Genomic DNA, 55,750 nt, shown 5'->3' on the forward strand with positions numbered 1-55,750 from the left:
AGCCCGCCAGGCCGTAGACGGTGCCGAGGGCGAAGACGGAGAGGCCCGACCCGGAACGGCGGGCACCTGCGGCTTCCTGGAGCCGGCGCACTCCGAACCCGAGCCCGAGGATCTGGGCCGCTCCCAGCGCGATCACGGTCCAGCCGCCGATGGTGACCAGCAGGTCACGGTGGCCGTAGAAGAGACGGCTGGTGAAGGAGCCCGCGACGCCGAGCGGCACCAGGGTGGTGCACAGGCCGAGATAGAACAGGCCGGTGCGCAGCAGCAGTTTGGCCGGGCTGGTGAAGGAGTAGGCGAAGAAGGCCGGCAGCAGCAACGCGCTGCAGGGGCTGAGCAGGGCCAGCAGGCCGCCGAGGAAGGCGGCCAGCAGGCTCGCGTCTCCGTTCACCGGGTGGCCTGCGCGGCTGCCTCGATGGTCTGCTTGAAAGTGTCGACCGGCTGTGCGCCGAGGACGGGAACGTCGTTGATCAGGAAGGCGGGGGTGCTGGTCACGCCGAGGGAGTAGCCCTCGTTTTGGTCCCGCTGGATCGCCGTTTCCGCCGCGTTGGAGTCCATGTCCGCGCGCCACTTGTCGAGGTCTGTCACCCCGGCGGCCGTGGCCATGGCGGTCAGCTTGTCGGTGGCGAAGGCGCCGGTGTTCTTCTTGTGCTCCGTGCTGTACGCCTGGTCGTGGAACTCCCAGAACTTGCCCTGCCGGCCGGCCGCCCAGGCGGCGCGAGCGGCCTGCTCCGATTCCTCGCCGAAGATCGGGAAGTTGCGCCACTCGATGCGCAGCACTCCCTTCTCCACGTAGGAGCGGATCAGCTCCGGTTCGGTGTCGCGGGCGAACTTCCCGCAGTACGGGCACTGGAAGTCCGAGTACTCGATCATGACGACGGGGGCGTCGGCGTCCCCCACGGCCAGCGGGTCGTCGGTGTCCCGGCGGGCCAGTGCGAGCAAGGCGCTCGTCTGGGCGTCGGGCGTACTGGTGTCGGCGATTGCGGAGTCCTGTGACACGGTGCCGGACGGTCCGTCGTCGAGGGCGAGAGCGAGGACCGCCGTGACAACGGCGGCCAGCCCGGTTGCGGCGGCGGCGAGTGTGCGGTTGCGTCGGCGGACGCGGACTGCGGCGGGGGAGGAAGAGGACGGCATGGAGGAACTACCTCGTGCTCGGTGTGCGAGTGGCGGACAGCGGTCGGCGCACGGCGCTGAGGCCGTGTGCCGGGCAGTGACCGGATCACGGCCGGTCGGCGCGCGGCGCGTGGTAACGCGCGGGCGTCCGGCCTAGATCCGCATCCGGTCGGGTACGGTCCGCACCGCCGGCGGGGAAAGACCCGATATCACCACGTCTCGGCACACCTCGGCCGAGACCGTGTCAAGCCTGGTGGCAGCCACGTCGACCGTGCGGGCCACCGGCTCCGCCGTCTCCAGGAGGCGTACGTCCGGCTGAGTGAGGAGCACTTTCCTGCACGGAGCCGGAGCACCGGGTGTATCGCACCGGGAGGAGCCCGGTCGCACCGCTTCGGCGGCCTCGTCCGATCCCTGGACGGTTGTCTCCGTCCGGGCGGTCACGGTCACAGAGCTCGACACCCCGGCACCGGCGTCCAGCGCGTGTGTCCCGCATGCCCACGCACTCAGCACGACGAGCAGTGACAGCAGGACCAGGAGACAGCACCGCGCCCTCGTGGGCCTCGTCACTGCGGTCACCGGACCGGACCGGGGGAGAACTGACATCACTTCACATCACGTCATGCCCGGTCGGAGCCGGGCGCCTCGCACCGCGCATGTCACGCGTAGGGGTGCAGGCACAAGTAGCCGTCGATACGGCGCACATGGTCGGAGTCGGGGTCGGTGGGCAGGGCGTGTCCGAGGTGCTCAGCGCGGACCTCGCCGATCCACTGGTCGTGCTGGTACTCGTGGTTGATCAGCGTGGTCAGCAGGTGGGACGCGACGATGGTCATCTGAGTGGGGGTGCCGACCTTCCCGGCCGCGATGTCGCCGATGCGGGCGTGCACCCGCTCGGCGACGGTCTCCCGGAAGGCCGTGAGCCGCTCCACCGTCGGGAGGGCACCGCGGAACTTCTCCGGGTTGGCCGAGTCCATGAGTCCGTCCAGTTCCGAGTCCGGGCTGGGCTCGGCGGCGGTGAGGTTGCGGATCATGAAGTGGGCTACGTGGGCCTGGTGTCCGAGGTGCCAGCCGATGGCGCTGAAGTCCTCTCTCGGGCGCCAGACCACCTCGTCCGCCGTGAGGTCCCGCCACAGTTCGTCGGTGTACCCGCGGGCACGGTCGTACTCGCGCAACAGCGCCTGCAGTTCGTACACGGGCTCTCCTACAGATGTCCGGTGTCGGTGGAGGTCACGAGAGCGGGAACGAGGCCGCCGTGCTGAACGCTGCCGGCAGGCGGCTCCGCACGCCTCGGACGGCGCGGCTGGTGGCGGCGCACCGCCGCCACTGTAGAGAGCCGCAGCACGGGCCGGTAGGAGACGAAGCCGAATACCCTCATCACTGCTCTGTATGACCCACACCGGGCACGGCACGGTGGAGCGGCTCCGACAGCCCCGGCGGGCTCGGTTCCAGAACCGGTTGATCACCGGCTGACTGCCGTGTCTGGTTCCTGGTGTAGAAGGCGTAAGCCGCGAGCACCACCAGGACCCAGCCGCCGGAGACGAGCAGCGACACACGGGTGTCCGGGAGAATCGCGATGCAGACGAGGACGGCCGCGATGAATACTAGGGCGAGGTAGTTGCTGTACGGGTGCAGCGGCATCTTGTACCGGATGCCGTCCGCCTGACCGTTCAGAAGCTTGATCCTGCGGAACCTGAGATGGCTGACCACGATCGACCCCCACGCGCAGATCAAGCCGAAGACGGTGACGGACGAGAAGACCGTGAAGACCTGACCGGGCATCAGCAGGTTGAGCAGCACCCCGGCGGCCATCGTCACGAACACCGCCGTGACCGCCTTCGACGGAACATTCCGGTCGTTGACGGTGCCGAGGAACTTCGGCGCGTTGCCCTGGAGCGAGAGGTTGTAGAAGGTGCGGCTGTTGGTGAAGACGGCCGAGTTCACGGCGGAGAGGACGGCGGTGATGACGACGACGTTCATGACCGTCGCCGCGGCCGGCACGCCGATCTTGGTGAAGACGGTGACGAAGGGGCTGCCCGATCCGGTCAGCGAGGTCCAGGGGAAGACGGTGACCAGGACGGTGATGGCACCGACGTAGAAGATCATGAGTCGCCAGAAGGTCGCGTTGACGGCCTTCGGCATGGTCGTGGCGACGTCCTTCGTCTCGCCCGCCGCGATGCCCAGGTTCTCCACGCCGCCGAAGGAGAAGGCGACCATGACGATGGCGAGGAACGCGCCACTGACACCGTTGGGGAAGAAGCCGCCGTGGTCGTGGAGATGACCGAGGCCGATGGCGTGCCCTCCGTTGCCGACACCGAAGACGACCATGGCGAAGCCGAAGAGGATCAGCGCGATGATCGCCACCACTTTGATGATCGCGAACCAGAACTCCGCCTCACCGTAGAACTTCACCCCGACGACGTTGACGGCGAACAGCACGGTGACCGTCACCGCCGCCGTCGCCCAGATCGGCACCGCGGGGAACCAGTACTGGACGTAGCGTCCGAGGGCGTTGAGTTCGGCCGCGGTGGTGGCGAGAAGGAAGATGAACGCGTTCCACCCGTTGAGGAAGCCGGCGAACCGGTGGATGTAGCGGTTGGCGTAGGAGATGTAGGCGCCGGAGACCGGTTCGGCCACCGACATCTCACCCAGGGCCCGCATCACGAAGTAGATCGCCACGGAAGCGACGGCATAGGTGGCGACGATGGCGGGACCGGCGGTGGCGACCGCCGATCCGGAACCGTAGAACAGGCCGGTCCCGATGGCACCGCCGATGGCGATCATCTGGATGTGCCGGCTCTTGAGGTCCCGTTTGAGGTCTTCTTTTTCGTAGTCCTTCGCGGCTCTTGCGGTCATGTCACTGCTCCCTGGACGAAGAGGGGGTGGTGCTCTGACGAAGGGACGAGCAGGTACGCGAAAGCCGCAGCGAGGGCGCTGCGGCGCGCGCCCGTGGCCGGCCACGGGCGCGTGAAGGATGTTCCGGTGCGGAGGGGCTGTGTCAGACGGTGGCGATGACCGCTTCGATCTCGACCGGGGCCCGCATCGGCAGGGCGGCGACGCCGACGGCGGAGCGGGCATGCTTGCCCGCCTCACCCAGCGCCTCGACGAACAGGTCGGAGGCCCCGTTGGCGACCAGGTGGTGGTCGGCGAACTCGGGGACGCCGGCGACGAACACGGTGATCTTCAGCAACTGGCGGATCTGGTCAAGGTCGCCCAGGGCGGCTTTGGCCTGGGCCAGGACGTTGGCCGCGCACCAGCGGGCGGCGAGCTGTCCGGTGGCGACGTCCAGGTTCTGTCCGAGCAGCCCGGTGGCGACCAGGGCACAGTCCCGCAGCGGGAGCTGCCCGGAGATGCGCAGCAAGTTGCCCGACCGGGTCCAGGGCAGGTAGTTGGCCACCGACCGGGCCGGCTCCGGCAGTGGCACGCCGAGTTCGGTAAGGCGGGTTTCGACGGCGGATGTCATGGGTGTCCTCCGGTAGGTGCTGTGCTTGCCGAACGTGCGCTGTTCACAGGTTCTCGACGGCCGTGAGCAGCCGGTCGACGGCCTCGTCGACCGTGGAGCGGGGACAGCCCAGGTTCACCCGCATGTAGCCGTGGCCCTCGATGCCGAACTTCTGGCCCTTGTCCAGCCACAGCCGCGCCTTGGTGAGCATGAACTTGTCCAGCGACTCGGCGTCCATCCCCAGGCCCCGGCAGTCCATCCACGCCAGGTACAGGGAGTCGGCCGGCAGGACCCGCACCCTGGAGGTGGCGGAGTTGACCGACTGCGCGAAGTGGGCGTGGTTGCCGCGCAGGTAGGCGAGCATCTCCTCCAGCCAGGGCTCACCGTGCGCGTAGGCGGCCTCGGCGGCGACCATCCCGAGCACGTTGACCAGCGGGAACATGTTGCGGTCGTACTGGCGGGCCAGCTCCGCCCGCAGCCGCGGGTCGGGAACGAAGACGTTGGCGCTCTGCAGCCCGGGCAGGTTGAACGTCTTGCTGGGGGCGGTGCAGGTGATGCTGTTGCGCGCGAACTCCTCGCCGAGCGAGGCGAACGGGATGTGCTTGCGGTCCGGGGTGATGACGAGGTCCTGATGGATCTCGTCGGAGACGACCAGGACGCCGTGGCGGTCACAGATCTCACCCATGGTCCGCAGCTCGTCCTCGCTCCACACGTTCCCGGTGGGGTTGTGGGGGTGGCTGAGGATGAACAGCTTGGTGTCGGGCCGGATGGCGGCCTCAAAGGTCCGGGCGTCGAACCGGTAGCCGTCGTCGGTCCGCACGAGCGGCGCGAGGGCCAGGTGGCGGCCGTTGAGCAGGACGTCGTCGTGGAAGTGGGCGTAGACCGGCGGCTGGATCAGGACCGAGTCGCCCGGTGCGGAGAACGCCTGAACGGCCGTCTTGAGTGTGGTGATGATGCCGGCGGTCTGCATCACCCACTCCCGGGGCACCTCCCAGCCGAACCGCCTGGCCTGCCAGCCGGTCACGGCGTCGACGTAACTTTCCGTCGCGCCGCCGGGGTACCCGAAGACACCGTGCTCCACGGCCTGGTGGAGGGCGTCGATGACAACCTGGGGGGCCTTGAAGTCGGTGTCGGCGACCCACATCGGCAGGGGGTCGGCCGCGATCTCGTCGGCGGTCAGGAACTGATGGGCAGAGGCCCATTTCATCGAGTTGCTGTTCTTGCGGTCGATGACGGTGTCGAAAGCCGAGCCGGTGGTTCCCGTGGGGGCGGCCTGTCGTATCCGGTCAGCGCAGAGGGGGGCGGTTTCCATGGCTGGATGCTAGCCATGACAACGGGCAAAATGTTCGTGAACTTTGCCATGAATCTGGGTTGTATGGCTAGAATTTCGCGCATGGACGTGACTGACCGCAAAATTATTGCTCTCCTTCAATCGGAAGGACGTATCACGCTCACCGATCTGGCCGATAAGGTCCGGCTCAGCGTCTCCCGGTGCCAGCGACGTGTCCGGGATCTGGAGGCGGCCGGAGTCATCCGGGGCTACCGCGCGGTCGTCGATGCCGCGGCTGTGGGATTCGGGTTCGAGGTCCTGGTCTTCGCCACGCTCAGTCGCCCCGACGCGGTGACCGGGTTCGATGCGGCACTCGCCGACATTCCCGAGGTCATCGAAGCCCAGCGGCTGTTCGGCGAACCGGACTACCTCGTCCGCGTGGTCACGGCCGACCTGTCGTCCTACCAGCAGCTCTACGAGTCCGTGCTCATCCATCTGCCCGGCGTGCGCAGCCTCAACTCGACCATCGTGATGAAACACGCCGTCCACCCACGGCCCCTGCCCGAGCGGCCCTCGCGTGACGGGGCGCCGCCCGCTTCCCGCGCATGAACGCGATCAGCTCAGCCACGTCAATCCACCCCCCGAACCATGACGAGGCGGCTGCGGACGTAACCTGCGGCCCATGAACGACGCCACCCAGGAAACCCCTACCAACCCACGTGAAGCCTTCGACCTGCTCATCACCGGCAACCTGCGTTTCACCGCCGGCGCACCCCACCACCCCAACCAGGACGCCGCCCGCCGCACCGGCACGGCAGCCGCCCAGCACCCGTACGCCGTGGTGCTCGGATGCTCCGACTCCAGGCTGGCTGCGGAGATCATCTTCGACCAGGGGCTGGGGGACCTGTTCGTCGTGCGCACCGCCGGCCACGCCGTGGGAGCGGAGGTTCTCGGCAGCATCGAGTACGGGGTGAGCGTGCTGGGCTGTCCGCTCGTCGTGGTCCTCGGGCACGACGCCTGCGGTGCCGTCGCGGCGACCCGGGCCGCCGTACAGGACGGTACGACCGCACGCGGGTACCTGCGGGACGTCATCGAGCGGGTGACCCCCAGCGTGCTGGCCGCCCAGGCCGCCGGCGTGAGCGAGGACGACGGCTACATCGCCACGCACGTCCGCCACACCGTCGACCTGCTCATGGACCGCTCCAAGGAACTGGCAGACCGGGTCGCCTCCGGACGTACCGCGGTCGTCGGCCTGACCTACCGCCTGGCCGAGGGCAGCGTGCGGACAGCCGCCTCCCGGGGCCTGTACCTGCCGCCGGACGGGACCACGGCGCCCGTAGTCGCATCGACATCCACCGTTCGGTGACGCACACGCCCCCGCCCGCCGAACCCGACCTGACCGTCGACGGAACCGGCCTGCTCTGCGTCACCCTCCTGCTCCGCCTGCGCGAACAGATCGCCGACGCGCCGACGGACAGTGTCGTCCACGTCATCGCCACCGACCCCGCGGCACCGCTCGACCTACCCGCCTGGTGTCACATGACCGGCCACACCTACCTCGGCCCCGTCCCCGGCGAACGGCCGGTGTACGCCCTGAGGCTCACCGCCGGTGCGCGCGCCACCCGCCCGGACGCGCCCTGGCACCCGCTCCGGCGGCAGCAGGAGCAGCTCCGGAGCCGGTGACGCATCTCGTCGGCCGGCCGTTCCGGGCGGACCGCAGACGCGGAACGTCACGGCGTCCGGAAACCCCGGAAGGTGACCGGCCTGCGGGTCTTGAAACCGAGCCGTTCGTACAGGGTGATCGCGCCGGTGTTCGCCTCGGCCACGTGCAGGAAGGGACGATCACCGCGCGCCAGGATGCGCTCGGTGAGAGCGCGGACGAGGCGGGCGGCATGGCCCTGCCCGCGCGCCTCGGGAGCGGTGCAGACGGCGCTGATCTCGGTCCAGCCCGGAGGACGCAGGCGTTCACCGGCCATCGCCACCAGCGTGCCGTCGACCCGGACACCCAGGTAGGCGCCGAGTTCATGCGTACGAGGCCAGAAGGGCCCCGGCTCGGTCCGCGCGACGAGATCCAGCATTTCGGGCACGCTGTCCGCGCCCAGCTCGACCACATCGGTGTTGGACTCGGAGCCCGACCGGCCGGGGCGGCCGTCACCAGGCCAGATCATCTGACGGCCTTCAAGGCTGAAGATCGGCTCCCAGTTCGCCGGCGCGACGGCCGGGCAGCTGAACATGTCGGCGAAGGCACCCGGGCCGAGCAACCGGGCCAGGTTGCCCCAGTCCTCCGCGTCCGGGTCGGCGGACACGGAGGAGAAGGTCGCCACGTCGGTGAGATAGGTGGCGGCCCGGCCGAGCCTTCGGGCGAGATGTGCGTGCCGACCGCCGAGCGACCGACCTACCGGGTCGTCGAGCACCGGGTCGTCGTCGTTCCCCATCATGCTGTTCCTTTCCTGGTAGGAGCGGTGGTCGGTACCGCTCCGGCACGTCCCGCCAGGCCGTACTGGTCCGGAACTCCCACACGATTCCGTTGAGGACCGTCCGGATGCGTGACAAGCGCACGTCACCCCTGAAGCAACAGCGGGGGCGCGACCTCAAGTATGCGCAGGAGGGGGACACCGCGTGTCAGTGGTCGGTCTCCAGGTGGAGCTTGAGGAGGTCGACGCCGTAGTCACCCCCGTTCGGCGTGCGGATGATGGTGTGGATGTGCTGCTGGGTGGGGGTGCCGCCCATGCCACCCATGCCGCCTCCCGGACCGCCGCTGGGCATGCCGGTGGGCGGGCCGCTGGGGGCACCACCGCCGCCGCCCATCTGGGCGTTCTCGCCGTAGGCCAGCGGGGACTGGGCGTCGTACTCGATCAGCACGACGGGGCTGTGCACCCGGTAGTAGAACGCGGAGGAGTCCTTGGTCTCGCCGATCCAGTAGAAGTACGTGTCGTCGAGGTGCTCCTCCACCTCCTTCATTTTCACCGCGGCGTGACCGTCGTCCATGTAGCCGACGTAGACGCCGACCAGGTCGAGCAGCTTCTGGCGCTGGGCGGAGGTGAACTCCTTGGCGGCGAGGCCCTGGTAGGCCAGCTTCAGGTTGTCCTGGCCGGCGCCGGCCACCATGTCGGTGCCGCCCTTCTCGTCGGCGGAGATCACCTTCTTGCGCTGCGCCGAGGTCAGGGACCGCAGCAGTGCCAGACCGGCCTTGGTCTCCGGCTTGAAGGTGGTGATCTTCTCGCCGTTGTACGTGGCCGAGGTCGGCTCCGAACCCATGAAGGTCGGGGACATGACGACCTGGTCACCGAGGACGAAGTAGTTGATGGCCAGGTGGTGGCCCTCGTACTGGAAGCCCCACGGCTTGGTGGTCGACGGGGTGCCCATGAAGGTGAAGTAGTAGTGCCCCTCGGTCAGCGTCTCCTTCCCGCCGCCGTTGTAGTCGCCCAGGAACGCGTTGAGCTTCATGATGTTGCGGGTCAGGGTCAGCCCGTCGGCGGACAGCGCCGCGCCGAGCAGCGTGTAACCGAGGTTCTGCTGCTTCTCGGTCAGATCGCCCATACGGGCGCCCTCGCGCTCGTAGCCGTCGACGTTGCTCCAGGCCAGCCACTCGTCGTCGTCCACGTCGAACACGGACGCCCGGCGCACCTTGGCGCTGAGCCCGTCCAGGAACGCCTGCGCGGCCTTCACCACGGCATCCGTCGAGACACCGGTGGAGTGGATCGAGAACAGGTCGTCGACGACCTTCCCGTCCGTGGTGACACCCTTGAAATCGGCGTACTTCACCTCGGTGACACCGGGGCCCATGCCTCCGGCGCCACCGGGCCCACCGGACGGCATCCCGCTCTGAGCGGCACCGGACGCGGAGCTGGCCGCGTCCGAAGACCCGGCGGAGCAGCCTGTCATGGTCGCCACGGCTGCAGCACCGCCGAGCAGCAGCGACCGGTTCATGAACCAGCGGCGGGTGCGCTCGGTGGCGGGGGTACGGGGACGGTGTGCGTTCATGAGCGTGACACTCGCCCATGATCCTTACTTTTCCGTGAGACCTCTCTGTGAACCAGCGATGAGACCGCGAGGCCGCGTCCGGAGGCCCGTCGGCGTGAGCCGTTCGGCTGCCGCCGCTCGCCGGTTCATGTCGTCGTCCGGCGTCAGGACAGTGGCACGTTGTCGTTGCGGGCGAGTCTGAGCCAGGAGACCAGGTACCAGTCCTGGTCGTTGGCGAATGGGTCGACCTTGTGGGCCTGCCGTCCGTCGACGGTGCTGGGCATGATGAAGGCGCAGGTCGCCGAGCCGTCGGGACGGTAGTTGGTGAGGTTGGCCAGCAGGGACGAGCGGGCGACGTGCTGTGTGTGCGGGGTGCGCAGGCGCGGGGGGAGGCGGTACAGGGCGCTCGAGGTCAGCACGCTCCAGTAGTGCGGGAAGACATCGCCGAAGAGCCGGTCCTGGCCGAACCAGTAGCCGTCCCAGTGCCGGATGCCGACGCCGTGCAGGCGGATGTGGGGCTGGCGTCCGCTGGAGGCCAGCAGCCAGGGCAGTCGTTCGGCGATCTCCTTCTCCAGGAGGGGGTCGGCGGTGATGCGCCAGGCGTCGATGAGCAGGTTCAACAAAGGAGCGACGATGGCGTGTTCGTAGGCGACCTCATGTTCGGGAAGCCGGTCTCCGAGGCCGATAAAGTGCCGTGCGGACCGCACGATCTCCTCGCGGAGCCGCGTTGCCCGTTCCCCTTGTCCGGCGCTGTCCAGAGCGTCGGCGGTCTCGGCGACGGTCTCGGACAGACCGATTGCCAAGTGGCGTCCGGCGCCCAGCTCGTAGGCGCGCTCAAGGATGCGGGCGGCTGTGTCCAGCTGCTCGGGGCGACGGTGGACCCGATGGTGCTCCAGGAAGAACGCGGCCAGCCAGGGAGCGTCGTAGAGGCGGGTTCCGACGTGGTGGGCCTGGGAGCCGCGACGGGGTGCCAGGGTGTCGTCGAGCAGGTGGCCGAGCGCGAACTCGGCCCACCCTTCCACGAGCGGGCCAGCGGTCTGCGGGGTGATCCAGCCCTGTTGCCTGGCCAGCAGCAGGAGGATCGGCATGGCGATGCGTTCGGAACCGTCGGTCCAGTCGGACCACCCGTTGGTCAGGGTGGTCAGGCCGGTGGTGGTGTCCACGGGGACGAAGGCGTGGCGCAGCAGACCCAGGCGCTCGGGTGAGCGCTGGTGGGCCACGATGTAGGCGACGCGCCGCCGTACGAGTTCGGGCATCGGCAGGTGGAAGAGGGTCTCGGTGAAGGCGTCGCCGATGCGCACGGTCACGGGTTCGTGGACGGCGGAGGTGAGCACGGTGGCGTCGCCGTCACGGCGGACGCGGACGTGGTCGGACAGAGCGGTGACGCCGGTGGCCGGGATCGTCAGGTCATGGCCGACGGGCCTTGACCCTTGATCCTGGACACACGAGACACTGGATCCTGAGGATCTGAGAACGGACATCTCGTGGTCATGAAGAACTATCCGCCGCAGTTCAAGGCGGACGCGGTCGCGCTGTACCTGTCGGACCCGAGCCACACCTTCGAGGGCATCGGCAAGGATCTGGGGATCAGCCGGGAGACGCTGCGCAACTGGGTCCGGGCCGAGCGGGCCCGCCGCGGCGGGGGCAGCACGACGAGCACGAGCACGGAGAAGAACACGGTGGATTCCCCGCCGACGGCCGAAGAGCTTCAGGCCGAGAACGAGGCCCTGCGCCGGGAGCTGGCGACGGTGCGCAAGGAGAACCAGAAGCTGGCCACCGAGCACGACATCCTGCGCAGGCGACGAAGTTTTTCGCACAAGAGATGATCTGGTGAACCGCTTCCAGTTCATTGAGGACCACCACCGCGCCTGGGGCGTGAAGCGGTTGTGCGCCGTGCTGGAGGTCGCCCGCTCCAGCTTCTACAAGTGGCGGGCCGGCCGCGCAGCCCGCGCCGCACGTGAGCAGGCCGACGTCGCGCTTGCCGAGCGGATCCGGGCCGTGCACGCCGAGTGGGACGGCGTCTACGGCCGGCCGAGGATCACCGCCGAGCTGCGCGAAGAGGGCGAGCGCGTGAACCACAAGCGCGTCGGGCGGGTCATGCGCAAGTACGGCATCGCCGGGCTGCGACTGCGCAAGCGCCAGGTCACCACGGTGCCCGAACCGTCCGCCACACCGGTGCCGGACCTGCTGCGGCGCGACTTCACCGCGAGCGCGCCGAACACCAAGTACACCGGGGACATCACATACTTGCCGGTGGACGACGGCGAGTTCCTGTATCTGGCGACGGTGATCGACTGCTTCTCGCGTCGTCTCGTGGGCTGGTCGATCGCCGAGCACATGCGCACCTCGCTGGTCAGCGACGCGCTCAGGGCTGCTGTCGCGACCCGCGGCAGCCTGGCCGGAGCCGTGTTCCACAGCGATCACGGAGCGCAGGGCGGATTCAACTAGTCGTCGCAACACCCCGTGATTGCAGGGGTGTTGGATGGTTCGTCGTCAGCAGGCAGCGGATCGAGCAGTGCGTCCGAAGCTGAGGTCCCCGGGGCATCCAAAGTATCAGCGGCACGTCGAAGCGGCGTTATGGGCGGAGATCACCAAGGGGCTTCTGGCCGAGGAAGCCGCCGCTGTCGTCGGTGTGGCGTCGGCGGTGGCCACCCGCTGGTTTCGGCAGTGTGGCGGCATGCGACCATTCGATCCGAAGCCGCCTTTTTTACCGGGCAGCACTGTGGTCGGTGCTGGGCCGGATGGCGTTCAGCAGGTCTCGAGGGATGTTGAGGGCAGTAGTGGCGGCCCACAGCGCGAGCACGATGAAGAGCAGCTGCTCGGGAATCCTGAACCACAATGGCGTGGCTGGGGCGCCGTTGGGCGGAATGCCCTCGAGGGCAGCGTAGATGTTGGCTGGCAGCATCAGCGCAAAGAGTATGGCCAAGCAGATCCCGGCCGCCGGGCGTGTCGTAGCTCGGATGAGTCCGGCGGCACCGAGGAACTCAAGTGCGCCGGTTACGTAGACCATTGCATGAGGAAACGGCACGAACGGCGGCACCATGGCTGTCAGGTCGTCGTGGCTGGGGATCATGGTGACGCTTGGTGGTGTGAAGTGCGCGGTCGCGGTGGCCACGAGCATGACCGCCAAGCCGTGTGTGGTACTGGCTTGCCAGGTCGCGAACCGTCTGATCCCCAGGGAGCCGAGCAGGCGAAATCCCAGCGCCGGGCCGACGAGGAGCATGAGGGCACCGAGCATGGTGTCCTCCGAGGAGAGCGAAGACGTGCCAAGGAGCGGCGGCCTTCTTCACGGGGTCAGCCGTTCGATGGCGGGACGTGCAGAACGAGGTGAGGTCGGCTGGGGCGTTCAGCCGCGGGTGAAGAACAGGCCGGCTCCGTACGCGTGGCGGGCGGAGACGAAGAATCCACCACCAGTCGGCTGGGTTACTGTGCCGCCGCTCTCGACGATCTTTCGGGCGTCCTCGACGTCGTCGACCAGGACGGTCATCGCGGCCAGGTAGGAGGAGGCCGGGACGGGTTCGCCGGGCAGTACGTCACCGGCGTGCGAGGCGCGGACGATCTCCAACCGTGCAGCGGCCGACTCCAGAACGGCGACCGGGCCCTCGTACCTGGCGGTTGCCTCCACCATGCGGGTGTACCGGTTCATCATCCTGTCGAACTCGGTGTCGGCGGCCACGATCAGCACGGCGCCGAGGCCCCGAGCACCGTTCGGGTGGTTGAGATAGCGAGGCTGGTGCACATACCGGCGAGTGAGGTGCTGGGCGATCCCGACATGGCCCTCCGGGGTCGAGCGCGGATCGATGTGCACGGCGCGGGCGCGCACTGTGCGCGGTCCCTCCTCCGTGTCGACATCTCGCTCCAGTTCCAGCACTCCCGAGGTGCGCAGCCCGGCGTCCGTCAGCCGACGCTCGGCGGTTTCGGCGTCATCGGTGTCGAGGTTGAGCAGCCGGAAACCCTCGTACTCGTCGGCCATCGCCTTGGTGTGCCAAGGGTCGGGTGCGGATTCGTCCACGATCCCGAGCAGCTCTATGTACGACCCCCCCGAACAGTGCGCACCGGTTGGCCGTGCAGCCGGGCACCGGCGACTGGCCCGGCCGCCCGCCGAGCAGGTGCCGCGAGCGAGGACTGAGGGTGAACCCGAATGAGAGGTAAGCCCGTTCCAGCCCTTCGAGGTCGCGGGTCAGGATCCCGGTGTGATGGATGCCCCGGATGTCGCGTGTCATGGGGCCGATGCTTCATCGACCGTCCGCGCCTGACCTTCAACTGCCGCCGCTACGCCGCTATCTGACATCGGCCTACACTGACCAGGTGGATTCGGTCACGCTGGACGTACTCGATCTCCAACTCCTGCACGCGCTCCAGCTCGACGGGCGCGCCCCCTTCAGTAAGATCGCCGATGTTCTCGGCGTCTCCGACCGCACCGTGGCCCGCCGCTTCGGCCGGTTCCGCAGCACAGGGATCGCCCGAGTGGCCGGCGTGCCCGACAGCCGCCGTATCGGCCACGCCGAGTGGCTGGTACGTCTGCGGGGCTTGCCGTCAGCCACCGCACCGCTGGCCCGTGCGTTGGCGCGCCGCCCGGACACAGCCTGGGTGACCGCTCTCTCCAGCGGTACTGAGATCGTGTGCATCTTCCGCGTCGCCGAGGAGGGACCAGCACCCTTGGAAGGGCTCGGCCGCCTGCCACAGATCACGCAGGTCGACGCACAACGGCTGCTGCGTCCTGTGATGGACCACCGCTGGATCGGGCGGACATCAGCACTTACCGCGGAGCAGATCACCTCACTGCGGCCACCTCCCGCTGCGGACGCCAGTGCGGTCTGCCTGACCGAACTCGACCGCCGCCTGCTCCCCGCCCTTGCCGCAGACGGCCGCGCCGCCTACCCGGACCTCGCACAACAGGTCGGTTGGTCTGAATCCGCCGTCCGTCGTCGCCTGGAAGAACTCCGCCGCACCGGCGTGCTCCAGCTGGACGTTGAGGTTGCCCCACGCTTATTTGGATTCTCCGCCCAATGCCTGGTCTGGCTGACCGTCACCCCCGCCCAGCTGGGCAGTGTCGCCCAGGCCCTGGCCGCCGACCCCGAAGCGGCGTTCGTCGGCACCACGACCGGCACCCACAACCTGATCGCCATCGCCATCTGCCGGGACGCCACCGCCCTCCACGCCTACCTCACCGACCGCATCAGCTGTCTCAACGGCGTCGAGCGCATGGAAACTGCCATGGTCACCTCCTACGCCAAGCGAACGGCTCCCATCGCCGTGACGACGTCGAGGCCACGGAAGGACCCGATTCCGACGTGAGCAGCGTCGGGATGTGGGCGTCTGCCACCTGCACCAAGGTGCGTGACGCGCGTGCGCAGTGTGGATGTGTGAGCCAATCCCCACATCTAGTGGTTGGATTGCGGCAGCAGCCCAGAAGTTGTGGTCCCTCGGTCCTTCGAGTACCCGGCGTGCTCGTATGCTTGGGGCTGCTCCCTCCCGGCAGCCCGACCGAGTCGTTCGCCTCGGTCGAGGCGAAATCCTGAGCCCTGCTCAGGATCCCTACTGGGACTGGAGGGAGGGGATGCCAATGGCTGCGGAGTCAGATCCGCTTGGTCACTGCGCGCGGTGTGAACGCCGTCTGTCCATACGACAGGCGATGATCGACTGGGCGCCGGTGATCACGGTCATGGTGGAGGTGCTGAAGTCCTTCTGGTCCTGACCAGAAGCAGGGACCGGCCGGTGACGGCGAGCTCACAGCAGTGAGCCCGACCGCCAGAAGGACGGCCGGGCTCGTGACTGCGGCACCGCTGAGGGGCCTGGTGCTGGTTGCAGCCAGCGTCAGGCCCTTCGGGGCTCTGGGATGGTCGGTCCTTGAAGGGCCCGTCCAGTCCCGGTGAGTCCCGGGTGCCTCTGCATCGTATGACATCGCCATTGCATTGCAATGCCTTGGACGGCTGCGTCGTGCTGGCCCACCGTCCGAATGAGCCCGGCGGTATCGAGGTCAGGGTTGCCTCATGGGCAAATTCTTTGCCGCTGGGGTAAGGGTGGATCTATACCTGATCGCAGCACGTCCTGCCGGCCTCGGCGGGCGCTCGTCTTCAAGGATGCCAAGCCACTGCGCCGGTGGCGGGGCGGGGGACGGAGCGCTTTCGTGCCACCGGGATATTCGGGTTCGCCGTGACTACGCCACAAGGAGATGACCATGGCTCGAGCTGACGTTCTCGTCGACGCCGACTGGGTCCAGTCCCACCTCGACGACCTGCAGGTCGTGCTCGTCGAGGTCGACGAGGACACCACCGCCTATGACACGAACCACATCCGCGGTGCGGTGCGCATCGACTGGCGGCAGGACCTGCAGGACCCGGTGCGCCGTGACTTCGTCGACCAGGCGGCCTTCGAGAAGCTCCTGTCGGACAAGGGCATCGCACGCGAGAACACGGTCGTGCTCTACGGCGGCAACAACAACTGGTTCGCCGCGTTCGCCTACTGGTACTTCAAGGTGTACGGGCACCGGGACGTGCGGCTGCTCGACGGCGGCCGCAAGAAGTGGGAGCTGGAGGGCCGCGAGCTGGTCGGCGAGAAGGTCACCCGCGCGGCCACTACCTACACCGCGTCCGCCCCCGACCCCTCGATCCGTGCCCTGCGCGACGAGGTGCTGGCCGCCATCGGCTCCCAGAACCTGGTCGACGTGCGCTCCCCGGAGGAGTTCTCGGGCAAGCTCAGGGCCCCGGCCCACATGATCCAGGAAGCCGCACTGCAGCGTGGCCACATCCCCACTGCGGTGAACGTTCCCTGGTCCAAGGCTGCCAACGACGACGGCACCTTCAAGTCGGACGAGGAGCTCGCCGCCCTGTACGCGGACGTGGATCCCGCGCGCGAGACGATCGTCTACTGCCGTATCGGAGAGCGCAGCGCGCACAGCTGGTTCGTGCTCAGTGAGTTGCTCGGGCACGAGCAGGTGCGCAACTACGACGGCTCGTGGGCCGAGTACGGCTCGCTGGTCGGCGTCCCGATCACCCTGCCCACGACGGACTGACCTCCGGCACACCCCACTGCTCCGGCAGACGACCAAGGGAGAGGCACGCATGACCGACCGGCCGACCTTCCAGCCCTTGAGGCCGGCACCGGGCCGGGCCGACCTCGGCCTGGTGCCCGCCCGCTCGTTCGCCGGGAAGAACCGCTCATCGTGTTCGGACACGACACCCGCGGCCGGACCGGCGAAGCCGCAGCGGCCTGAGGGGCAGTGGGCGCTGGGGGAGCGGACGCCGCTCAACGCCAACGAACGGTTCAAGCAGGAGGACGACGGCCTCAACGTCCGCGAGCGCGTCGAGTCGGTCTACGCCGCGAGCGGTTTCGCGGGCATCGATCCGGAGGATCTGCACGGGCGGCTGCGCTGGTGGGGCCTTTACACCCAGCGCCGCCCCGGCATCGACGGCGGCAGGACCGGCACCCTCGAGCCGCACGAACTGGACGACGAGTTCTTCATGCTGCGCATCCGCCTCGACGGCGGGCGTCTGACCACCGGGCAGCTGCGCACCATCGGCGAGGTCTCACACGCCTTCGCCCGTGACACCGCCGACCTCACCGACCGGCAGAACATCCAGTTGCACTGGGTGCGCATCGAGGACGTCCCGGAGATCTGGCGGCGCCTGGAGGGGGCGGGCCTGACCACCGCCCAGGCGTGCGGCGACACCACCCGTGTCTTCCTGGGAAGCCCGGTCGCGGGCATCGCGGCCGACGAGATCATCGACGGCACCCCCGCCGTGGAGGCCATCCATCAGCGCTGGATCGGCGATCCGGCGTTCTCGAACCTGCCGCGCAAGTTCAAAACGGCGATCAGCGGCTCACCACTGCAGGACGTCGTTCATGAGATCAACGACGTGTCCTTCGTCGGCGTACGCCACCCGGACCTCGGTCCCGGCTTCGACGTCTGGGTCGGCGGCGGACTGTCGACCAACCCCATGCTCGCGCAGCGCCTGGGCGTCTTCGCCACGCTCGAGGAGGTGCCGGAGATCTGGGCGGGCGTCGTCTCCCTCTTCCGCGACTACGGCTACCGCCGGCTGCGCAACCGGGCACGGCTGAAGTTCCTCGTCGCCGACTGGGGCGTCGCGCGGTTCCGCGAGGTGTTGGAGAAGGAGTACCTCCAGCGCATCCTGACCGACGGCCCTGCACCGCCTGCGTCGACGGGTCCCCGCGACCACGTCGGTGTCCACCCCCAGCGGGACGGCCGCTTCTACGTCGGCGCCGCACCCGTGGCCGGACGAATCTCGGGCACGACCCTGATCTCCCTGGCCGACCTGGCCGAAGAACATGGATCGCACCGTGTGCGGACCACGCCCCACCAGAAGATCCTGGTCCTCGACGTGCCCGGCGAAGCGGTGGAAGACCTGGTGAGGAACCTGGAGCCACTGGGGCTGCAGGCACGCCCCAGCACGTTCCGCCGCAACACCATGGCCTGCACCGGCATCGAGTTCTGCAAACTGGCGATCGTGGAGACCAAGGACCGGGCCGCCACCGTCGTCGAGGAACTCGAGCGGCGCCTGCCGTCCTTCGGCCAGCCCCTCACCGTCAACATCAACGGGTGCCCCAACAGCTGTGCCCGCACCCAGGTCGCCGACATCGGGCTCAAGGGCCAGCTCGTCCTCGACGCCCAAGGACGCCAGGTGGAGGGGTTCCAGGTGCACCTGGGCGGCGAGCTCGGCGTGACCGCCCGCTTCGGCCGTAAGCTGCGCGGTCACAAGATCACCGCTGACGAGCTCCCCGACTACGTCGAGCGCCTCGTACGGCGCTTCGACGAGGCCCGCACCCCCGGCGAGACCTTCGCCCAGTGGGCGGCCCGCGCGGACGAGGACCAGCTCCTGTAGCAGTCCTACTGTGATCGGGCCGGCCAGAGGGCCGGCCCGGTGCCGCACACGCTCTCGACCGGAGCGCAGACGAGGCCGCGAAGCCACCGAACCGGGCTGTACGCGCGAGCGCCCAGGGAAAGCGGCACGGCCTGCGGCCGGTGCGGGAGACATATCCGCGCCGCCCGGCGAGAGCCAGGAACAGACGACCAAGGACAGCGGTTGTGCACCAAAGGGACGAAACACCGGATTTTTGCCTCACTGACAAGAACTTTGCTCCTGAGGTAAAAAGCCGTCTTAATGGACATATGAGCCCTTACGAGCCGGGCAGGGTCGATCACCTACCGGCAGTCGCACCGCAACTCCGTGCACTGCGACGCCGCGCCTCCCTCACCCTGGAAGCTGCGGCCCGCGCCGCCGGCCTGTCGCCCGCGCATCTGTCCCGAATGGAGACCGGGCAACGACAGCCCTCACTGCCCTCGCTGCTCGCACTGGCCCGTATCTACGGAACAACCGTCTCCGACCTGCTGCTCGAACGAGTCGCCGACCCGGACGCGGTCATGAGCGCCACCGACATGCGACCGACCCAGGCGGGCGGCTGGACCTACCAGCAGGCCGGCGCCCCGAACCGGAGCCTGCAGGCACTGCGGGTCCACATCCCCTACGGAACCCAGAGCGACGTCGTGCGGTCGCACCCCGGCGAGGAATGGCTGTACGTCCTCGAAGGACGGTTGCGGCTCCACCTCGCAAACGCCGTACATCCACTGACGGCGGGTGACAGCGCCCACTTCGGCTCACTGACCCCCCACCGCCTCGCCGCGGAAAACCCCGACGGAGTCGGACTGCTCTTCGTCCACACCCTGCTGCAGAGCCCCAGCGCCGCACTGTGCCTCGGCTCGGCGGTCGAACACACCCTCTAAGGAGACCTGCCATGGCAAACTTCGAAGAAAAGTTCCCGCGCGCCCTCTGGATACGTCTGGTCATCTACCTCGCCGTCGGTCACCTCTTCGCAGCATTTATCTGGCTGCTGTTCGAGGTGGGCGCGAAGTAGAGGCCGAAAGCCTCTGACGACCGCCGGCGGAGAAATTCTCGGCCACTTGCGGGCCGTCTTTACGCTGGCGCCAACAGTCCGCGCGGCACCCGTGTTTGACATCCCGTCGGCGCACGCCAGGATGATCCGGGCTTGCTCAGCCATACGCCGGTCGGACAGCCCGCCCGGCGCACCAGCTCAACACGCTCGTCCTCGGAAAGGGCGATCTCCACAGCACCAGGGCCCTGATGCGCCATGGAAAGGAAGGCAGCCACTAATCCTTAGGGTTTCGGGTGCAGTGCATTAGAGCGGACGGTGTCCGGTCAGGCCCTGCCACACGTTTCGGGCGTCGTCGAGAGCTGCTCGTGCCTGCGGGAGCTTGACGTCGGCATCGTGACGGGCGCGTGTCCTCTCCAACCGTTCTTGCGCCAGCTCTATCGGTTCTGTCGCCTTGCGTGCCTCACGCAGCTCGGCTTCACGCACGCGGATCTCGCCGGCGCGCCGTTCCTGCAGCCTGTTCACCGTCACGGCCGCGTTCTGGACCTGGACGCTGAACCGGCGCACCGTTTCCTCAGGAAACTCCTTGCCGTCGTAGCGTTCCATGCGCTCCCGCCCGTCGGGCTGTGTGAGGTACACATACGACACGTGCGCAGAACGGGAGAGATCGAATCGGACGTGCAGTCCGGCCAACGGCACTTCGTCGTCGAAAATGAGGACCGTGTGCTCGTACAAGGTGATCCGGCCCAGCTGCCCGATCCGCTCCCCGCGATGCGGTGTGCGCAGTCGCTCCAGCTCGGATTCCACCTGGCGGACCCGACGCCGGTAGGCCCGCTCGGCCCGCTTTACCCCGGCCAGTGCCTGCCACTTCTCACGACGCGCAGACTTCTGTAGCTCGCGTACGACGCCGCGGGCATCCTCCAGAGTCATGCGTGCCTCCCGATGCTCCTCGTGGAACGCGTACGCCCACCCGCCCGGGTACCGGACGAGCCGCCAGACCGTCCACCACACTCCCAGGGCCATCACGACGATGACCCACCAGATCGCGATCATGTATTTCCCCCTTCCGCGACCGCGCGGCCGCGGCAAACCACAGCAATAGCGGGGTGCACGGGAACAGGTCAACCCGCCCTGGTCATGCCCGTAGTCGCCCTCGCCTGCATGACGCGCTCTCAGAACTGAAAGTGATCTTGCGAAGTGCGCCGCGAAGTAACGGACCGATGAGGGACGATGGCCACCGGCAGCCATCATCCGGTGGCGGTCCTGCTCATCGACGGGAGGCGCGAATGCAGTTAGAAGTGCACGTGGAACCGGACGCGAGAGAACTGCGTTCGCTGCAGAACTGGCTGCGATCGGACCCGGACGTACGCAGGTCTGTTACGACCGGGATGCGGGGGAGTACGCCACAGCCGGGGGAGATGGGTACGGCACTCGACGTGCTGCAGCTGGTGACGGGGAACGGGTGGAGTGCGGCGTCGTTCGTCCTGGCTCTGGTGGCGTGGCGACAGACCCGGCCGCAGCGGCCGCGGGTGGAGATCCGCCGTGGTGACACGGTCATCTTTCTCACCGACTGCTCGCCTGAGGAGATCGAACGGGCAACCAGGGCACTGAACGCCACCGCGAACGAGGACCGGGAAGCGTGAGCGTCCTGCCCGACCCAGGGGCTTCCCGCGCCGTACTGATCGGCACGAGCCGCTACGACCACCTCGAGCAACTGCCGGCCGTATCGAACAACCTGACCGCCCTCGCCGCCCTCCTGAGCGGCCCACTGTCCCTGCGCCTGCCCACCCCACACGTGACCGTCGTCGAGAACCCGCCCGACCCGGGCACCGTGATGGACCCGCTCCGTCAGGCTGCTGCCGAGGCCACCGACACACTGATCGTCTACTACGCCGGCCACGGCCTCATCGACCCCCACGAAACGCTCACCCTGGCCCTGCCCCACACCCAGTCCGACCGGATCGAAACCAGCCTCAACTACGACTGGCTGCGACAGGTCCTCCTGACCTCCCACGCGCAACGACACGTCGTCCTCCTCGACTGCTGCTACAGCGGCCTCGCCCTCGGCAGGATGAACGCATCCCAAGGGCTGGCCGACCAGGCCGCAGTCGAAGGCACCTTCCTCCTCGCCGCCTCCGCCGAAACCCGCACCGCACTGGCACCGGTCGGCGACACCCACACAGCTTTCACCGGCGCCCTCCTCGACACGCTGCGCCACGGCATCCCCGGCGGCCCGCCGCTGCTCGACCTGGAGACCATCTACCGGCACCTGCGCCTGACCCTGGAAGCACGAGCACATCCCGTACCACAGGCCAGGAACCGCAACAGTGGCGCCCGGGTCGCGCTGGGGCGCAACCACGCGGACCTTCCCGCCGCACCGGATACCCACGTAACCAGCACCCAGCAGGACCATCGCTCATGGCCCGACCCGTCCTCGATCCGCACCGTCACCGGCTTCTTCGCCAGCCTCGCGGCTGTACGGGAAATCAGCGGACTGTCCCAGCAAGAGGTCAGCCGCCGCTCAGCCGGACAGATCTCCACAGGAACCATCAGCAGACTGGTCAACCGCAACACGCTCCCCGCCACCTGGAGTACCACAGCCACCTACCTGGCCGCATGCGGCATCCCCGACGACCAGATCCGGCAGTGGCACGGAGTCTGGCAGGAACTACGTCGGGACACGCCTGCGACACAAGAAGCAGGCGCCGGCGCACCCGGCGGCGACATCACTGAGCTCAAGAAGGTGCGGTGGCGACTCTCCGCCCTATGGCGCGGCCGCGGTCACTGACCGGAGTCAGCTGGGACCGAGACCCCGGACGGACGGGGCTGAGGAACCTTCCCCGTGTCCCTGGAGTCGCTCCCGGTCAGGGTATTCCAACCAGCGATAGCCAAAAGACCGACAATGAGGACCACACCCGTGGACGGCTTCTTCCACCGACTGGATGCCGACGAGGGCTTCACATAGTGCCCCGCCCGATAATAACCCTTGCGCTGCTGCGCCACAGCTCCACACCCCCGAAACGCCAGGCTGACGGTCATACCAGTCTTCCGATCGCACTCCGTCTTCGGTGCCGAACGGCCAAGTATGTCCGAAACCCACCACCTGAAGCAGCAGTGCAGACCTACCGGGGACAACGACGCCCGCCCACATAACAACCGCAGGGAACGATGTTCTCGGAACGCCTCAAGCAGTGTCGTCGGCCGCCAGTAGCGTGACCTCTGTGATGGTGGGAACCGAAGAGACTCGGCTGATCGTGCTGCGCGGCAACAGTGCATCGGGGAAGTCGTCCGTCGCGGCCGTACTCCGCGAAAGGTTCGGCCGTGGCCTGGCACTGGTCGGCCAGGACAACCTCCGCCGCATCGTGCTGCGTGAACGGGACCGACCGGGAGCGGCGAACATCGGCCTGATCGACCTGACCGCCCGCTACGCGCTGGACGCCGGGTTCCACGTCGTGGTTGAAGGCATCCTCTACTCCGACCGTTATGGTGACATGCTCGCCCAATTGCATGCCGACCATCGCGGCTCGACCCATGGGTACTACTTGGACGTGCCGTTCGGTGAAACCCTCGCCCGGCACGCCACCAAGCCGATCGCCGATGACGTCAACGAGACGCAGCTGCGTGACTGGTACCGGGAGCGTGATCTGCTGCCCGGCGGGCTCGAGACCGTCATCGGCGCCGACAGCGTCCTGCACGAGACCGTTGACCGCATCATGCTCGACACCGGCCTGGCCCACCTGCCGGCCATGGACCGCTGACCGGAGCGCCGCTGCGCCCACGTGCCGTCATCAATCGCCGCCGGCCCCGCCCCAGCCATGAGGCCGATCACAGATGCGGCCGTGACGCACTCAGCCCTGACCGCTGCTGGTCAGCGCTTACGCCTGCTGATAAGCATGCCCAAGTCCGGGAGACCTGCTGGTCGGGATCATGGGCGGGACGCCGCACGGGTGCGGAGGGGCCGTGCTGGAGCAGGTCGGTCAGCGGCGCCACGAGGATGGGGGCGTCGTACGTGAAGCGGGTGGCGCAGGCAGACCGGCCCCGCGCGTAGGGCACTGATCCTGTTCTCGGCACCGGCAGGTCCGGTGCCGTCCAGGACGAACAGGAGGCGTGGGAAGAGCAGGTAGTGTCGCCGCCACTTCCCAACCGCCGGTTCCTGGAAGGTCGGCCGGCGTGCTGGGAACACGGGCATGTAGCGATAGAGGCGCTTGTACGAGTACAGCTTGACGGCGAGGCGTTCGGGCCCCATCGGGGCCCGGTCGACTACCACGAACGCCCGTAGCGTCGACCCGTTGTCATCGTGGACGATACCGCGCCGGGGATGACGGCCTCGCCGCTTCAGACCGGGTGGCGGATCTCGGGGATCCAGCCCAACGGCTGGCACAACTCGCCGCGACGGCGGGCGTCCTCGATGAAGACGAGCTCGGTCTCCATCACGGTCAGTGTGTGGTTGACCCTCAGCTGTACGGCGGTCGAATCGGACACCGTCCTGGAAGACCGGTGCCCGCGCTTCTCAGGCACGCGGAGGCGAGTTGCACGCCGTACAAGGTGGGAAATCACGCCCGGGTTCGTCCGGCCTGCGGCAGGGTGAGTGATCAGTTGGCCCTTCGGTACGCAACCGGCCAGCCGCCACCAAGTCTGCTCGATCCGTACTGCGTCAGTACGCCCAGCGCCAGCCGATCCCCGCTGCCTGCGTCCACGCCGATCATCACGGTTCCGCTCGCTTCCCGTCCGGTACGACACAGGACTGCCCGGCGCCGCGAGTACCGGACGATTACCAACACGGTCCCGAATCAGCAGGAGAAACAGACTGCCGGGCCCGGAGGCCAGTGGCCCTCTTACCGGACCGCGAAGAACATAATGGGGCGGAATGTAAATGCAGCGTCGCCGCCCTGATCACGATCCCAACGCCTTCATGGGCACCTGACAGAAACTTATGCGGTGAGGTGGTGGTTGAGGATGGTGGCGGCGGTGCTGATGGTGCCGGGCATGAGGTGTCGGTAGATCTTGAAGGTGACGTCGATGTTCTTGTGACCCATCCATGTCGGCGACATCGGTGATGGGGATGTTGTGGGTGAGGCAGTTGGAGGCGAAGAAGTGCCGGAAGCTGTAGAGCACCATCCTTTCGGGGATGTCGGCCTCGCCGGCTTTCTTGATGCGCTGCCATTGGTTGTTGAGGTAATAGTGCGGGAACGGCTTTGAGGCGTCTTGGGGGTGGCGCAGCAGGTAGCCGTTGGTGGTGCCCTATGTGTCGGCGTACCACTCGATCGTGTTCTTGACGTGGGCGGGCAGGGGGACGTCCCGGTAGTCGCCGGTTTTGCGGTGTTTGAGGCGGGCGTAGTGGCCGGTGGTCTGGTTGACCTGTTCGGTGATGCGGTAGACGTCGTCGGCGACGATGTTGCGCAGGTTGACGGCGGCGGCCTCGCCGTTGCGCATGCCGCAGCCGCTCATCAGGTCGGTGATGAGCCGGAAGCGGTCGTCGCCGGCTTCGCGTATCTGCCGTAGTTGTGCGGGTGAGGGGATGACTGCGCGCTTGGGGTCGTACTGGGGTGGTTTGACGCCGGTGAGGGGGTGGTCGTCGTAGAGGCCGAGGCGGTGGGCGTCCAGGAGGATGGCCTTGAGTTTGTCGAAGGCGTTGGCCTGGGTGGCCGGGCCCACGCCGGCGCGTTCCATGGACCGGATGAAGCCCTCGACGACCCTGGGATCGAAGGTGTCCATCCGCCGGCTGCCCAGCAGCGGAAGCATGTGGTGCTCCAGCAGGGACTCCAGATGCCACACCGAGGCCGGGCCCAGGTCACGCTGGCCAGCCTTCCACTCCGCAGTGTACTCACCGAACCGCATCGCCCCGTAGAGCAAGACCCGCTCCGCCTTCGCCCGCCCTCGCGGCGCGGCCTTCTTCGCCTTGTAGACATCCGTCAAGCGTTCGATGGCATCGTCCTGGGTCGCGAACCCCGACTCCTCCATCTGCTTCCCGGCCGCCGACCGGTACCGGATCTTGTAGGGGTGCGGGCACTTCGACCACCGCGACCGCGGATGCCCACACTCCTTGAAGAACGACCCCATCCCACGAACCAGCGAATCCCGCCCCATGGCCGACCGACTCCCGCGACTGATGCTGACAGTTTGCTGACCGCCAGGCATCCGAAACGCCGCTGACGTGCGGAAAAGCTGATGGAGTTCGCTATGTGGTGGAACTTCATCGGCCGTTCGCACGACGACATCGTCCAGGCGCGCGAGGACTGGACGACGGGGACCACCCGTTTCGGTGAGGTGCACGGTTACGACGGGACCCCGCTGCCCGCGCCGGAACTGCCGAACGCACCGCTGAAGCCGCGAGGGAGGGTGCGCTGACCTGCGCAGGAGTGGGTCCTGAACCACGGATCCCGTGATCGCTGCTGCAGCTGTCCAGCGGCGTGGACGTCCCGGAAGGCAGCCCTTCGGATCCTGCCTCCCCCGGGCCCCTGAAGCGGGGACATGACCGTCGCCACCCGGTGCGGCCGTCGCGGGGCGGCTCGATCAGCGGCCCTGGCCGCACCGGGGCCGGCGCTGCGGGCGTTCGCTGCCGGCTCCCCTCGGGCACTCGCGCTTCACTTGCGCACCGTGGCCTCGGTGCCGGGTCGCAATCGCGCAACGGTCGCGGCAGCCCGTCGGCCCGGGGCTCGGGCACGGTACGGGCCCCGTGATCACCGGGGAGGGACCGGGGGCCGGTCGGCTGGGAACGGCCTCGGTCAAGGCCCTGGAGCGCAGCGGGTTGAGCACGACGACAGGACCGCCGGGATCCTCCGCCGCCGACCGTGGCCGTCCCCGCACTCGCGAGGACGCGATGGTGCACCCCCGGTGCGGCGCGCCGGACTCGCCCGGGGGATGTCCGGTGAGCGGATCGAGTCGTCCGCATAACGGTCCGGTATCGCTCGCTGGCACTTCCGGGCATTACCGATGGTCATGTGATCTGCATCACTAAACATCGTGTAAAGGGCGTGGTAGAACTGCGCAACTCCGCAGGTGGCAGCACCCCTCGCCGCGATGCGGAGCGTCGGCCGACACGCCGACTGTACGACCAGGGTGATCACGCTCCGAGTCCGCGGAGCGGGCCCCCGGATCGCCGATCGGACAACGGCGTTCGCTCAACGACAGCACACCGTCCCGGCACAGTCCGCTGTGCGCCGGTCCCGCGCCATCGAGGTAGCCATAGTGTCACTCGACTCCGTCACCCGATCCGTCGACGAGTCCGTCAGCGGGTTCTTCGAGCCCATAGCCAAGTGGCTCGGGGAGGTCGTGTTCTACGCCGTTCCCGTCGGGGGCACGGATCTTCCGCTCATCGTCGCCTGGCTGGTGGTCGCCGGCCTGGTGTTCACCGCCTGGTTCGGCCTCGTCCAGCTGCGCAAGTTCAGGCTCGCCCTCGACGTGGTGCGCGGCAAGTACGACGAGAAGGGGTCGGCCGGCGAGGTCAACCACTTCCAGGCGCTGACCGCGGCCGTCTCCGGCACGGTGGGCCTCGGCAACATCGCCGGTGTGGCCGTCGCCGTCTCCATCGGCGGACCCGGGGCCACGTTCTGGATGATCCTGTGCGGTCTGCTCGGCATGGCCACCAAGTTCGTCGAGGTCACCCTCGGCGTGAAGTACCGCGAGGTGCACGCCGACGGCACCGTCTCCGGTGGTCCCATGCACTACCTCCCCAAGGGCCTGGCCGACCGCTTCGGCAAGAACGGCAAGACCCTCGGCAAGGTCCTCGCGGTCCTCGCCTCCTTCATGATCCTGTTCTTCGGCCTCTTCGGCGGCAACCTCTTCCAGGTCAACCAGTCCTACGCGCAGCTGGTCTCCGTCACCGGCGGCGAGGACGGGGCGCTCGGCTCCTCCGCCGGCGCGCTGTTCTTCGGCGTCCTCGTCGCCGCGCTCGTCGGCGTCGTGCTGCTCGGCGGCATCCGCTCCATCGCCAACGTCACCAGCAGGCTGGTGCCCGCCATGGCCGGCATCTACATCGCCGCGTGCCTGGTCGTGATCCTGGTCAACGTCACCGCCGTGCCGGACGCGATCGCCACGATCGTCGAGGGCGCCTTCGACCCCGAGGGCGTCGCCGGCGGTGTGCTCGGCGCGCTGATCATCGGCTTCAAGCGGGCCGCGTTCTCCAACGAGGCCGGTCTCGGCTCCGCGCCGATCGCCCACTCCGCGGTCAAGACCAAGCACCCCGCCAGTGAGGGCCTGGTCGCGCTGCTGGAGCCGTTCATCGACACCGTCGTCATCTGCACGATGACCGCGCTGACCATCGTCATCGCCAACCCGGCCAGCTGGGGCGAGGCACGCGCGGGCGAGGACATCGGCGGTGTCACCATCACCTCCGACGCCTTCGAGACGGTGCTGCCCTGGTTCCCGTACGTCCTCACCGTCGCCGTGCTGCTGTTCGCCATCTCCACGGTGCTGACCTGGGGCTACTACGGCCTCAAGGCGTGGACGCACCTCTTCGGCCGCAGCCGGGCCAGCGAGGTGACGTACAAGGTCGTCTACACCGTGTTCGCCGTCGCGGGCTCGCTGCTGACCCTGCAGACCCTGATCGACCTGGCCGACGCCGTGCTGTTCATGCTCGCCGTCATCAACATCATCGGCCTCTACCTCCTCGCCCCGGTCGTCAAGCGCGAGCTCGACTCCTTCCTGGAGCACGTCCGGGCCCGCAGGGCCGGCGAGATCGCGGACGACGAGTCCGGCGAAGACCAGGAGTCGGTGAGGACCACCGCCTGACCGCACCCCCTGCGGTCCGGCTCCCTGGGGGCGCCCCGGCCGAAGGCCGGGGGAGGGCCCGCGCACACCTTGAGCCTCTTGCGCCTCGGTGTGCGCGGGCCCGCTCGTCTTCGGCGGTCACGAGGAGTTCGAGACCTGCGTGAGTGAGTCGGTCACCGAATCCCGAACGGCGCTGCTCCACAGCCGCAGGCCGGTCACGGACTCCGGGGAGCCGCCGGCGACCGCGACGTCTTCCGGCCACGGCTGTTCCCCGGCTCCCGTCGCGGCGGCGACGGAACGGTGTGGGTGACGAACGGCCGCCCGGGCCACGGGGCCCGGACGCGCCGGTGTTCCCGGCGGGTGGCGGCGCCGCGTCCGGGGGTGAGCCGTCGGGGCCCACGGTGACGGCAGGTTGCATGGCGGTGTCCCCCGTCCCGTAAGAAGCTGGGAAGAGGGACGGACGACGGTGCCCGGACCCGACGACGCGGGCGGCCGGGAGACCGTCGGCGTGCCGGACGTGGCGGTTCCCCCGCTCCAGGAGTGCCCCGGCTCCCTCCGCGGCGCACGTGGGCCGGGGGCGGCGGCCTGTCGTCGGCCGCCCGCCGGATCCGTACCGAGGTGAGGAGGAAGGCGATGTCGCACACGACGGAGTGGAGGGTTCGACTCCACCTCTTCGAGGACGACGACGGAACCACGAAGGCGCACGTGGTGCTGGACACCGGCACCACGTCGCTCACCGGCCAGGGGACCGCGCACTGCCATCCGGCGGACGAGAACGTGCCGGAGATCGGCGACGAACTGGCGGCGGGGCGGGCCCTGCAGAACATCGCCCAGCGGCTGCTGAGCACCGCCGAGCGCGACATCGAGGGCACGGGGGCGCCGCGGTCCGGCACGCGGCAGGCCACCGGATGGCTCACGTGACCCACGGCCGGCGCGGCGAAGCAGCCACGACGCATGCCGTACGGCACGGGTGAACCGTGGGCGCCGCCGGCCGACGTCGTGGGTGGCGACGGATCGGGCTCCGGCCCGGCGGCCGTTCCCCGCCTCCAGGACACTTGATCGAAGGCCTTACCCGCAGACACACTGTTCCGCATGGGATCAGTGGGTGGTGGGGCCGACGGGGCACGGGTCGGGAAGCGGCGATGAACGCCGACCTGCCCTCCTTCCGCTATCACCCGGACCCCCTCGCGACCGGGGCCGTCCGCGCGTCCGACGAGACGTGCGCCTGTTGCGAGCGCGCCACGGGGTGGATCTACACGGCCGCCTTCCACACCGCCCACGACGTCACCGGGCATTTCTGCCCGTGGTGCATCGCGGACGGAAGCGCTTCCGAACGCTTCGCCGGCGAGTTCACCGACTCCTACGGGCTCGACGGCGTCAGCGAGGAGGTCCTGCACGAGGTCACCCGCCGCACTCCCGGCTTCCACGCCTGGCAGGATCCGCACTGGCTCGTCCACTGCCGGGACGCGGCCGCCTTCGTGGGCGAGGTCGGACACGCCGGGCTCGCGGCACATCCCGAGGCCCTCGACCAGCTGCGGACCGACCTGCGCCTCGACGGCCGGCACGACGAGGCTCGACTCGAGCGCTTCCTGACCCGCCTGGGGGAGGGGGCGAGCGCCATGCTCTTCCGCTGCACCGTCTGCGGCACCCACCTCGCCTACGCCGACGCGTCCTGACCCCCGCCCGGGCCGGCGGGACGCGGTGACCGCCGACCGGGCGTGTCAGCCGCGGTCGGCCGGTGCGCGGGCAGGCCCTTCCCGCGCCTACCAGTGAGCGGGTCGGCTGAGCGTCGGGGGCAGCACGGTGGCCGCGTCGCCCCTGGCCGCGTTCAGCTGTGCCTGGGTGAGGAACAGCGCGCCGGTGAGGTCCGCGCCGCTCAGGTCGGCGTCCCGCAGGTCGGCGCCGATCAGGTCGGCGTCGCGCAGATCGGCCCCGCCGAGGTCGGCCGCGACGAGGAGGGCGCCGCGCAGGCTCGCCCCGCGCAGGTCGGCGCCGGACAGTTCCGCGCCGATCAGATCGGCCCCGCGGTGGTTCCTCCTGCGGCCCGGGACCCGGGCGCGGGTCAGCTCGCTGGCCCGCAGCAGCAGCGGATTGACCTCGCCGCGCAGCGCGTTCACGTCCAGGGCGGTGATCGACTCGGCGCTGCCCCGGGTCAGGCCGTCGATCCGGGCCAGCGCCTTGCGCAGTTCCCGGTGGACGGGACGGGCCGGTGCGAGGTCGAGGGCCTCGACGACGTACCGGAGCAGCTCGTGCAGCTGCCGCATGACGGGGAAGACCTCGAACATGGCGCGCGCCGTCTGCGGCGCCCGGCGCCAGTCGGTGCCGCCGAAGGTGACCTGCGACACCTTCTGTCCGGCGCCGAAGCAGTCGAAGACGGTACAGCCCGGGTAGCCCTCGTCGCGCAGCCGGGCGTGGATGCCGCAGCGGAAGTCCTGCCGGAGGTTCGAGCACGGCCGGCCGGCGGGCTTGTCGACGGCGAAGTCGGCCGAGCGGGCGAAGGGCAGGGCCGCACAGCACAGGCCGAAGCAGGCGGCGCAGTCGGCCCGCAGGTCCTCACGGTCCTCGGAGGCCCTGGGGGACCGGGACGCCTCGGAGTCCTCCCGGGGCGGCCTGCGGTCCTGGTTCCCGGAGTCCGGCCGGCGCGTGCGGGCGGGCCTGTCGTTCCCGGCCTGCCGGCTCGTGCGCTTGCGGCCCGCGGTGCCGCGCTCCCGGTCCTCGCCCGGGACAGCGCCGTCACGGTCCCGGTCCGCGGACGGACGCGTGCGCTCACCCGCCTGGGACGGGAGCCCCCGCCCGCCGGCGGAGGACGACCGCCGGCGTTCCCCGGCGGAGGAGGAGCGCTTGCGGACTTCGTCCGCGGACGACCGCCGACGTCCTCCGGGGGAGGAAGGGGCTCCGTGCTGTGGCGACACCGTGCGTGCTCCTGGGGGGACGACGAGCACCGCGTCCCGCGGCGCTTCGAGGACGGCCTCCATTCTCACAGACGGGGCGGGGTGCCCGTCCGGGCGCCGTCCGGTCGGCTCAGCCCGTCGTGCCCTGCAGGAACTCGGTGAGCGCCCTGCCCGGACGGAACACGGCCGTCCCGCCGTCCGGCTGGAACCTGCCGAAGCTGCCCAGGAGGACTTCCTCGCCCCGCCTCAGAGCCTCGGCGATCGAACCCGGGTGTTCCACGGTGCCGAAAACTGCATCGAGTACCCGCTCCACCTCGTCGGCGGTCGTGCGCCGGCCGTCGTCGTCCGCCGCCTTCTCCGTGGTCGCTTCGATCAACTGGGTCCTGTCCATACGTCCTGCCCGGAGTCCGAGGGAAAAGCTCGTGATGCCACGATCGCCGCGGTCCGCCGCCGGTGCACCTCCTGACGGGCGTGCGAGTGGTCGCGGCCTCCCGGCCTGCTCCGTACCGGTGACCGTCCGCCGTCGGACGGCGTCGGACGGCGTCGGACGGCCGGGGAACAGCCGGGGGCTGCTTGTCCGGGAGCCCCGACCCCGTCACCCCGGACGTGCTCATCGGGCAGGTGCGCGAACCGGAACCGTCCCGGTGGTTCGTCCGCGCCCGTCTCGAGTCCGGCGGCGGCAGGTCCAGCACCCGCGGTGCCGCCACGGAGACCGCGGCCACCGGCCAGGCCCGTCACCGGCCCCGACCCGGAACCGCCGGACGAGGACCACGCCGGCGACCGCCCGGGGTGCGCTCCGCGGTCCCGAAAATCCGTTGTGCTCCGGGCCCGGTCACCGGATTCTTGGGCCTCATGCCCTACGCACCGCGCCCGGCGGCGCTCAGCGACGCGCCCGCCATCACCGAACTGCTCAACGAGGTCGACGAGATCGAGATCGGCCGGCCCGAGACCGACCTGCACACCGTCGAGGCCGATCTGCGGCATCCCGGTACCGACCTGGAGCGGGACTCCTGGCTCACCTGGGACGGGGACCGTCTGGTGGCGTACGGGCTGCTGTGGGACGAGTCCGACGGCGAGCGCATCGACATCGACCAGTACGTCCTGCCCGACCACCAGGAGGCCGCCGCCCGGATGCTGGAGGCGATGGAGGCCAGGGCGCTGGAGAAGGCGCGGGGGAACGGGGCGGCACGGGCGGTGGTGCATCTGCACCTCACCGCGGCGCCCACCCTCGACACCGGACTGCTCCGGGCACGCGGCTGGCGCACCGTGCGCCGGTACCACGTGCTGCGCCGTCCCCTGGACCCGGCGCGGGACCCGTTCCCCGAGGTGCCCGCGGGCGTGCGGGTGCGCGACTGCGTCGCCGAGGCGGACCGGTCGCGCGTCCACGCGCTGTACCAGGAGTCCTTCGCCCACCACTTCGACTTCCAGCCGCGCACCCGTGAGGCGTGGCTGCACGACATCGACGCCGAGGGGCTGGACTGGTCCCTGGTGTGGATCGTCGGCACCGAGGACCTGGGGGACGTCGGCTTCCTGCTCGCGCGGGACGACCGCGAGGCCATGGGGTGGATCCGCAGCCTCGGTGTGCTGCCCGCGGCCCGCGGCCGCGGGCTGGGCGGATTCCTGCTGCGGCACGCGTTCGCGGCGTTCGCGGCGCGCGGGCGGGACACCGTCGGACTCGGCGTGGACACCGAGAACGCCACCGGGGCGCCCCGGTTGTACGACCGTCACGGCATGACGGTCCACTACGCCGTCGACACCTGGGAGGTGACGGTCGGCTGACGCCGGCGCCCGGCCCGGGCGCCCCGCCCATGCGGCCCGCCGTCCGCCCGGCGTGGTGCCGGCACCCGCCCGCCGCCCCGGCCGCCGGTGGACCGCGTACGGGCGTTGAGGCACCGTCACGTGCCCCGGCCGGACGGGTGTCCGGCCGGGGCACGGGGCCGCGGTGGCCCGTCGGGTCAGTCGCGGGCGACCTGGGGAGCGATGTCCTCGGTGTAACCGCGGGCCGCGGCGGCGGACGTGGCGAGGGCCTTGGCGGTGGCCGTACCGGAGCCGCAGAAGGCGGCGTCCAGCGTGGCGCCGAGTGTGGCGTTCACGGTTCCGTTGTTGGAGGTGTTCGCCAGGGAGGTCATGCTGCGGACGCCGTCGGCGGTGGTGAAGGCATAGGTGTAGTAGCCCTGGACGGTGCCGGTGTGGCCGTAGACGGTGGTGCCGCAGGAGAGTGTGCGGGCCCTGAGCCCCAGTCCGTAGGACTGCTTCCCGTCCGCGGTGACCGGGACCATGGTGGTCATCTCCTCCAGCTGCTCGGCGGGCAGGAGCCTGCCGGACAGCAGCGCGGAGAAGAAGCGGTTGAGGTCCTTGCCGTTGGAGATGACCGCGCCCGCGGACTGGGCCCAGGAGACGGTCTGTTCGGTGGAGTCGACCAGCGGCAGCGTGGTGTCGTCCGGCCGGAGGTAACCGCGGGCGTAGGAGCCGGGGAGGGTCGTCCGCGGATGGACGTAGGAGGTGTTCCGCAGCCGCAGCGGGGCGAAGATGCGTCGCTGGTACTGGGTGGCGACCGGGGTGCCGGTGAGGTGCTCGACGATCTGCCCCAGCACGACGAAGTTGGTGTTGGAGTAGCTGTAGGCGGCGCCCGGCGCGTTGTTCAGGGGGCGCGCGGTGGACAGGTCGATGAGCTCCTGGTAGCTGAAGACCCTGTTCCGGACCGCCTCGAAACCCGGGACGGTGTCGTGGAACATGTCGTTGGTGTAGTCGTACAGGCCGCTGCGGTGGCTGAGCAGGTGCCGCACGGTGATGCGGTCGTCGGGCAGCGGCCGGGGCAGGTAGCGGTTGGCCGGGGCGTCGAGGTCGACGCGTCCCTCGGCGGCGAGTTGGAGCAGCACCACCGCGGTGAAGGTCTTGCTGACGCTGCCCACGCGGAACCGGCGGCCGGTGTCCATCGCCGTGTGGGCGCCGGTGTCGGCCTCGCCGGTGGCGACGTGGTAGGTCGTGGACCGCTCGTCGATCCGGGTGAGCGCTCCGGGAGCGCCCTGGGAGAGGGCGGTGCCGTGCACGGCGCGCACGGCGGTGAGGTCGGGGGCGGGGAGGGAGGAACTGTCCGCGAGGGCCGGAGAGGCACCCAGAGCGACGATCAGGGTGGAGCCGACGAGCGCCAGGCTCACGTCTTTGATCCGCATCCGCATCTTTCTGATGGTGGGGAACCGGAGGGAGCCGCGGCCCCGGATCGGATCAACTCCCCTTGGTCAGGGGGAAGTCGGAGAAGCCACCGGCGGCCGGAGCGGCACCCGGGGCATGGTAGTGCACCATCAGCCGCCGACGGTGCATCAGGAACCCGGCCGTCGCGGCGCGTGGGACAGGGGGCGAACCGCCCGAGTGACGGCGCGCCCCCCGTCCGGTCCTACTTGCTGAGCCAGAGGTCGGGGCCGAACACCTCGTAGTGGACGTCCTTCGGGCCGAGCCCCCGGGCGAGCAGGTCACCGCGGACGGCCCGCATGAAGGGCAGCGGGCCGCACAGGAACGCGCTGACGCCCTCGGGCAGGGGCAGCCGGGTCACGTCGGCCAGGCCCTCGTGGACGTGGGGCGGCGCCGGCTCCCCGGGCGTCTCGTACCACACGTGCAGCGCGGCGTTCGGAAGCCGGCCGACGAGCTCCTCCGTCTCCAGACGGTGTGCGTGGTGGGCGGGGGAGCGGTCGGCGTGCAGGACGGTGACGTGGCGCCCGGACGAGGTGTCGACCAGGTGGTCCAGCATCGACAGCATGGGCGTGACGCCGATGCCGGCGGAGGCGAGCAGCAGCGGGCCGTCGCCTTCGGGGAGCACGAGGTCGCCGAAGGGCGGGGAGACCCTCAGGAGGTCGCCCGGGCGGGCATGGGCGTGGAGCCAGGACGACACCTCTCCCTCGGGCGCCCGGCCGTCGGCGGAACGCTCCCGCTTCACGGTGATCCGCCAGGTCTTGCGGCCGGGGGCGCCGGAGAGGCTGTACTGGCGTGTCTGCTTCGCCCCGTCGGGGAGTTCGACCCGGACGCCGACGTACTGGCCGGGGGCGAACGGCTCGGTGGGGGCGCCGTCGGGCCGGCGCAGCTCGAAGGAGGCCGCGTCGACCGACTCCTCGACGCGGTCGGCGATCTCCATGTCGCGCCAGACGGCGCCGCCCTCGACCCCCGCCCCGGCGTAGAGCCGCGCCTCCATGGCGATCAGCGCGTTGGCCATGCGCCAGTACACCTCGTCCCAGGCGGCCGCCACCTCGGGCGTCACGGCGTCCCCGAGGACCTCGCCGACGGCTCCCATCAGGTGCCGTCCCACCAGCGTGTACTGGTCGGACGTGATGCCCAGTGAGGCGTGCTTGTGGGCGATGCGCCCGAGGACGGCGTCGGGACGCTCACCGGGCCGCTCCACCAGCGTGGTGGCGAAGGCCGCGACGGCGCCGGCGAGGGCCTCGCGCTGGGCGCCGCTGGCCTGGTTGGCGCGGTTGAACAGGTTGCGCAGCAGATCCGGGTGCTCCTCGAACAAACGGCGGTAGAACAGCTCGGTGATGCTGCCGAGGGAGGCTCCGACGGCGGGCAGCGTGGCTCGGACGACCGGCATCGACTGGGTGGAGAGCATCCTCTGGCTCCTTCGTCGGCACTGATGTGCGGGATGGATCGCGCACCAGCATGCCAGTTAATTGGTATTTCAGATTCACATTTAAGAGGATGTGATCTGCGCGACCCTCCGCGGTCCCCGCTTCGGCCGCTCCGTTCCCTCCTGCCGGGCCCGCCCGCGCGCCGCCGTGCTCGACGCCCGGAAGTGCCGAAAATGTCTCTCGGCTTCGAGTGGAACGCCGGAAAGAAATCCTCGATCCCGCCCGTCCCCCCTCACAGCAAGGCGCGACCGCAGCATGAGCGAAGAGAACAGGCACCACGCCATCGCCGCCGCCCTCCTCCCCCTGGTGGGGGGCGCGCGGAACGTGACGTCGGTGGCCCACTGCATGACCCGCCTCAGGCTGGGGCTGCGCGACCGGTCCCTCGTGCAGGACGAGCGGCTCGAGGCGCTTCCCGCGGTCATGGGGGTCGTCGAGGACGACACCTACCAGATCGTGCTGGGGCCGGGAGCGGTGGCGCGGGTCACCCCGGAGTTCGAGGCCCTGGTCGAGGCGGGGAAGGCCGGGGCCGCGACGGCGCCTCCCGCCCCGGACCGCGGGGAGGACCCGGTGACGGCCGAGGCGCTCGCCGCGCGGGGGGCGGCGCTCCGGGCGGAACGGGGGACGAGGAACGCCACACCGTTCAAACGGGGCCTGCGCCGCGTCGCGGACATCTTCGTGCCGCTGATCCCCGCGCTCGTCGGCTGCGGCGTCATCGCCGGTCTGAACGGCCTGCTGGTCAACCTGGACCGGCTGCCGGGCCTCACCCCGGCCCTGGCCGTCGTGTCGTCCGGGTTCATGGCGCTGATCGCCGTCTTCGTCGGCCACAACACGGCCAGGGAGTTCGGCGGTACGCCGGTCCTGGGCGGTGCCGTCGCGTCGGTCGTCGTCTACCCGGGAGTGGCGGACGTCGAGGCGTTCGGCCGGCACCTCTCACCGGGACAGGGCGGTGTGCTCGGCGCCCTGGGCGCGGCGTGGCTCGGCGTGCACGTGGAGAAGTGGTGCCGGCGCCGGGTGCCCGAAACCGTCGACGTCCTGGTGACGCCCACCGTCACCGTGCTCGTGGCCGGCCTGGCGACCCTGTTCGGGCTGATGCTCCTCGCCGGCGAGGTGTCCGCGTGGATCGGTGACGCCGCCGACCGTCTGCTGTCCCACGGTGGCGCGGGCGCCGGATTCCTCCTCGGGGGTCTCTTCCTGCCGTTGGTCATGCTGGGTCTGCACCAGGCGCTGATCCCCATCCACACGACCCTCATCGAAGGGGCCGGCTTCACCGTCCTGCTGCCGATCCTGGCGATGGCGGGCGCCGGACAGGTCGGTGCGGCGATCGCCGTCTACTGCCGGCTGCCCCGCAACACCTCGATCCGGACCACCGTCAAGTCCGCGCTCTGGCCCGGTTTCCTCGGTGTCGGAGAGCCCCTCATCTACGGTGTGTCCCTGCCGCTGGGGCGTCCGTTCATCACGGCCTGTGCGGGCGGGGCCTTCGGCGGAGCGTTCATCGGCCTCTTCAACCAGTTGGGCACGGACGTCGGTTCGACCGCGATCGGCCCCTCAGGGTGGGCGCTCCTCCCCCTCCTCGACGGCGACCACGGACCGGGGCGGACGGTCGCCGTCTACGCCGCCGGTCTGCTCGTCGGGTACGCGGCGGGCTTCCTCGCCACCTACTGCTTCGGCTTCACGAGGACCATGCTCGCGGAACTCGACGCGCCGCCCGCCGCTCCGCCGCAGGACCGGCCCGCCCCGGCGGGGCGGACCGCCGGGAAGGCGTGACCCGACGGCCCTCGCCCGCGCGCCCGCCGGTACGCCCGTCGGCTCCGACCGCCGTGCGTCCGGCTGCGTGCCGACGGCGCGGAGCCGGGTTCCCCGCGGGTGGTGACGACGGTACGGTGCTGCGGTGACCGAACGCGGTCCCGGCGGAACGCACCGTGCCGGTTTCCCGCCACCCGACCTGGAGAAGGCATGCAGCCCGGATCCCGACGTCCTGTCCGCACCGGCCGGGGCGCCGCCGTGGCCGCCGCCGTCCTGCTGACCGCGGCCGCCGGCGACCCCGGGGCGCACGCCCCGACGGTGCCGCTGCGGGTGGCGACGTACAACATCCACGCCGGGATCGGCGAGGACCGGGTCTTCGACCTCGACCGCACCGCGGCGGCCCTGCGCGGCCTGCGCGCCGATGTGATCGGCCTCCAGGAGGTCGACGTCCACTGGGGCGCCCGCAGCGACTTCGCCGACGAGGCGCGCGCGCTGGCCGGGAAGCTGGACATGCGGGTGTTCTTCGCACCGATCTACGATCTGGACCCGGCCGCCGGGGGCGCCGAGCGGCGGCGGTTCGGCGTCGCCGTGCTGAGCCGCCACCCGGTGCCGGCCGCCGAGAACCACGAGATCACCCGGCTCTCCACCCAGACACCCGATCCGGTGCCGGCCCCGGCGCCCGGCTTCGCCGAGGTGGTGGTCGACGTACGGGGCGTCCGCGTGCGCGTCTACACCACGCACCTGGACCACCGGGCCGACCCGTCGGTCCGGGCGGCCCAGGTGGCGGACATGCTCGGCGTACTGGCCGCGGACCGGGGACCGAAGGTCCTGGTCGGCGACTTCAACGCCGAGGCGACGGCTCCCGAGCTGGCGCCGCTGTGGGAGCGGTTGCGCGACGCCGCTCCCGACGGCGGCGGGACGTACCCGGCGGCCGGCCCCGTCAAGCGCATCGACCTGGTCACCGTCTCCCCCGGCGTCCGGGTGACCGGCGCCCGCACGGTGGCGACGGAGGCGTCGGACCACCGGCCCGTGGTCGCGGACCTGAGGATCCCCCGGCGCGGCCGCTGAACGGGTCCTCCTCACCGCCCCTGGAGGCGCTGCAGGTCGGAGGGGCGGACCTGGATCGCCACGACGGCGATCAGCGCGGCGAGCAGGGCGAAGACCGCCGCCGTGACGAAGGCCGCCGAGACACCCGAGGTGAGGACCTCGTCGGACCAGGGCGGCGGCAGCTCCCCGGTGCGCCGGAAGCGCAGGCGCTCGGCAGGGGTCGCCTGCTGCAGGAAGCGCGGGAGCTGTTTCTCCGCCTCGTTGCCGCTCGCCGTACCGAACACCGTGACCAGGATGGACAACCCGAGCGATCCGCCGACCTGTTGGGTGGCGTTGAGGAGTCCGGAGGCCGCGCCGCTCTCCTGCACGGGCACGTCCGACAGCGCCATCAGGGTCAGCGACACGAACTCCATGCCCATGCCGAGGCTGAAGACCAGCATCGGTCCGAGGACGCTGCCCGCGTAGGTGGAGTGGACGTCGGTCAGCGTCAGCCAGGCCAGGCCCGCCGCCGCGAGCACACCACCCCCGACCATGAAGGGCTTGGGCCCGTACACGGGCAGGAACCGCGAGGCGAGACCGGCGCCGATCGCGATGACCGCGCTGACCGGAAGGAAGGCGAGTCCGGCCCGCAGGGGGCTGAAGTCCAGCACGTCCTGCACGAAGAGCGTCAGGAAGAAGAACATGCCGAACATCGCCGCGGCCAGGCACAGCATGATGCCGTACGTGCCCGCGCGGTTCCGGTCGGCGAACATGTGCAGGGGGGTGATGGGCTGCCTCGACCTCCTCTCGACCAGGACGAACCCGGCGAGGAGGAGGACGGCCACGGCGAACGAGGCCAGGGTGAGCGGGTCCCGCCAGCCGTCCTGCGCGGCCCTGATGAACCCGTAGACCAGCAGCACCATGCCGGCGGTGGAGGTCAGCGCGCCGGTGACGTCGAAGTGGCCCGGGCGGCGTCCGGACTCCTTGATCCAGCGTGGTGCGGCGAGGGCGATGAGCACTCCGATCGGGACGTTGACGAAGAGCACCCACCGCCAGTTCAGCCACTCGACGAGCACGCCCCCGGCGAGCAGCCCGATCGCGCCGCCGCCCGCCGACACCGCGGCGAAGACCCCGAAGGCCCGGTTGCGTTCCGGCCCTTCGCGGAAGGTGGTGCTGATCAGGGCGAGGGACGTCGGGGAGGCGATGGCGCCCCCCACGCCCTGGAGGGCGCGGGCGGCGAGGAGTTGACCCGAGTTCTGGGCGAACCCGCCGAGCAGCGAGGCCAGCGCGAAGAGCAGCACGCCGGCGACGAAGACGCGCCGTCTGCCGAGGATGTCGCCGGTCCGGCCGCCGAGCAGCAGCAGACCGCCGAAGGTCAGGGTGTAGGCGTTGACCACCCACGACAGGCTGGTGGTGGAGAAGTCCAGGGAGCGCTGGATGTGCGGCAGCGCGATGTTCACGATGGTGATGTCCAGTACCACCATCAGCTGGCACGACGCGATGACCAGCAGGGCCATCGCGTTTCCGCCGCCGCGGGTGCCCTGGGCGGCGTTCTGTGGTGCGGGGGCCGGCCGCGGGCTGCTTCTGGTCATGTCGGGTCACCCTTTCGGGAGTCCACCGTTCGACCGTACGCGCGCGTCCCGGCCCCCACCACTCGAGCACCGCCCGCCGCCGGGGCGGTCCGCGGACGTCCGTCCGGCCCGTGGGGTGGGGAGCGGCCGGGCCGTGGCTCACCGGTGCGGCCCGGTCCGCTCCCGCGCCGAAGGGGTCCGCTCCCCACCCCCTCAGGCCAGCACGGGCATGATCTCCTCGTGGATGAGGCGCAGTTGGTCGTCGGCGTCCGCCACCCCCTCCAGGTCCCGGCCGGTGAAGGCCCGCACCAGCCGCCGGTCGGTGAGGGCGCAGATGACGTGGTTCACACCGCTGGGCGCGATCTGGGTACGGATCTTCTCCGCGCACTCGGTCGGAGTGCCCGACACGGACAGCCGCTCGGCGATCTCCGGCGTGGTGAGTTCGATGCCCCGCGCCAGATCGCCCGCGCCGATCGCCTCGATCACCGGTTTCAGCTCGGCGGGCTCGACGCCGTTGCGGCGCAGCTGCTCCTCGGGCATGGAGGAGGCGTAGATCCCCACCATGCTGCGGGCCGCCTCCTTCGCCCGTGCGGAGTCGGGCCCGGTGGCGAACACCACCCAGGCGCCGATGTCGAGGGAACGCCAGTCCCGGCCCGCCCGCTCCGCGCCGGCCCTGATGTGGCGGACGGCGTACTCGTACGCCTCCGCGGTGTAGCTCAGCGCGTGGTGGCATCCGTCGGACAGTTCGCCGGCCGCCTCGAAGGACCTGGGCCCCCGCATCGCCCCGAGCTTCAGGGGCACGCGCTGCTGGACCGGGCGGGCGAAGGTGAACAGCCCGTCGTAGGAGTAGAAGTCGCCGCGGTGGGTGAGGGTGCCCTCGTCCAGCAGCGTCCGCACCACGTGCAGCGCCTCCTTGACGCGGGACAGGGGCCGGGTGCGGGTCCAGTCGATGCCGTACTGCGCCAGGAGACCGAAGTTGCCGCTGGACAGCACGGCCTCGGCCCGGCCGCCGGAGAGTTCGTCGAGCGTGGCCAGGGACTGGGCGATCAGCGTCGGCTCGCGCAGCGTGACGGGGGAGACGCTGGGCCCCAGGCGGATGGTGCGGGTCCGGCCGGCGGCCACCGCGAACAACTGCCACAGGTCCTTGTGCCAGGTCTCGTCCGCCGCGTAGCAGGCGTAGAAGCCCAGCCGGTCGGCGAGCTCGATGGACGCCAGCGAATCCCGCAGCGGATAGTCGGGTAACAGGGCGTAGCTGAATCTCATGGGCGCGTCCTCTCCGGTCCCGGACGATCGGTACGACCCCGCCCAGTGTCCAGGCCGGCTCCGCGCCCGGCCAGGGCGCACACGGGTCACTGCGCGCTTCCGGCGGACGGGGTGCACGCCCGCTCCCCCCGTGGCGCCGGTGAGGACGACGCGGGCCTGCGGCCGGGGCGGCCGGATGCGTCGACCGCCGCGGTGTCGCTCGGCCCTTCGAACAGGACCGCCGTCCGGACGCCGAGCCGCCCGCTCGAGCGCGGGCCCGCCGGGACCACCGGCCGCCCACGCGATGTCCGCGTCCCGGAACGGTTCCCTCCCGTTCGTGGGAAGGGTCTCGGCCCGTTCCGGGCGTCACCGGCGGGGAATGTCCGCCGGTGACGCCCGGTCCAGGACGGCTACGACGTCACGCAGTCGATCGTGCCCACCGGGAAGTCGTTGCCCGACGAGGTGGCCGTGAAGCCGAACGTCACGCTCCCGTCGGGGTTGACCACACGGTTGTGATCGACGTTCCGCACGGTCACCGTGCCGTCGGAGCCCTTGGTCAGGGAGCCGTTCCACGCACTGCCGATCGTGGTCCCGGAACCGGGCTTCCACTGCACGGCCCAGCCGTCGAGCGGCGACGTCCCGTGGTTCATCACCTCGACGGAGCCCTGGAAACCGCCGTTCCAGGAGTTCACCACGTTGTAGACGGCCATGCAGGAACCGGTGTGCGGCGGCGGGTCCGTCGGGTCCGGGTCCGGGGTCGGCGTGCCGCCCGAGTTGCGGATGCCGGTCACCTCGCCGTTGCCGCCGTCGAAGACGACGTCGGAGCAGGAGAAGAAGTTCTCCTGGCTGTCCGAACGCACCCACTGCATGAAGATCAGCGCGTTGCCGGAGCGCCCGGAGGGCAGCTTCAGGTCCCAGTTGTAGTGGCCGCCGTTGGTGCCCGGCGAGCCCTGCTGGGGCGGGTTGGTGACGGTCTGGATGAGTTCGAGGTCGTTCCAGCCCAGCTGGGACGTGGGCGACCAGCCGGGCTTGGTGAGGTAGACCCGGAAGTCACCGGGGTGCGCGGCCCAGTTGCTGTACTTCACCTTGACCGTCGCCCCGGACGTCAGATGTGTCCGTGGCCAGTCCGCGCGGGCCGCGTTGTAGGCGGAGAAGTCGTACGGGGAGCGGTCGCCGGCGCTGCAGAGCGTGCCGTCCGGGACGTAGCCGGCGCCTCGCCCCGCGGCCTTGGAGTCGAGGACGGCGAACCAGTTGTACAGCGCCGACGAGCCGCTCCGGTTCAGCGCGTCCCGGCACGCCGGGTTGGTCGGGTCAAGGCCGCCGGTGCCGGTGACGGCGTCCAGCTGACAGAGGTAGGTGCGTGAGCCCGGCATCATCGCCACGCCGTGCGCCTGCGCGTCGTTCTGCCAGAGGAAGCTCAGGCCGAGCCCTCCGAGGAGGGTGGCCAGTACTGCTGCCAGGGAGACGAATCTCCGTCGTAAGGCCATGGGTTCTCCTGTGCCGGTAGTGAATGGGTCGGGCGGGGGCGGGAGGTGGAGACCCCGCCCGTCCGGGGAGGGAAGCCAACCGGAGGGGCGGGGGGTTCGGGGGGCCGGGCCCGGGTGCCCGCCCTGTCGGCGCAGGGAGGAAGAGCGGGCCCCGGGGCCGGGGACACGGCGGGCGCGCGGCCCGCCGGTCGCGTCACGCGGTCGTGCAGGCGGTGCCGTTGAGGCTGAAGCCGTTCGGCTGGGCGAAGGTGCCGCTGTAGGTTCCCTGGAAGCCGAAGCTCTGGCTCCCGCCGGGCGCGATCCGCGTGGTGCCGTCGAGTCCGCTCGCCGTGACCGCGCCCGAGGCGGGGGTGACGGACGCGTTCCAGGCGTTGGTGACGCGCTGGCCGGAGGGCAGGGTGAAGGCGAGCCGCCAGCCGTCGACGGCGGACGAACCGGTGTTCTTCACGGTGACGTTCGCGGTGAAGCCGCCCGGCCAGACGTTCGTGGCGTACGACACCGTGCACGCCGCCGGGCCACCGGGCCCGTCTCCCGACCCGCCGCCGGTGTTGACGGTGGAGGAGAAGGAGTTCACCGCGAGCCCGGCGCCGTTCTGCCAGGGTTCGAAGCCCGCCTGGACGCTCGTCAGGTACCAGTCGTTCCGTGCCATGCCGCGTGCGACGGTCTCCCGGACGAAGTCCATCACGTCGAAGCTCCAGCTGCTGATGGCCGAGGGCGCGACGAACGACAGCACGTCGTTGGAGCCGTTGCCGCCCGACCACACCTGCCAGGTGCGTCCGGCCACGGTGGCGGTGCCGACCTGGGAGCCGATCGGCTGGATCGGGCCCACCTTGTTCAGCCAGATCATGATCTCGGTCCGGTTGACGCCGTCGGTCCTGGGCGTGGGGTCCAGCCAGATGTCGTACGAGGCGTTGTAGACGGCGTTGTCGACGTATCCGTAGGAGATGCTGCTGGGCGCGCTGGAGATGTTGCTGATCCGCGCGGGGAGGGCGGTGCCGGGGGAGCAGTTGGTGTAGTGGCAGCCGTTGAAGATCGACGGGTACGACTTCGGGGCCCCGTTGGTCGGCACCGAGCCGTCGGCCTGGGCGACGCGGAAGCCGGTGTTGGTGGCGGTGACGCACTGGGTGGCACTGGTGCCCCAGCGGTTGTTCTGGACGACGTAGCGCCCCTGAACGGTGGTCGACCCGTACTGTTCGCAGATCGTGGTGTCGGCCTGGGCCGGCGCCGCTCCGGTCACCAGCGCCGCGATCGCGGCGAGAGCGGTGAGGAGCGTCGCGAGCAGGCCGCGCGGGGCCCGGTTGTGGTGCGGTAACCGTCGCATGGGGGGACCTCTCCGAGAGGGTGCGGGGGGCGAACGGCGGGAGCGCTCCCCTCTCCCCATTGATGGGAGCGCTCCCATTGGTGTTTCGGAACGGGACTGTAGAAGCTGCGCATGACCCTGACAAGGCTGTGCGCGGGAAACTGTCGAATTCATTTCGAAGCCGCAGGTCAGCGAGGTGATCCTCAAGGGCCCCAGGGCTCGGGAGCGCTCCCGAAACATTCGATGGCGCGGTGCCCCCGAGGCGGTCGGGGAGAGGGGAGGCGGGTCAGGCGGAGCCGCGCAGCACCAGTTCCGTGCGGAGGATGACGTGACGCCAGGCCACCTCCGGCTCCTCCATCTCCTCCAGCAGCAGCCGCACCATCGTCCGGCCGATCTCCTCCAGCGGCTGGCGCACCGTGGTCAGCTTCGGAGCCGTGTGCTGGGCGAGCGGGAAGTCGTCGAAACCGATCACCGCGACGTCCTCCGGCACCCGGCGTCCCGCCGCGCGCAGGGCGTCGAGCGCGCCCGCGGCCATGGTGTCCGACGCGGCGAACACACCGTCGATCTCCGGGGCGCGCTCGATGAGCCCGGCCATCGCCCGGCGCCCGCTGTCCGCGGAGAAGTCCCCCTCGGCCGTCCAGGCCGGCCTGCTCTCGACGCCCGCCCGCTCCAGCGCCTCGCGGTACCCGCGCAGCCGGCACTGGGCCACGTACATGTCGAGCGGTCCGGTGATGGTCGCGATCGACCGGCGCCCGAGGCCCAGCAGGTGCGCCACCGCGCCGCAGGCGCCGCCGGCGTTGTCCGCGTCGACGTAGGTCACGCTCTCCTCGCCCGAGCGCCGCCCCAGCAGGACGGTGGGCAGTCCCACGTCGGCCAGCATGTCGGGCAGCGCGTCCTCGGCGTGCACGGACATCAGCATCACGCCGTCGACCCGGCCGCCGCGCGCGTACTCCACCAGACGCTGCCGTTCGGCGTCCGTGCGGACCAGTGTGAGCAGCAGCTGCACCTTGGTGTCGGTCAGCGCGTCGCCGACGGACCGGACGATCTCCGAGAAGAACGGCTCGCCGAACTGCCGCCAGTCCGGCTCCGTCATGACCAGTGCGACGGCGTCGGCACGCCGTCCCGCCAGCGAACGGGCCGCCAGATTGGGCACGTACCCCAGTTCGGCGATGGCGCGCTGCACGGCACGACGGGTCGAGTCCTTCACGCCCGCCGCGTCGTTGATGACGCGGGAGACGGTGCCCCGCCCCACACCGGCGAGCGCGGCCACCTCCTCCAGCGTCGGTGTAACGGGACGCTGCCTGCGCATGACCACCCCCACGAGACCACTAGATCTTACGACCACCGGGGGGTGGAACGGCCGTACTTCGCACAGGCTGCGCGCCCGGACGGTGACCGGTTCCGGCCGGCGGCGCCGACGTCGGGCCGGCGTCCCGGCGGGCCTCACGGGGTGGTGCGGACCGGACGGAGGGGAGAGCTGCTCGCACACCCGCGCGGGATCGGGATCGACGCGGGGCCGGCCTCCGGGTCCCGGCCACGCCCGTCCACCGGTTCCGCGGCCATCCGCCGGCCGGGAGGCCGTGACGGGGCCCCGGTTTCACCGGGCGGGGAGGTGATACCCGGCTCCCGGAGCTGTTCCCACACGCGCGGGAGGACTCATGGCAACCGGTGAGACGGGCTTCAGCGACGTCGTGTACGACCTGATCTCCGTGCAGTACCACGCGCTGAAGGCGGGTCACGACTACGGCCAGTACGTCCGGGACGCGGAGAACGCGGGTCACCAGGAGATCGCCGACTTCTTCCGGGAGGTCATGGAACAGGACTCGGAACGCGCGGCCCGCTGCCACCGCCACCTCGTCCGGCTGTCCGGTACCGAGGAGGCCGGGCCGGCCGTCGGCTGACCGCGGGGCCCCGCCCGGTCGGTGACCGCCCGGCGTGCGGGCGGGCGGGGCGCCCCGCACGCTGGTGCCATGGCGAACGACCGGCCCATCGTGATCTATCCCCCCGGCGAGGACGGCGGTCGGCGTGTCCGCGGCGGCGCGCGGTTCCTCGGGATGGCGTACGGAATGCTGGACGTGGTGGAGTTACTGCGCCTCGCGGGACTGGAGAGCGTCGACGACGACTGGCTGCGCCGGTCCGCGACGGTGGAGTGGCGCGGCGGCGGCCCGGACGTGTGGAGCGCTCACGGCTGACCGGTGCGCCGGGGACGTCGCGGCTCCGGGCAGCCCCGGACCCGGTGGCCCCCCGTACGGCTGCCGACGGGCTCTCCCCACACCTGCCCCCCCCGGAGGTGCGTGCCGTGCGGGACGCCGGGCGGCACGCCGGAGCCCCGGCGGGGCCGCGCGGCCCCGCCGGGGCGAGGTGGTCCGTCAGCAGGCGCGGGTCAGCGGGTGAAGGTGACCCGGTGCTCCTTCAGGGCGCCGCAGTTGGAGCCGTACACCTGGACGTACACGGTGTCGATGCTGCCGCCCCAGTCCACGCAGTGGCCCTTGCCGTAGACGCGGGCCGGCCCCGCGTACGAGGTGAACCGCCCGTCGTCCTGGGCGCCCTCCTCGGTGTCGGGGACGTAGGCCCACGCGGACATGTCCAGGGCGGTGCCGGGGTTGTTGCGGATGGTCGCGACGCAGTTCAGGCCGTTGGCCGCGTTGTACGTCAGGTAGACGGTGCCCAGGGAGCCGACGGCCGCCGAGTTCACGGTCTTGTAGGCGCTTCCGCAGACCTTCTGCGGGGTGGTGTTGGGTGCGGCCGAGGCCGGTGAGGCCAGGGCGGTGGCGGTCCCCACCGACAGGGCGGCCAACGCGGATGCGGCCAGCACGGAACGGCTGAATCTCATATTTCCCCCTTGCGGCTCTTGGAGCGGTTGCTCCTGTCCGGTGTGACCCGCGGGCCGCGCGAATGGTTGTGCCGTGTTCGACGGCGGACACCGGGCGCGCGGCGGGGGGCGGTGGGTGCCGGGGCCGCGGCCCGGCCCCCGTGCGTGCCGGGGGAGGCCCGTCGGCGGCGCCACAGGGACGCCTCGAGCAGCGCGGGCGGGGTGTCGTGCTTCTCGTGCGCGGCCAGGTCGGTGCCCGGGGCGACGACGGAGTCGATCGCGTCGAGCACGTCGGCGGTGAGCACGGTGTCGGCGGCGGCGAGCTGGGAGCTCAGGTGGTCCGGTGTGCGCGGTCCGATGAGGGCGCTGGTCACGGCCGGGTGCGCGGCGTCGACGACGGCGGTGGCCTCCTCCTGGGTGGTGCGTCCGATCGTGCCGAAGTTCATCGCGCCGAGCGCGAGGGTGCTGACCTGGACGCCGGTGAGGCCCAGAGTGCGGTACTGCATGGTCGTGTCTCCTCGGTGCGGGGTGGGGTGACGGTGGCGGCGCACGGCTTGGTGGCCGGTGCCCGCTCTGGCATCATGACCAAACGGAACCGTGTTCCGAAAATATGCAGAGCGTTGTTCCGTTTTGGCGGGCGGTGCGGGGCACGTGGCGCATGGCACAGGGGAGTGGTACGTGGTGACGGGCGAAGGGAGCGGCGCGGTGAGCGACAGTGACGAGGGCGCCGGAGGCGTGACTCCGTCCCGGCGCAAGGACGCCCGGCGCAACAAGGAGAACCTGCTCGACGCCGCCGCCGCGGTCTTCGTCACGTCGGGCGTGGACGCGCCGGTCCGTGACATCGCGGCCCGGGCCGGCGTCGGGCTGGGCACGATCTACCGCCACTTCCCGACGCGGGCGGACCTCATCATCGCCGTCTACCGGCACCAGGTCGACGCCTGCGCCGAGGCCGGCCCGGCCCTGCTGGCCTCCGGCGCGACCCCGCACGCGGCACTGGGGGAGTGGATCTCGCTCTTCGTCGACTTCCTGGTCACCAAGCACGGGCTCGCCGCCGTGCTGCACTCCGACGAGGCCGGCTTCGGCGCCCTGCACACCTACTTCCTCGACCGTCTCGTGCCGGTCTGCGCCCAGTTGCTCGAAGCCGCCGCGGCCGCCGGTGAGATCCGCTCCGACATCGACGCCTACGCGCTCATGCGTGGTGTCGGGAACCTGTGCATCGGCGCGGAGAACGACCCCCGCTACGACGCGCGCCGGCTGGTCGGGCTTCTCGTCGCGGGGCTGGGCTCACCCCGGCACGGCCTTCCCGGCCGGTGAGGGACACCGCGCGCGCCGTGCCGCACCTCCGGCCGGTCTCCCGCTCCACGGGCGGGAAGGCTGCGCACGGCGACCGCCGGATCGCCGGACACGGCGCCGCCCGGTCACCTGCCGTCGCTCCCCTCGGTGTCCTCCAGTGCGGCCCGTCCGGCCTCAAGCCGGGCCACCGGGACCCGGAAGGGGGAGCAGGAGACGTAGTCCAGTCCGGTGGTGTGGAAGAAGTGCACCGAGTCGGGGTCGCCGCCGTGTTCGCCGCACACGCCGGTCTTGAGGTCCGGGCGGGTGGCGCGGCCCTCGGTGACGGCGATGCGCACCAGCCGGCCCACGCCGTCGCGGTCGAGCGTCTCGAACGGCGACGTGGGGAAGACGCCCTTGTCGAGGTAGGCGGAGAAGAACTCCGCCTCGACGTCGTCGCGGGAGAAGCCCCAGGTGGTCTGGGTCAGGTCGTTGGTGCCGAAGGAGAAGAACTCCGCCTCCTCGGCGATCCGGCCCGCCGTCAGCGCCGCCCTGGGCAGCTCGATCATGGTGCCGACGGGGCACGTGACCGGCACGCCCGACGTCTCGGAGACCTCGGCCAGCACCCGTCGCACCTCCTCGCGTACGAGGCGCAGTTCGCGGACGTCGCCGACGAGCGGGACCATGATCTCCGCCCGGGGGGCGCCGCCGGCCCGGGTGCGTGCGGCGACGGCCTCGCCGATGGCCCGGACCTGCATGGCGACCAGGCCGGGAACCACCAGCCCCAGCCGCACACCGCGCAGCCCGAGCATCGGGTTCTCCTCGTGCATCCGGTTCACCGCGGCCAGCAGTTCGGCGTCGTGCGGGTCCGACTGCTCGCCGCGGGCCTCGGTGGCGGCGATCCGCACCGCCAGGTCGGTGCGGTCGGGCAGGAACTCGTGCAGCGGCGGGTCGAGGAGCCGGATGGTGACCGGCAGGCCGTCCATCGCCTCCAGGATGGCCGTGAAGTCCTGCCGCTGGAGCGGCAGGAGGTCCGCCAGGGCCCGCTCGCGCCCGGCGTCCGTGTCGGCCAGGATCATCTGCTCCACCAGCTTGCGGCGCTCGCCGAGGAACATGTGCTCGGTGCGGCACAGCCCGATGCCCTGCGCACCGAACCGGCGGGCCCGGGCGGCGTCCTCGGGGGTGTCGGCATTGGCCCGCACCTGAAGCCGCCGCACGGTGTCGGCCCGTGTCAGCGCCCGCGCCACCGCGTCGACCGCCCCGGCCGCTTCCCCGCCGGTCCCACCGGTCTCCAGGAACCGCATGACCGCCGAGTCGACGAGGGGCACCGCCCCCGGGTACACGGCGCCGGCGGAGCCGTCCACGGAGATGACCGTGCCCTCCGCGACGACGGTGCCGTCCGCGGTGGTGAGGCGGCGGGCCCCGGTGTCCACGGTGAGTTCCTCGGCGCCGCACACACAGACCTTGCCCATCCCGCGGGCGACGACGGCGGCGTGGCTGGTCTTGCCGCCGCGGCTGGTGAGCACCGCCTGGGCGGCGATCATGCCGGGCAGGTCGTCGGGGGTGGTCTCCTGCCGGACCAGCACCACCTTCTCGCCGGCCGCGGCGCGCCGCACCGCCTCCGCCGAGTCGAAGACGGCCGCGCCGACCGCGGCGCCGGGTGAGGCCGGGAGGCCGCGGGCGAGCGGGTCGCCGTGCTCCGAGGTGTCGAAGCGCGGGAACATCAGCCGGGCCAGGCCCTCGCCGCTCACCCGGGCGAGGCCCTCGTCCGGGGTGATGAGCCCTTCGTCGGCGAGGGCGGCGGCGAGGACGAAGGCCGCCTCGGCGGTGCGCTTGCCGACCCGGGTCTGGAGCATCCACAGCGTGCCGCGCTCGATGGTGAACTCGATGTCGCACAGGTCCCGGTAGTGCCGCTCCAGGGTCTCCATGTGCGTCCGCAGCCGGGCGTACGACCCGGGGTCCAGGTGCTCCAGCTCGCTCAGCGGCACGGTGTTGCGGATGCCGGCGACGACGTCCTCGCCCTGGGCGTCGGGCAGGTAGTCGCCGTACGGGCCCCGGCGCCCGGTGGCCGGGTCGCGGGTGAAGGCGACGCCGCTGCCGGAGTCGGGGCCGAGGTTGCCGAAGACCATGCGCTGCACACTGACGGCGGTGCCCAGGTCGTCGGCGATGTGCTCGCGCCGCCGGTACAGGCGGGCGCGTTCGCCGTTCCAGGACTCGAAGACGGCCAGGACCGCCCGGCGCAGCTGCTCGGCGGGCGACTGCGGGAAGTCCTCGCCCGTCTCCCGGCGGATCAGGTTCTTGTACGTCTCCACCAGCCCGGCCAGGTCACCGGCCTCCAGGTGCACGTCGTCCGGGGCGCCCCGCGCCTCCTTGAGCCCGGTCATCGCCCGCTCGAACAGTCCGGCCTCGACACCCATGACCGTGCTGCCGAACATCTGCACGAGGCGGCGGTAGGAGTCCCAGGCGAAGCGGTCGCTGCCGGAGGCCTCGGCCAGGCCCGTGACGGAGTCGTCGTTCAGGCCGATGTCGAGGATCGTCTCCATCATGCCGGGCATGGAGAACCTCGCGCCGGAGCGGACGGACACCAGCAGGGGATCGTCCGGCTGTCCCAGCCGCCGGCCCGCGGCCTCCTCGACGGCCGCCAGGTGGTCGGAGATCTCCCGTGACATGCCCTCGGGCTCGCCGCCGGTGGTGAGGAAGGACCGGCACGCCTCGGTGGTGATGACGAAACCCGGCGGGACCGGCAGCCCGAGCCGGGTCATCTCGGCCAGGTTCGAGCCCTTGCCGCCGAGCAGACCGGCCATCTCGCGACCGCCCTCGGCGAAGTCGTACACGTAACGGACCATGACACCGTGCTCCTCCACTAGAGGCCTGATGCATCCAGCGTCGGGGCGGCGGGTTCCCGGCGCGAGGCGCCGGCCGGCCCGGACACGGGACCGGTGGACCCCGCCGCCGTCCGCCGGCGGTGCTCCCCGCCGCCCGGACGGCGCCCTCGGCGGCCGCCGGGCCGCCTCCGCCGGCCGGACCGCCACCCGGAAGCGTCCTTTGCCCGTTCTTTACAACCCGTGCCGTCGCCGCCTCGTCTCTCCGCACGATCCACCACCCAGCCCGCCGGGCCACCGTGCGGGCGGACCGACGAAAGAGAGCGACCATGCGCCGAACCGTCCTCAGTGCCACGGCACTCGCCTGCACCGCCGTACTGGCGGGCACGGTCCCCGCGTTCGCCGACGGACCCTCCCCGGTGCCCGCGGCCACCGCGGCCCCCGGCGACTCGCCGGTCCCGGCCGACGCCGCGGACCCCAGCCCCGTACCGGCCGAGAGCGACGCATCGGACCCGTCGGCGGCCCCCGGCGGGGTCACCGTCGTGCCGAGCGGCGCGCCCGACACCGGAGTCGTGTCCGAGGCCGCGGAGCCCGGAGCCGACGGCGCGCTGATCGGCGGGAGCGCCGCCGCGGTGCTCGCCGCCGGCGCGACGGTCGTCCTCGTGCGTCGCCGACGGGCGAACACGGCGTGACACCGCTCTCCAGGCGTGCCTTCGCCACCGCTGCGACGGCCGCGCTGCTGGTCGGCTGCGGTGGCGGCCACCGGACCCGCGGGCCCGTCGGGGAACCCCCCGGGAGCGCGGCTCCGCCGGACCGGTCCTCCGCGAAGCCGGCGCGCGTCCTCGGGCGTTCGGTCCCGGTCGGACTGGAGATACCGGCCATCGGGGTCGACACCCCGGTCATCCGGCTGGGACTGTCTCCGGACCGCACGGTCCAGGTGCCTCCGGTCACCGCCCACGACCGCGCGGGCTGGTACCGGCACTCGCCGACGCCCGGCCAGCGGGGCCCGTCGGTGATCCTCGGCCATGTCACGGTCGGCTCCCACGGGGACGGCGTCTTCCGCCACCTCGCGCGTCTGCGCCGGGGGGACGGGATCGTGGCACGCCTGGAGAACGGCGCGGCGCCGGTGTTCGCCGTCGACTCGGTCCGGACGGTCGCCAAGGCGGAGTTCCCGACGGACGCGGTCTACGGTGACGTCGGCCGGCCGGAGCTGCGGCTCATCACCTGTGGTGGCCCGCGCACCGGCGACGAGTACCGCGACAACGTGATCGTGTTCGCCGCGCTGACCTCCGCGAGTCCCTGACCCGCCGGCGCCCCGGGGCCCGGGCCGTGCGCCCGGGCCCCGGGCCCGACGGATCCCACGACACCCATTACCGCCACGATCATGGAGAGCGTTGAAACGGTCCAGAGAGCAGGCGGCGTCCGAGCTCTTCGCCGCCCTCTACCCGCGCCTCGCCGGCTGGTGCCGCCGGCTGGTCGACGACGACGAGACGGCCCACGAGATCGCCTCGGAGGCGTTCACCCGGCTGTGGGCCCGTTGGACGTCCGTGGCCGAGCCCCGGGGCTTCCTCTACGTCACGGCGGCCAACCTCGTCCGGGACCACTGGCGCAAACTCGAGCGCGAGCGCAGAGCCGTGCACCGCGTCACCGCCGAGACCGCCGTCCGCCCGCACGCCGAGCAGTCCGACCCGTCCGTGCGCCTGCTCGTGCAGGCGCTGCCGGAACGACTGCGCGTCCCTGTCCTGCTGCACTACTACGCCGACCTGCCGATCCGGGAGGTGTCCGCGGTGACCGGACGCAAGGAGGGAACCGTCAAGGCCGACCTCCACGCGGCCCGGGAACTGCTCCGAGCCCACCTGAGGAGAAGCCTTGATCACACACGTTGACGACGATCCGGAGTTCGACCCGGACGATCCCCTCGCCGTCCTCCTGCGGCCCACCTCCGACCGCCTCGGCCCGCCTGCCGGCCGGTACGAGGAGATCCGCCGCGGCGCGGCACGGCGTCGACTGGCCCGCGCCGCCGTCGGGGCCGGACTGACCTGCGCCGTCGCCGTCCTCGTCGCGCTCCCTCTGTGGCCGTCGGCCCCCGACGGCCCGGTGTCCCCGACGGTCCCTCTCGCCCCGCCCGCGGTGAGCGGCCCGTCCCCCACGCCCACCCCGTCGCGGCCACCGGAGTCCGCCGAGCCCCGCCCCGTCCCCCGGCCCCCGACCGACAGTCCCACGACCCCGGCGAGCGGGGTCGTCCCCGCGCCCGGCCCGCGGTGACCCCGTACGGCCGGGCCGAGTCCTTGAACCACTGGGTCACCATGAGGTTACCCAGTCACCGAAAAGTGCGTTCTTCCAGGTCAGCGATCCCTCTCCTATGGTTTCCGAGTAACCGCAAGTGACCACAAGGGTCTTGTACGGCAAGGAGCGGACAGCATGGCCATCACTCTGATGAACCCCGACGGGCTGTTGAGGACGGACGTCTACCGGCAGGTGTCCGTCGCATCCGGCTCGCGGCTGGTCTTCGTCGCGGGGCAGGTCGCCTGGGACGCGGAGGGGGTCACGGTCGGGGCGGGCGACCTCGCCGCGCAGGTCGAGCAGTGCTACCTCAACATCGGCACCGCCCTGGCCGGGGCCGGCGGCTCCTTCGACGACGTGGCGAAGCTGACGGTCCACGTCGTCGACTGGACCCCCGACAAGATGCCCCTGCTCCTGGAGGGGATCTCCCGCGCGGCCGCGAAGCTGGGCGTCACCCCGACCCCGCCGGCCACCCTCCTGGGCGTGGCGGCACTCGACGTCCCCGAGCACCTCGTCGAGATCGAAGCCGTCGCGGTCCTCGACTGACGGGCCGCGCGCCGTACCGCAAGCGGGGGCCGCGGGGCGGCGGGCCGGCCGCCCCCCGGTCGGCGTCCGCCCGCCCGCCGACGGCGCGGTGGCAGGAGTCAGGCCGCCGGCCGGTCGTCCACCGCGATGCCCAGCCGGTCGGCCACGGCGGTGAGGGCCGCCCCCAGGGGGAGCGCGACCCGGGTGACGGCGTGCCGGTCGCCCCGGGTCGGGTCCCGGTTGACGATCAGCACCGGTGTGCCGGCCTGGGCGGCCTGGCGGACGAAGCGGAGGCCGGACATCACCGTCAGCGACGATCCCAGCACGAGCAGCGAGGACGCCTCGCGGACCAGCGCGCGGCAGTGCGCGACCCGCCGCGGCGGCACGTTCTCGCCGAAGAACACCACGTCCGGTTTGAGGACGCCGCCGCAGACCGCGCAGGGCACCACGCGGAAGTCCCCGACCTGCTCGTCGGTGAGGTCGGCGTCACCGTCGGGGTTGATGCCCGCGGCCACCGGCGCGAAGCCCGCGTTGGCCTCCTCCAGCCGCCGGGCGAGTTCGTGGCGCGGACCGAGGGCGCCGCAGGAGAGGCAGACGACCCGGTCCAGGCTGCCGTGGAGCTCCACCACCCCCTCGCTGCCGGCGGCCTGGTGCAGGCCGTCGACGTTCTGGGTGATCACTCCCGACAGCAGCCCCTGCCTTCCGAACGCGGCCACGGCCCGGTGCCCGGCGTTGGGCAGGGCACGACGGAAGGTGCGCCAGCCGAGGTGGCTGCGCGCCCAGTACCGACGCCGGGCCAGGGCGCTGCCGGTGAAGTCCTGGTAGGTCATCGGCGTGTGACGGCTCAGGCTCCCGCCCTCGCCCCGGTAGTCGGGGATGCCCGACTCCGTGGAGATGCCCGCCCCGCTGAGCACCAGCACACCGCCGGTGCCCAGCGCGTCGACGACCGGCTCCGGATCCGTGGAACCCGGCGGCAGGTCTTCCTCGGGGGTCCAGCTCAGGGTGGGGCGCATACGCATGCGGCCAGGGTACGGTGCCCGTCCTCCCGGACGGCCGGCGTCCGGTCGTCCCGTCGATCCGTTCACGGAGGACGTCCGCGTGGCCGGTGTGGCGCCCGGCCCCCTCGACCATGCGGGTGGACGCCCAGCGGACACCCGGAGCGGGACCGCTCGGCCGGGGGAGGGGTGCGCCGCCCGGCAGCCCCTTTCCGGCCGGCGGCGACGAGCGGCGGGCCCGGCTGAACGGTGGGACCGGTAGGCACGTAAGAGGAGGGCGGCGGGCCTCTCGCACGGGTGACTCCCGGTGCCGGCCCGCCCCGCCGCACCGGCCTACCCGAGGAGTACGCGACGATGAGCACCGCACGCGCGAGTGACCGGCTGGCCCGCCACCAACCGCTCGTCCTGGGCCTGTTCCGCGTCGTCCTGGGCCTGCTGTTCACCAGTGAGGGCGTCGCCACGGTCTTCGGCGTGCTGGGCAGGAAGGCCGCCCCGGCGGGTGACTGGCCGTTCTGGTACGCGGGCGTGATCGAACTCGTCTGCGGTGCCCTGGTGCTCCTCGGATGGGCGACCCGTGGCGCGGCGTTCCTCAGCTCGGGAGCCATGGCCTTCGCCTACTTCACCGAGCACCAGCAGGACGGTCTGTTCCCGCTGCAGAACGGCGGTCTGGCACCGGCGCTGTTCTGCTGGGGCTTCCTGCTGCTGGCCTTCTTCGGGCCGGGCGCCCTGTCCCTGACGGGCCTGCCGCGTTCCGGTGCGGGCGGGGACGCCGCGGCGTCCCCCCGCGTCCGGGCAGGGCGTGGAGGAGCCGCGGGAGAGCGGTGGCCCGGC

At 70.9% G+C, this 55,750-nt stretch carries 51 protein-coding genes and 6 pseudogenes (1 of these 57 running past the window's edge); 30 read left to right on the plus strand and 27 right to left on the minus strand.

What is annotated here, in order from left to right:
* The 6 genes from ABTY20_RS08090 to ABTY20_RS08115 form a co-directional block, all read right to left on the minus strand.
* Positions 1 to 388, minus strand: partial view of a cytochrome c biogenesis CcdA family protein gene (locus tag ABTY20_RS08090; RefSeq protein WP_351996130.1) — the beginning only. Its footprint begins 476 nt before the window's first position; the window shows 388 of its 864 coding nt (coding positions 1–388); it begins with the start codon at positions 386 to 388; its stop codon lies beyond the left edge, outside the window.
* Complete coding sequence (locus tag ABTY20_RS08095) at positions 385 to 1,131, minus strand: DsbA family protein (protein WP_351996131.1); 747 nt, start codon at positions 1,129 to 1,131, stop codon at positions 385 to 387. Before ABTY20_RS08095 ends, ABTY20_RS08090 begins: the two co-directional genes overlap by 4 nt.
* A gap of 635 nt (positions 1,132 to 1,766) precedes the next feature.
* A complete protein-coding gene (locus tag ABTY20_RS08100; protein ID WP_351996132.1) occupies positions 1,767 to 2,300 on the minus strand; it encodes a DinB family protein in 534 nt (177 codons plus the stop codon).
* Positions 2,301 to 2,481: 181 nt separating this feature from the next.
* Entirely contained in the window at positions 2,482 to 3,960 is a 1,479-nt protein-coding gene (locus ABTY20_RS08105) for an amino acid permease (RefSeq protein WP_351996133.1), read from the minus strand.
* A gap of 142 nt (positions 3,961 to 4,102) precedes the next feature.
* Positions 4,103 to 4,567 (minus strand): RidA family protein, encoded by a 465-nt coding sequence (locus ABTY20_RS08110; RefSeq protein WP_351996134.1) that lies wholly within the window; start codon positions 4,565 to 4,567, stop codon positions 4,103 to 4,105.
* 43 nt (positions 4,568 to 4,610) lie between these two features.
* On the minus strand, positions 4,611 to 5,858 hold the full coding sequence (locus tag ABTY20_RS08115; protein WP_351996135.1) for a MalY/PatB family protein: 1,248 nt from the start codon (positions 5,856 to 5,858) through the stop codon (positions 4,611 to 4,613).
* Between the two features lie 81 nt (positions 5,859 to 5,939).
* On the opposite strand from ABTY20_RS08115, the gene ABTY20_RS08120 reads away from it, so the two are divergent.
* The 3 genes from ABTY20_RS08120 to ABTY20_RS08130 all read left to right on the plus strand — a co-directional run bounded on the left by ABTY20_RS08120 (position 5,940) and on the right by ABTY20_RS08130 (position 7,499).
* Positions 5,940 to 6,425: an Lrp/AsnC family transcriptional regulator gene (locus ABTY20_RS08120; RefSeq protein WP_351996136.1), complete on the plus strand. Its 486-nt coding sequence runs from the start codon at positions 5,940 to 5,942 to the stop codon at positions 6,423 to 6,425.
* A gap of 73 nt (positions 6,426 to 6,498) precedes the next feature.
* Positions 6,499 to 7,182, plus strand: a complete 684-nt coding sequence (locus tag ABTY20_RS08125; protein ID WP_351996137.1) for a carbonic anhydrase — start codon at positions 6,499 to 6,501, stop codon at positions 7,180 to 7,182.
* The gene (locus tag ABTY20_RS08130; protein ID WP_351996138.1) at positions 7,179 to 7,499 is read left to right on the plus strand and encodes a sulfurtransferase TusA family protein; all 321 of its coding nucleotides are present in this window, start codon (positions 7,179 to 7,181) and stop codon (positions 7,497 to 7,499) included. Before ABTY20_RS08125 ends, ABTY20_RS08130 begins: the two co-directional genes overlap by 4 nt.
* A 47-nt stretch (positions 7,500 to 7,546) precedes the next feature.
* Here ABTY20_RS08130 and ABTY20_RS08135 read toward each other — a convergent pair whose 3' ends face one another.
* From ABTY20_RS08135 to ABTY20_RS08145, 3 genes are all read right to left on the minus strand, one after another.
* On the minus strand, positions 7,547 to 8,251 hold the full coding sequence (locus ABTY20_RS08135; RefSeq protein ID WP_351996181.1) for a GNAT family N-acetyltransferase: 705 nt from the start codon (positions 8,249 to 8,251) through the stop codon (positions 7,547 to 7,549).
* A gap of 187 nt (positions 8,252 to 8,438) precedes the next feature.
* On the minus strand, positions 8,439 to 9,800 hold the full coding sequence (locus tag ABTY20_RS08140) for a DUF3500 domain-containing protein (RefSeq protein ID WP_351996139.1): 1,362 nt from the start codon (positions 9,798 to 9,800) through the stop codon (positions 8,439 to 8,441).
* 143 nt (positions 9,801 to 9,943) lie between these two features.
* Positions 9,944 to 11,113, minus strand: a complete 1,170-nt coding sequence (locus tag ABTY20_RS08145) for a hypothetical protein (RefSeq protein ID WP_351996140.1) — start codon at positions 11,111 to 11,113, stop codon at positions 9,944 to 9,946.
* A gap of 150 nt (positions 11,114 to 11,263) precedes the next feature.
* Here ABTY20_RS08145 and ABTY20_RS08150 point away from each other — a divergent pair.
* Both ABTY20_RS08150 and ABTY20_RS35350 read left to right on the plus strand, forming a co-directional pair.
* Positions 11,264 to 12,212 (plus strand): annotated as a pseudogene (locus tag ABTY20_RS08150) (IS3 family transposase); the annotation flags it as partial.
* 49 nt (positions 12,213 to 12,261) lie between these two features.
* Positions 12,262 to 12,480 (plus strand): annotated as a pseudogene (locus tag ABTY20_RS35350) (IS30 family transposase); the annotation flags it as partial.
* A 6-nt stretch (positions 12,481 to 12,486) separates the two neighbouring features.
* On the opposite strand, the gene ABTY20_RS08155 reads toward ABTY20_RS35350, so the two are convergent.
* Positions 12,487 to 13,017, minus strand: coding sequence for a DoxX family protein (locus ABTY20_RS08155; protein ID WP_351996141.1), 531 nt, complete (start codon positions 13,015 to 13,017; stop codon positions 12,487 to 12,489).
* A gap of 108 nt (positions 13,018 to 13,125) precedes the next feature.
* On the minus strand, positions 13,126 to 13,809 hold the full coding sequence (locus ABTY20_RS08160) for a VOC family protein (RefSeq protein ID WP_351996182.1): 684 nt from the start codon (positions 13,807 to 13,809) through the stop codon (positions 13,126 to 13,128).
* A gap of 278 nt (positions 13,810 to 14,087) precedes the next feature.
* On the opposite strand from ABTY20_RS08160, the gene ABTY20_RS08165 reads away from it, so the two are divergent.
* From ABTY20_RS08165 to ABTY20_RS08190, 6 genes are all read left to right on the plus strand, one after another.
* Complete coding sequence (locus ABTY20_RS08165; protein ID WP_351996142.1) at positions 14,088 to 15,077, plus strand: Lrp/AsnC family transcriptional regulator; 990 nt, start codon at positions 14,088 to 14,090, stop codon at positions 15,075 to 15,077.
* Positions 15,078 to 15,345: 268 nt separating this feature from the next.
* Positions 15,346 to 15,477, plus strand: coding sequence for a hypothetical protein (locus tag ABTY20_RS08170; RefSeq protein WP_351996143.1), 132 nt, complete (start codon positions 15,346 to 15,348; stop codon positions 15,475 to 15,477).
* 483 nt (positions 15,478 to 15,960) lie between these two features.
* On the plus strand, positions 15,961 to 16,794 hold the full coding sequence (locus tag ABTY20_RS08175) for a sulfurtransferase (RefSeq protein ID WP_351996144.1): 834 nt from the start codon (positions 15,961 to 15,963) through the stop codon (positions 16,792 to 16,794).
* Positions 16,795 to 16,843: 49 nt separating this feature from the next.
* Positions 16,844 to 18,622: a nitrite/sulfite reductase gene (locus ABTY20_RS08180; protein WP_351996145.1), complete on the plus strand. Its 1,779-nt coding sequence runs from the start codon at positions 16,844 to 16,846 to the stop codon at positions 18,620 to 18,622.
* 287 nt (positions 18,623 to 18,909) lie between these two features.
* Positions 18,910 to 19,521, plus strand: coding sequence for a helix-turn-helix domain-containing protein (locus tag ABTY20_RS08185; RefSeq protein ID WP_351996146.1), 612 nt, complete (start codon positions 18,910 to 18,912; stop codon positions 19,519 to 19,521).
* Positions 19,522 to 19,532: 11 nt separating this feature from the next.
* Positions 19,533 to 19,652 carry a DUF6126 family protein gene (locus tag ABTY20_RS08190; protein WP_351996147.1) on the plus strand — a complete coding sequence of 40 codons (120 nt, stop codon included), beginning with the start codon at positions 19,533 to 19,535 and terminating at the stop codon, positions 19,650 to 19,652.
* A 282-nt stretch (positions 19,653 to 19,934) separates the two neighbouring features.
* On the opposite strand, the gene ABTY20_RS08195 is transcribed toward ABTY20_RS08190, so the two are convergent.
* On the minus strand, positions 19,935 to 20,681 hold the full coding sequence (locus tag ABTY20_RS08195) for a hypothetical protein (RefSeq protein ID WP_351996148.1): 747 nt from the start codon (positions 20,679 to 20,681) through the stop codon (positions 19,935 to 19,937).
* Positions 20,682 to 20,914: 233 nt separating this feature from the next.
* On the opposite strand from ABTY20_RS08195, the gene ABTY20_RS08200 reads away from it, so the two are divergent.
* The 3 genes from ABTY20_RS08200 (at position 20,915) to ABTY20_RS08210 (ending at position 23,386) form a co-directional block, all read left to right on the plus strand.
* Complete coding sequence (locus ABTY20_RS08200; RefSeq protein ID WP_351996149.1) at positions 20,915 to 21,271, plus strand: effector-associated constant component EACC1; 357 nt, start codon at positions 20,915 to 20,917, stop codon at positions 21,269 to 21,271.
* The gene (locus tag ABTY20_RS08205) at positions 21,268 to 22,416 is read left to right on the plus strand and encodes a caspase, EACC1-associated type (RefSeq protein WP_351996150.1); all 1,149 of its coding nucleotides are present in this window, start codon (positions 21,268 to 21,270) and stop codon (positions 22,414 to 22,416) included. The genes ABTY20_RS08200 and ABTY20_RS08205 overlap by 4 nt, the downstream gene beginning before the upstream one ends.
* Positions 22,417 to 22,852: 436 nt before the next feature.
* The gene (locus ABTY20_RS08210) at positions 22,853 to 23,386 is read left to right on the plus strand and encodes a P-loop NTPase family protein (protein ID WP_351996183.1); all 534 of its coding nucleotides are present in this window, start codon (positions 22,853 to 22,855) and stop codon (positions 23,384 to 23,386) included.
* Between the two features lie 1,483 nt (positions 23,387 to 24,869).
* Here ABTY20_RS08210 and ABTY20_RS08215 read toward each other — a convergent pair.
* Positions 24,870 to 25,544 (minus strand): tyrosine-type recombinase/integrase, encoded by a 675-nt coding sequence (locus ABTY20_RS08215; protein ID WP_351996151.1) that lies wholly within the window; start codon positions 25,542 to 25,544, stop codon positions 24,870 to 24,872.
* Between the two features lie 255 nt (positions 25,545 to 25,799).
* On the opposite strand from ABTY20_RS08215, the pseudogene ABTY20_RS08220 reads away from it, so the two are divergent.
* The 4 genes and pseudogenes from ABTY20_RS08220 to ABTY20_RS08235 all read left to right on the plus strand — a co-directional run.
* A pseudogene (locus ABTY20_RS08220) lies at positions 25,800 to 25,976 on the plus strand (pirin family protein); the annotation flags it as partial.
* Positions 25,977 to 26,816: 840 nt separating this feature from the next.
* Positions 26,817 to 28,358, plus strand: coding sequence for an alanine/glycine:cation symporter family protein (locus ABTY20_RS08225; RefSeq protein WP_351996152.1), 1,542 nt, complete (start codon positions 26,817 to 26,819; stop codon positions 28,356 to 28,358).
* A 612-nt stretch (positions 28,359 to 28,970) separates the two neighbouring features.
* Positions 28,971 to 29,258: a DUF1876 domain-containing protein gene (locus tag ABTY20_RS08230; protein WP_351996153.1), complete on the plus strand. Its 288-nt coding sequence runs from the start codon at positions 28,971 to 28,973 to the stop codon at positions 29,256 to 29,258.
* Positions 29,259 to 29,479: 221 nt separating this feature from the next.
* On the plus strand, positions 29,480 to 30,013 hold the full coding sequence (locus ABTY20_RS08235) for a CbrC family protein (protein WP_351996154.1): 534 nt from the start codon (positions 29,480 to 29,482) through the stop codon (positions 30,011 to 30,013).
* Between the two features lie 87 nt (positions 30,014 to 30,100).
* Here the strand turns inward: ABTY20_RS08235 and ABTY20_RS08240 are convergent, their stop codons facing one another.
* Both ABTY20_RS08240 and ABTY20_RS08245 read right to left on the minus strand, forming a co-directional pair.
* Complete coding sequence (locus ABTY20_RS08240) at positions 30,101 to 30,886, minus strand: pentapeptide repeat-containing protein (protein ID WP_351996184.1); 786 nt, start codon at positions 30,884 to 30,886, stop codon at positions 30,101 to 30,103.
* A gap of 472 nt (positions 30,887 to 31,358) precedes the next feature.
* Positions 31,359 to 31,619: an HU family DNA-binding protein gene (locus ABTY20_RS08245; protein ID WP_351996155.1), complete on the minus strand. Its 261-nt coding sequence runs from the start codon at positions 31,617 to 31,619 to the stop codon at positions 31,359 to 31,361.
* A 461-nt stretch (positions 31,620 to 32,080) separates the two neighbouring features.
* Between ABTY20_RS08245 and ABTY20_RS08250 the strand changes: the two genes are divergently transcribed.
* Positions 32,081 to 33,007, plus strand: a complete 927-nt coding sequence (locus tag ABTY20_RS08250; protein ID WP_351996156.1) for a GNAT family N-acetyltransferase — start codon at positions 32,081 to 32,083, stop codon at positions 33,005 to 33,007.
* Positions 33,008 to 33,183: 176 nt separating this feature from the next.
* Here ABTY20_RS08250 and ABTY20_RS08255 read toward each other — a convergent pair whose 3' ends face one another.
* Positions 33,184 to 34,401, minus strand: coding sequence for a serine hydrolase domain-containing protein (locus ABTY20_RS08255; protein ID WP_351996157.1), 1,218 nt, complete (start codon positions 34,399 to 34,401; stop codon positions 33,184 to 33,186).
* A 221-nt stretch (positions 34,402 to 34,622) separates the two neighbouring features.
* Positions 34,623 to 35,825 carry a globin domain-containing protein gene (locus ABTY20_RS08260; protein WP_351996158.1) on the minus strand — a complete coding sequence of 401 codons (1,203 nt, stop codon included), beginning with the start codon at positions 35,823 to 35,825 and terminating at the stop codon, positions 34,623 to 34,625.
* Positions 35,826 to 36,099: 274 nt separating this feature from the next.
* Between ABTY20_RS08260 and ABTY20_RS08265 the strand changes: the two genes are divergently transcribed.
* Positions 36,100 to 37,608 carry a PTS transporter subunit EIIC gene (locus tag ABTY20_RS08265; RefSeq protein WP_351996159.1) on the plus strand — a complete coding sequence of 503 codons (1,509 nt, stop codon included), beginning with the start codon at positions 36,100 to 36,102 and terminating at the stop codon, positions 37,606 to 37,608.
* Positions 37,609 to 37,797: 189 nt separating this feature from the next.
* On the plus strand, positions 37,798 to 38,655 hold the full coding sequence (locus tag ABTY20_RS08270; RefSeq protein WP_351996160.1) for an endonuclease/exonuclease/phosphatase family protein: 858 nt from the start codon (positions 37,798 to 37,800) through the stop codon (positions 38,653 to 38,655).
* Between the two features lie 11 nt (positions 38,656 to 38,666).
* Here the strand turns inward: ABTY20_RS08270 and ABTY20_RS08275 are convergent, their stop codons facing one another.
* From ABTY20_RS08275 to ABTY20_RS08295, 5 genes are all read right to left on the minus strand, one after another.
* Complete coding sequence (locus ABTY20_RS08275; protein WP_351996161.1) at positions 38,667 to 40,205, minus strand: MFS transporter; 1,539 nt, start codon at positions 40,203 to 40,205, stop codon at positions 38,667 to 38,669.
* Positions 40,206 to 40,397: 192 nt separating this feature from the next.
* A complete protein-coding gene (locus tag ABTY20_RS08280; RefSeq protein ID WP_351996162.1) occupies positions 40,398 to 41,447 on the minus strand; it encodes an LLM class flavin-dependent oxidoreductase in 1,050 nt (349 codons plus the stop codon).
* A gap of 389 nt (positions 41,448 to 41,836) precedes the next feature.
* Complete coding sequence (locus tag ABTY20_RS08285) at positions 41,837 to 42,913, minus strand: lytic polysaccharide monooxygenase auxiliary activity family 9 protein (protein WP_351996163.1); 1,077 nt, start codon at positions 42,911 to 42,913, stop codon at positions 41,837 to 41,839.
* A gap of 193 nt (positions 42,914 to 43,106) precedes the next feature.
* Positions 43,107 to 44,234 (minus strand): glycoside hydrolase family 12 protein, encoded by a 1,128-nt coding sequence (locus ABTY20_RS08290; protein WP_351996164.1) that lies wholly within the window; start codon positions 44,232 to 44,234, stop codon positions 43,107 to 43,109.
* A gap of 265 nt (positions 44,235 to 44,499) precedes the next feature.
* A complete protein-coding gene (locus tag ABTY20_RS08295; protein WP_351996165.1) occupies positions 44,500 to 45,522 on the minus strand; it encodes a LacI family DNA-binding transcriptional regulator in 1,023 nt (340 codons plus the stop codon).
* 349 nt (positions 45,523 to 45,871) lie between these two features.
* On the opposite strand from ABTY20_RS08295, the gene ABTY20_RS08300 reads away from it, so the two are divergent.
* Positions 45,872 to 46,114 (plus strand): acyl carrier protein, encoded by a 243-nt coding sequence (locus ABTY20_RS08300; RefSeq protein WP_351996166.1) that lies wholly within the window; start codon positions 45,872 to 45,874, stop codon positions 46,112 to 46,114.
* 69 nt (positions 46,115 to 46,183) lie between these two features.
* Positions 46,184 to 46,405: a hypothetical protein gene (locus tag ABTY20_RS08305; protein ID WP_351996167.1), complete on the plus strand. Its 222-nt coding sequence runs from the start codon at positions 46,184 to 46,186 to the stop codon at positions 46,403 to 46,405.
* Positions 46,406 to 46,596: 191 nt separating this feature from the next.
* Here ABTY20_RS08305 and ABTY20_RS08310 read toward each other — a convergent pair whose 3' ends face one another.
* Complete coding sequence (locus tag ABTY20_RS08310; RefSeq protein ID WP_351996168.1) at positions 46,597 to 47,046, minus strand: spore-associated protein; 450 nt, start codon at positions 47,044 to 47,046, stop codon at positions 46,597 to 46,599.
* A gap of 164 nt (positions 47,047 to 47,210) precedes the next feature.
* A pseudogene (locus ABTY20_RS08315) lies at positions 47,211 to 47,411 on the minus strand (aldo/keto reductase); the annotation flags it as partial.
* 319 nt (positions 47,412 to 47,730) lie between these two features.
* Here ABTY20_RS08315 and ABTY20_RS08320 point away from each other — a divergent pair.
* Positions 47,731 to 48,339, plus strand: a complete 609-nt coding sequence (locus ABTY20_RS08320; protein WP_351996169.1) for a TetR/AcrR family transcriptional regulator — start codon at positions 47,731 to 47,733, stop codon at positions 48,337 to 48,339.
* Between the two features lie 104 nt (positions 48,340 to 48,443).
* Here the strand turns inward: ABTY20_RS08320 and ppdK are convergent, their stop codons facing one another.
* Positions 48,444 to 51,140 (minus strand): pyruvate, phosphate dikinase, encoded by a 2,697-nt coding sequence (gene ppdK, locus ABTY20_RS08325; protein WP_351996170.1) that lies wholly within the window; start codon positions 51,138 to 51,140, stop codon positions 48,444 to 48,446.
* Between the two features lie 305 nt (positions 51,141 to 51,445).
* Here ppdK and ABTY20_RS08330 point away from each other — a divergent pair, with 305 nt between their 5' ends.
* From ABTY20_RS08330 to ABTY20_RS08350, 5 genes are all read left to right on the plus strand, one after another.
* Positions 51,446 to 51,808, plus strand: coding sequence for a sortase-dependent protein (locus ABTY20_RS08330; RefSeq protein ID WP_351996171.1), 363 nt, complete (start codon positions 51,446 to 51,448; stop codon positions 51,806 to 51,808).
* Positions 51,805 to 52,419 carry a class F sortase gene (locus ABTY20_RS08335; protein ID WP_351996172.1) on the plus strand — a complete coding sequence of 205 codons (615 nt, stop codon included), beginning with the start codon at positions 51,805 to 51,807 and terminating at the stop codon, positions 52,417 to 52,419. Before ABTY20_RS08330 ends, ABTY20_RS08335 begins: the two co-directional genes overlap by 4 nt.
* A gap of 91 nt (positions 52,420 to 52,510) precedes the next feature.
* On the plus strand, positions 52,511 to 53,002 hold the full coding sequence (locus tag ABTY20_RS08340; RefSeq protein WP_351996173.1) for an RNA polymerase sigma factor: 492 nt from the start codon (positions 52,511 to 52,513) through the stop codon (positions 53,000 to 53,002).
* Entirely contained in the window at positions 52,986 to 53,381 is a 396-nt protein-coding gene (locus tag ABTY20_RS08345) for a hypothetical protein (RefSeq protein ID WP_351996174.1), read from the plus strand. Before ABTY20_RS08340 ends, ABTY20_RS08345 begins: the two co-directional genes overlap by 17 nt.
* Positions 53,382 to 53,537: 156 nt before the next feature.
* Positions 53,538 to 53,945, plus strand: coding sequence for a RidA family protein (locus ABTY20_RS08350; RefSeq protein WP_351996175.1), 408 nt, complete (start codon positions 53,538 to 53,540; stop codon positions 53,943 to 53,945).
* Positions 53,946 to 54,043: 98 nt separating this feature from the next.
* Here ABTY20_RS08350 and ABTY20_RS08355 read toward each other — a convergent pair whose 3' ends face one another.
* Complete coding sequence (locus ABTY20_RS08355; protein WP_351996176.1) at positions 54,044 to 54,943, minus strand: NAD-dependent protein deacetylase; 900 nt, start codon at positions 54,941 to 54,943, stop codon at positions 54,044 to 54,046.
* A 61-nt stretch (positions 54,944 to 55,004) separates the two neighbouring features.
* A pseudogene (locus ABTY20_RS08360) lies at positions 55,005 to 55,286 on the minus strand (mycothiol transferase); the annotation flags it as partial.
* On the opposite strand from ABTY20_RS08360, the pseudogene ABTY20_RS08365 reads away from it, so the two are divergent.
* Positions 55,274 to 55,702: pseudogene (locus ABTY20_RS08365) on the plus strand (DoxX family protein); the annotation flags it as partial. The pseudogenes ABTY20_RS08360 and ABTY20_RS08365 sit on opposite strands and share 13 nt — an antisense overlap.
* Between the last annotated feature and the right edge of the window lie 48 nt (positions 55,703 to 55,750).

Origin of the sequence: Streptomyces sp. NPDC126497 (assembly GCF_040302425.1) — a bacterium.
Taxonomy (GTDB): domain Bacteria; phylum Actinomycetota; class Actinomycetes; order Streptomycetales; family Streptomycetaceae; genus Streptomyces.

Coding starts and splice junctions, on each gene's coding strand:
- ABTY20_RS08105 (WP_351996133.1), bottom strand. CDS start 3,960: ATGACCGCAAGAGCCGCGAAGGACTACGAAAAAGAAGACCTCAAACGG.
- ABTY20_RS08095 (WP_351996131.1), bottom strand. CDS start 1,131: ATGCCGTCCTCTTCCTCCCCCGCCGCAGTCCGCGTCCGCCGACGCAAC.
- ABTY20_RS08185 (WP_351996146.1), top strand. CDS start 18,910: ATGAGCCCTTACGAGCCGGGCAGGGTCGATCACCTACCGGCAGTCGCA.
- ABTY20_RS08175 (WP_351996144.1), top strand. CDS start 15,961: ATGGCTCGAGCTGACGTTCTCGTCGACGCCGACTGGGTCCAGTCCCAC.
- ABTY20_RS08135 (WP_351996181.1), bottom strand. CDS start 8,251: ATGGGGAACGACGACGACCCGGTGCTCGACGACCCGGTAGGTCGGTCG.
- ABTY20_RS08285 (WP_351996163.1), bottom strand. CDS start 42,913: ATGGCCTTACGACGGAGATTCGTCTCCCTGGCAGCAGTACTGGCCACC.
- ppdK (WP_351996170.1), bottom strand. CDS start 51,140: ATGGTCCGTTACGTGTACGACTTCGCCGAGGGCGGTCGCGAGATGGCC.
- ABTY20_RS08245 (WP_351996155.1), bottom strand. CDS start 31,619: ATGGACAGGACCCAGTTGATCGAAGCGACCACGGAGAAGGCGGCGGAC.
- ABTY20_RS08275 (WP_351996161.1), bottom strand. CDS start 40,205: ATGACCAGAAGCAGCCCGCGGCCGGCCCCCGCACCACAGAACGCCGCC.
- ABTY20_RS08290 (WP_351996164.1), bottom strand. CDS start 44,234: ATGCGACGGTTACCGCACCACAACCGGGCCCCGCGCGGCCTGCTCGCG.
- ABTY20_RS08140 (WP_351996139.1), bottom strand. CDS start 9,800: ATGAACGCACACCGTCCCCGTACCCCCGCCACCGAGCGCACCCGCCGC.
- ABTY20_RS08310 (WP_351996168.1), bottom strand. CDS start 47,046: ATGAGATTCAGCCGTTCCGTGCTGGCCGCATCCGCGTTGGCCGCCCTG.
- ABTY20_RS08195 (WP_351996148.1), bottom strand. CDS start 20,681: ATGATCGCGATCTGGTGGGTCATCGTCGTGATGGCCCTGGGAGTGTGG.
- ABTY20_RS08350 (WP_351996175.1), top strand. CDS start 53,538: ATGGCCATCACTCTGATGAACCCCGACGGGCTGTTGAGGACGGACGTC.
- ABTY20_RS08270 (WP_351996160.1), top strand. CDS start 37,798: ATGCAGCCCGGATCCCGACGTCCTGTCCGCACCGGCCGGGGCGCCGCC.
- ABTY20_RS08295 (WP_351996165.1), bottom strand. CDS start 45,522: ATGCGCAGGCAGCGTCCCGTTACACCGACGCTGGAGGAGGTGGCCGCG.
- ABTY20_RS08330 (WP_351996171.1), top strand. CDS start 51,446: ATGCGCCGAACCGTCCTCAGTGCCACGGCACTCGCCTGCACCGCCGTA.
- ABTY20_RS08200 (WP_351996149.1), top strand. CDS start 20,915: ATGCAGTTAGAAGTGCACGTGGAACCGGACGCGAGAGAACTGCGTTCG.
- ABTY20_RS08155 (WP_351996141.1), bottom strand. CDS start 13,017: ATGCTCGGTGCCCTCATGCTCCTCGTCGGCCCGGCGCTGGGATTTCGC.
- ABTY20_RS08355 (WP_351996176.1), bottom strand. CDS start 54,943: ATGCGTATGCGCCCCACCCTGAGCTGGACCCCCGAGGAAGACCTGCCG.
- ABTY20_RS08235 (WP_351996154.1), top strand. CDS start 29,480: ATGAACGCCGACCTGCCCTCCTTCCGCTATCACCCGGACCCCCTCGCG.
- ABTY20_RS08255 (WP_351996157.1), bottom strand. CDS start 34,401: ATGCGGATCAAAGACGTGAGCCTGGCGCTCGTCGGCTCCACCCTGATC.
- ABTY20_RS08210 (WP_351996183.1), top strand. CDS start 22,853: ATGGTGGGAACCGAAGAGACTCGGCTGATCGTGCTGCGCGGCAACAGT.
- ABTY20_RS08300 (WP_351996166.1), top strand. CDS start 45,872: ATGGCAACCGGTGAGACGGGCTTCAGCGACGTCGTGTACGACCTGATC.
- ABTY20_RS08120 (WP_351996136.1), top strand. CDS start 5,940: ATGGACGTGACTGACCGCAAAATTATTGCTCTCCTTCAATCGGAAGGA.
- ABTY20_RS08305 (WP_351996167.1), top strand. CDS start 46,184: ATGGCGAACGACCGGCCCATCGTGATCTATCCCCCCGGCGAGGACGGC.
- ABTY20_RS08265 (WP_351996159.1), top strand. CDS start 36,100: ATGAGCGAAGAGAACAGGCACCACGCCATCGCCGCCGCCCTCCTCCCC.
- ABTY20_RS08110 (WP_351996134.1), bottom strand. CDS start 4,567: ATGACATCCGCCGTCGAAACCCGCCTTACCGAACTCGGCGTGCCACTG.
- ABTY20_RS08115 (WP_351996135.1), bottom strand. CDS start 5,858: ATGGAAACCGCCCCCCTCTGCGCTGACCGGATACGACAGGCCGCCCCC.
- ABTY20_RS08230 (WP_351996153.1), top strand. CDS start 28,971: ATGTCGCACACGACGGAGTGGAGGGTTCGACTCCACCTCTTCGAGGAC.
- ABTY20_RS08280 (WP_351996162.1), bottom strand. CDS start 41,447: ATGAGATTCAGCTACGCCCTGTTACCCGACTATCCGCTGCGGGATTCG.
- ABTY20_RS08170 (WP_351996143.1), top strand. CDS start 15,346: ATGGCTGCGGAGTCAGATCCGCTTGGTCACTGCGCGCGGTGTGAACGC.
- ABTY20_RS08125 (WP_351996137.1), top strand. CDS start 6,499: ATGAACGACGCCACCCAGGAAACCCCTACCAACCCACGTGAAGCCTTC.
- ABTY20_RS08250 (WP_351996156.1), top strand. CDS start 32,081: ATGCCCTACGCACCGCGCCCGGCGGCGCTCAGCGACGCGCCCGCCATC.
- ABTY20_RS08260 (WP_351996158.1), bottom strand. CDS start 35,825: ATGCTCTCCACCCAGTCGATGCCGGTCGTCCGAGCCACGCTGCCCGCC.
- ABTY20_RS08190 (WP_351996147.1), top strand. CDS start 19,533: ATGGCAAACTTCGAAGAAAAGTTCCCGCGCGCCCTCTGGATACGTCTG.
- ABTY20_RS08180 (WP_351996145.1), top strand. CDS start 16,844: ATGACCGACCGGCCGACCTTCCAGCCCTTGAGGCCGGCACCGGGCCGG.